Source organism: Natrinema salaciae (assembly GCF_900110865.1).
Classification (GTDB): Archaea; Halobacteriota; Halobacteria; order Halobacteriales; family Natrialbaceae; genus Natrinema; species Natrinema salaciae.
On sequence record NZ_FOFD01000002.1, the window covers coordinates 110596 to 164481 of the forward strand.

The 53886-nt window shown below is 64.4% G+C and carries 64 protein-coding genes and 1 pseudogene (1 of these 65 only partly in view); 25 read left to right on the plus strand and 40 right to left on the minus strand.

The features are described 5' to 3' along the window. Positions 1-291: 291 nt before the first annotated feature. The 12 genes from BMX07_RS05865 to BMX07_RS05915 all read right to left on the minus strand — a co-directional run bounded on the left by BMX07_RS05865 (position 292) and on the right by BMX07_RS05915 (position 9028). On the minus strand, positions 292-1014 hold the full coding sequence (locus BMX07_RS05865) for an aldo-keto reductase family protein (protein ID WP_090615240.1): 723 nt from the start codon (positions 1012-1014) through the stop codon (positions 292-294). A gap of 29 nt (positions 1015-1043) precedes the next feature. Continuing rightward, a complete protein-coding gene (locus BMX07_RS05870) occupies positions 1044-2789 on the minus strand; it encodes a cytochrome c oxidase subunit I (RefSeq protein WP_090615246.1) in 1746 nt (581 codons plus the stop codon). Positions 2790-2791: 2 nt separating this feature from the next. After that, on the minus strand, positions 2792-3334 hold the full coding sequence (locus BMX07_RS05875) for a cupredoxin domain-containing protein (RefSeq protein WP_090615251.1): 543 nt from the start codon (positions 3332-3334) through the stop codon (positions 2792-2794). Positions 3335-3338: 4 nt separating this feature from the next. Further along, positions 3339-3488: a hypothetical protein gene (locus BMX07_RS24255; RefSeq protein WP_175480055.1), complete on the minus strand. Its 150-nt coding sequence runs from the start codon at positions 3486-3488 to the stop codon at positions 3339-3341. Between the two features lie 143 nt (positions 3489-3631). Continuing rightward, positions 3632-4294 (minus strand): cytochrome c biogenesis CcdA family protein, encoded by a 663-nt coding sequence (locus BMX07_RS05880; protein WP_175480104.1) that lies wholly within the window; start codon positions 4292-4294, stop codon positions 3632-3634. A 1-nt stretch (position 4295) separates the two neighbouring features. Beyond that, positions 4296-4826: a TlpA family protein disulfide reductase gene (locus BMX07_RS05885; protein WP_090615258.1), complete on the minus strand. Its 531-nt coding sequence runs from the start codon at positions 4824-4826 to the stop codon at positions 4296-4298. 3 nt (positions 4827-4829) lie between these two features. Further along, positions 4830-5579, minus strand: coding sequence for an SCO family protein (locus BMX07_RS05890; RefSeq protein WP_090615261.1), 750 nt, complete (start codon positions 5577-5579; stop codon positions 4830-4832). Between the two features lie 145 nt (positions 5580-5724). Further along, on the minus strand, positions 5725-6312 hold the full coding sequence (locus BMX07_RS05895) for a cupredoxin domain-containing protein (protein ID WP_090615264.1): 588 nt from the start codon (positions 6310-6312) through the stop codon (positions 5725-5727). A 267-nt stretch (positions 6313-6579) separates the two neighbouring features. Continuing rightward, positions 6580-8037 carry a heme o synthase gene (gene cyoE, locus BMX07_RS05900; protein WP_090615267.1) on the minus strand — a complete coding sequence of 486 codons (1458 nt, stop codon included), beginning with the start codon at positions 8035-8037 and terminating at the stop codon, positions 6580-6582. Between the two features lie 90 nt (positions 8038-8127). Next, positions 8128-8391, minus strand: coding sequence for a DUF2249 domain-containing protein (locus BMX07_RS05905; protein ID WP_090615268.1), 264 nt, complete (start codon positions 8389-8391; stop codon positions 8128-8130). Between the two features lie 99 nt (positions 8392-8490). After that, on the minus strand, positions 8491-8724 hold the full coding sequence (locus BMX07_RS05910) for a DUF2249 domain-containing protein (protein ID WP_090615269.1): 234 nt from the start codon (positions 8722-8724) through the stop codon (positions 8491-8493). A gap of 76 nt (positions 8725-8800) precedes the next feature. Beyond that, positions 8801-9028, minus strand: a complete 228-nt coding sequence (locus BMX07_RS05915) for a DUF2249 domain-containing protein (protein WP_090615271.1) — start codon at positions 9026-9028, stop codon at positions 8801-8803. A 135-nt stretch (positions 9029-9163) separates the two neighbouring features. Here BMX07_RS05915 and BMX07_RS05920 point away from each other — a divergent pair, with 135 nt between their 5' ends. The 6 genes from BMX07_RS05920 (at position 9164) to BMX07_RS05945 (ending at position 15149) form a co-directional block, all read left to right on the plus strand. Next, on the plus strand, positions 9164-9838 hold the full coding sequence (locus BMX07_RS05920; protein WP_090615273.1) for a helix-turn-helix domain-containing protein: 675 nt from the start codon (positions 9164-9166) through the stop codon (positions 9836-9838). Between the two features lie 211 nt (positions 9839-10049). Next, positions 10050-11723: a 4Fe-4S ferredoxin N-terminal domain-containing protein gene (locus BMX07_RS05925; protein WP_090615276.1), complete on the plus strand. Its 1674-nt coding sequence runs from the start codon at positions 10050-10052 to the stop codon at positions 11721-11723. Further along, the gene (gene nrfD, locus BMX07_RS05930) at positions 11720-13072 is read left to right on the plus strand and encodes an NrfD/PsrC family molybdoenzyme membrane anchor subunit (RefSeq protein ID WP_090615279.1); all 1353 of its coding nucleotides are present in this window, start codon (positions 11720-11722) and stop codon (positions 13070-13072) included. The genes BMX07_RS05925 and nrfD overlap by 4 nt, the downstream gene beginning before the upstream one ends. Beyond that, positions 13069-13380: a hypothetical protein gene (locus BMX07_RS05935; RefSeq protein WP_090615282.1), complete on the plus strand. Its 312-nt coding sequence runs from the start codon at positions 13069-13071 to the stop codon at positions 13378-13380. Before nrfD ends, BMX07_RS05935 begins: the two co-directional genes overlap by 4 nt. A gap of 126 nt (positions 13381-13506) precedes the next feature. Further along, positions 13507-14598 carry an Mrp/NBP35 family ATP-binding protein gene (locus BMX07_RS05940; protein ID WP_090615286.1) on the plus strand — a complete coding sequence of 364 codons (1092 nt, stop codon included), beginning with the start codon at positions 13507-13509 and terminating at the stop codon, positions 14596-14598. Positions 14599-14822: 224 nt separating this feature from the next. Beyond that, positions 14823-15149 (plus strand): cupin domain-containing protein, encoded by a 327-nt coding sequence (locus tag BMX07_RS05945; RefSeq protein WP_090615290.1) that lies wholly within the window; start codon positions 14823-14825, stop codon positions 15147-15149. Between the two features lie 42 nt (positions 15150-15191). Here BMX07_RS05945 and BMX07_RS05950 read toward each other — a convergent pair whose 3' ends face one another. After that, positions 15192-16325 (minus strand): asparagine synthase C-terminal domain-containing protein, encoded by a 1134-nt coding sequence (locus tag BMX07_RS05950; protein ID WP_090615294.1) that lies wholly within the window; start codon positions 16323-16325, stop codon positions 15192-15194. 16 nt (positions 16326-16341) lie between these two features. After that, positions 16342-17025: a PHP domain-containing protein gene (locus BMX07_RS05955; protein WP_090615296.1), complete on the minus strand. Its 684-nt coding sequence runs from the start codon at positions 17023-17025 to the stop codon at positions 16342-16344. A 191-nt stretch (positions 17026-17216) separates the two neighbouring features. On the opposite strand from BMX07_RS05955, the gene purL reads away from it, so the two are divergent. After that, on the plus strand, positions 17217-19346 hold the full coding sequence (purL, locus tag BMX07_RS05960; RefSeq protein WP_090615300.1) for a phosphoribosylformylglycinamidine synthase subunit PurL: 2130 nt from the start codon (positions 17217-17219) through the stop codon (positions 19344-19346). Positions 19347-19519: 173 nt separating this feature from the next. Then, positions 19520-20107 carry a response regulator gene (locus tag BMX07_RS05965; protein ID WP_090615303.1) on the plus strand — a complete coding sequence of 196 codons (588 nt, stop codon included), beginning with the start codon at positions 19520-19522 and terminating at the stop codon, positions 20105-20107. 88 nt (positions 20108-20195) lie between these two features. Here the strand turns inward: BMX07_RS05965 and BMX07_RS05970 are convergent, their stop codons facing one another. Both BMX07_RS05970 and BMX07_RS05975 read right to left on the minus strand, forming a co-directional pair. Further along, a complete protein-coding gene (locus BMX07_RS05970; protein ID WP_090615306.1) occupies positions 20196-22055 on the minus strand; it encodes a PAS domain-containing protein in 1860 nt (619 codons plus the stop codon). 178 nt (positions 22056-22233) lie between these two features. Next, positions 22234-23223: an ornithine cyclodeaminase family protein gene (locus BMX07_RS05975; RefSeq protein ID WP_090615311.1), complete on the minus strand. Its 990-nt coding sequence runs from the start codon at positions 23221-23223 to the stop codon at positions 22234-22236. A 111-nt stretch (positions 23224-23334) separates the two neighbouring features. On the opposite strand from BMX07_RS05975, the gene BMX07_RS05980 reads away from it, so the two are divergent. Beyond that, the gene (locus BMX07_RS05980) at positions 23335-24435 is read left to right on the plus strand and encodes an NAD(P)/FAD-dependent oxidoreductase (RefSeq protein ID WP_090617171.1); all 1101 of its coding nucleotides are present in this window, start codon (positions 23335-23337) and stop codon (positions 24433-24435) included. A gap of 112 nt (positions 24436-24547) precedes the next feature. After that, positions 24548-25714, plus strand: a complete 1167-nt coding sequence (locus tag BMX07_RS05985; RefSeq protein WP_090615314.1) for an NAD(P)/FAD-dependent oxidoreductase — start codon at positions 24548-24550, stop codon at positions 25712-25714. 56 nt (positions 25715-25770) lie between these two features. On the opposite strand, the gene BMX07_RS05990 is transcribed toward BMX07_RS05985, so the two are convergent. Continuing rightward, the gene (locus tag BMX07_RS05990; RefSeq protein WP_090615318.1) at positions 25771-27000 is read right to left on the minus strand and encodes a GNAT family N-acetyltransferase; all 1230 of its coding nucleotides are present in this window, start codon (positions 26998-27000) and stop codon (positions 25771-25773) included. Between the two features lie 127 nt (positions 27001-27127). On the opposite strand from BMX07_RS05990, the gene BMX07_RS05995 reads away from it, so the two are divergent. After that, complete coding sequence (locus BMX07_RS05995) at positions 27128-27994, plus strand: DMT family transporter (protein WP_090615322.1); 867 nt, start codon at positions 27128-27130, stop codon at positions 27992-27994. 133 nt (positions 27995-28127) lie between these two features. Here the strand turns inward: BMX07_RS05995 and BMX07_RS06000 are convergent, their stop codons facing one another. Then, positions 28128-29285 (minus strand): pyridoxal phosphate-dependent aminotransferase, encoded by a 1158-nt coding sequence (locus tag BMX07_RS06000; protein WP_090615327.1) that lies wholly within the window; start codon positions 29283-29285, stop codon positions 28128-28130. A gap of 2 nt (positions 29286-29287) precedes the next feature. Beyond that, entirely contained in the window at positions 29288-29773 is a 486-nt protein-coding gene (locus BMX07_RS06005; protein WP_090615331.1) for an Lrp/AsnC family transcriptional regulator, read from the minus strand. A 144-nt stretch (positions 29774-29917) separates the two neighbouring features. Here BMX07_RS06005 and BMX07_RS06010 point away from each other — a divergent pair, with 144 nt between their 5' ends. After that, positions 29918-30163, plus strand: a complete 246-nt coding sequence (locus BMX07_RS06010; protein WP_090615334.1) for a hypothetical protein — start codon at positions 29918-29920, stop codon at positions 30161-30163. On the opposite strand, the gene BMX07_RS06015 is transcribed toward BMX07_RS06010, so the two are convergent. Beyond that, the gene (locus tag BMX07_RS06015) at positions 30154-30777 is read right to left on the minus strand and encodes a hypothetical protein (protein ID WP_090615337.1); all 624 of its coding nucleotides are present in this window, start codon (positions 30775-30777) and stop codon (positions 30154-30156) included. The two genes, BMX07_RS06010 and BMX07_RS06015, sit on opposite strands and share 10 nt — an antisense overlap. 116 nt (positions 30778-30893) lie before the next feature. On the opposite strand from BMX07_RS06015, the gene BMX07_RS06020 reads away from it, so the two are divergent. From BMX07_RS06020 to BMX07_RS06030, 3 genes are all read left to right on the plus strand, one after another. After that, positions 30894-31115, plus strand: coding sequence for a hypothetical protein (locus BMX07_RS06020; RefSeq protein ID WP_090615341.1), 222 nt, complete (start codon positions 30894-30896; stop codon positions 31113-31115). Positions 31116-31209: 94 nt separating this feature from the next. After that, positions 31210-31821, plus strand: coding sequence for a thioredoxin family protein (locus tag BMX07_RS06025; protein WP_090617173.1), 612 nt, complete (start codon positions 31210-31212; stop codon positions 31819-31821). A gap of 106 nt (positions 31822-31927) precedes the next feature. After that, on the plus strand, positions 31928-32716 hold the full coding sequence (locus BMX07_RS06030) for an HpcH/HpaI aldolase family protein (RefSeq protein WP_090615343.1): 789 nt from the start codon (positions 31928-31930) through the stop codon (positions 32714-32716). Between the two features lie 116 nt (positions 32717-32832). Here BMX07_RS06030 and BMX07_RS06035 read toward each other — a convergent pair whose 3' ends face one another. Next, on the minus strand, positions 32833-33951 hold the full coding sequence (locus tag BMX07_RS06035; RefSeq protein ID WP_090615346.1) for an NADH:flavin oxidoreductase/NADH oxidase: 1119 nt from the start codon (positions 33949-33951) through the stop codon (positions 32833-32835). A gap of 123 nt (positions 33952-34074) precedes the next feature. Between BMX07_RS06035 and BMX07_RS06040 the strand changes: the two genes are divergently transcribed. The 3 genes from BMX07_RS06040 to BMX07_RS25025 all read left to right on the plus strand — a co-directional run bounded on the left by BMX07_RS06040 (position 34075) and on the right by BMX07_RS25025 (position 39711). Next, complete coding sequence (locus BMX07_RS06040; protein ID WP_090615349.1) at positions 34075-34914, plus strand: BtpA family protein; 840 nt, start codon at positions 34075-34077, stop codon at positions 34912-34914. A gap of 460 nt (positions 34915-35374) precedes the next feature. Next, positions 35375-35635: a hypothetical protein gene (locus BMX07_RS23630; protein ID WP_139210825.1), complete on the plus strand. Its 261-nt coding sequence runs from the start codon at positions 35375-35377 to the stop codon at positions 35633-35635. Then, positions 35632-39711 carry a hypothetical protein gene (locus tag BMX07_RS25025; protein ID WP_245742061.1) on the plus strand — a complete coding sequence of 1360 codons (4080 nt, stop codon included), beginning with the start codon at positions 35632-35634 and terminating at the stop codon, positions 39709-39711. The genes BMX07_RS23630 and BMX07_RS25025 overlap by 4 nt, the downstream gene beginning before the upstream one ends. Positions 39712-40185: 474 nt before the next feature. On the opposite strand, the pseudogene BMX07_RS25030 reads toward BMX07_RS25025, so the two are convergent. Next, positions 40186-40566: pseudogene (locus tag BMX07_RS25030) on the minus strand (tripartite tricarboxylate transporter permease); the annotation flags it as partial. Positions 40567-40622: 56 nt separating this feature from the next. On the opposite strand from BMX07_RS25030, the gene BMX07_RS06060 reads away from it, so the two are divergent. Then, positions 40623-41924 carry a site-specific integrase gene (locus BMX07_RS06060; protein WP_090615355.1) on the plus strand — a complete coding sequence of 434 codons (1302 nt, stop codon included), beginning with the start codon at positions 40623-40625 and terminating at the stop codon, positions 41922-41924. A gap of 2 nt (positions 41925-41926) precedes the next feature. Here the strand turns inward: BMX07_RS06060 and BMX07_RS06065 are convergent, their stop codons facing one another. The 10 genes from BMX07_RS06065 to BMX07_RS06105 are packed head-to-tail and all read right to left on the minus strand — an operon-like array spanning position 41927 to position 46253. Continuing rightward, positions 41927-42133: a hypothetical protein gene (locus tag BMX07_RS06065; RefSeq protein WP_090615358.1), complete on the minus strand. Its 207-nt coding sequence runs from the start codon at positions 42131-42133 to the stop codon at positions 41927-41929. Beyond that, positions 42130-42444: a hypothetical protein gene (locus tag BMX07_RS06070; RefSeq protein WP_090615362.1), complete on the minus strand. Its 315-nt coding sequence runs from the start codon at positions 42442-42444 to the stop codon at positions 42130-42132. Before BMX07_RS06070 ends, BMX07_RS06065 begins: the two co-directional genes overlap by 4 nt. Continuing rightward, entirely contained in the window at positions 42441-43226 is a 786-nt protein-coding gene (locus tag BMX07_RS06075) for a hypothetical protein (protein ID WP_090615365.1), read from the minus strand. The genes BMX07_RS06070 and BMX07_RS06075 overlap by 4 nt, the downstream gene beginning before the upstream one ends. Next, positions 43219-43626 (minus strand): hypothetical protein, encoded by a 408-nt coding sequence (locus BMX07_RS06080; protein WP_090615369.1) that lies wholly within the window; start codon positions 43624-43626, stop codon positions 43219-43221. Before BMX07_RS06080 ends, BMX07_RS06075 begins: the two co-directional genes overlap by 8 nt. Beyond that, positions 43623-44036: a hypothetical protein gene (locus BMX07_RS06085; RefSeq protein ID WP_090615372.1), complete on the minus strand. Its 414-nt coding sequence runs from the start codon at positions 44034-44036 to the stop codon at positions 43623-43625. Before BMX07_RS06085 ends, BMX07_RS06080 begins: the two co-directional genes overlap by 4 nt. Next, positions 44033-44770, minus strand: coding sequence for a hypothetical protein (locus BMX07_RS06090; RefSeq protein WP_139210826.1), 738 nt, complete (start codon positions 44768-44770; stop codon positions 44033-44035). Before BMX07_RS06090 ends, BMX07_RS06085 begins: the two co-directional genes overlap by 4 nt. Beyond that, complete coding sequence (locus BMX07_RS24260) at positions 44770-44916, minus strand: hypothetical protein (RefSeq protein ID WP_175480063.1); 147 nt, start codon at positions 44914-44916, stop codon at positions 44770-44772. Before BMX07_RS24260 ends, BMX07_RS06090 begins: the two co-directional genes overlap by 1 nt. Further along, complete coding sequence (locus tag BMX07_RS06095) at positions 44906-45229, minus strand: hypothetical protein (protein ID WP_090615379.1); 324 nt, start codon at positions 45227-45229, stop codon at positions 44906-44908. Before BMX07_RS06095 ends, BMX07_RS24260 begins: the two co-directional genes overlap by 11 nt. Next, entirely contained in the window at positions 45226-45969 is a 744-nt protein-coding gene (locus tag BMX07_RS06100; protein WP_090615382.1) for a hypothetical protein, read from the minus strand. The genes BMX07_RS06095 and BMX07_RS06100 overlap by 4 nt, the downstream gene beginning before the upstream one ends. Next, positions 45966-46253, minus strand: coding sequence for a hypothetical protein (locus BMX07_RS06105; RefSeq protein ID WP_090615387.1), 288 nt, complete (start codon positions 46251-46253; stop codon positions 45966-45968). The genes BMX07_RS06100 and BMX07_RS06105 overlap by 4 nt, the downstream gene beginning before the upstream one ends. A 619-nt stretch (positions 46254-46872) precedes the next feature. Between BMX07_RS06105 and BMX07_RS06115 the strand changes: the two genes are divergently transcribed. From BMX07_RS06115 to BMX07_RS23640, 3 genes are all read left to right on the plus strand, one after another. Further along, positions 46873-47064 carry a plasmid mobilization protein gene (locus BMX07_RS06115; RefSeq protein ID WP_090617178.1) on the plus strand — a complete coding sequence of 64 codons (192 nt, stop codon included), beginning with the start codon at positions 46873-46875 and terminating at the stop codon, positions 47062-47064. Between the two features lie 167 nt (positions 47065-47231). Continuing rightward, on the plus strand, positions 47232-47732 hold the full coding sequence (locus tag BMX07_RS23635) for a hypothetical protein (protein WP_139210827.1): 501 nt from the start codon (positions 47232-47234) through the stop codon (positions 47730-47732). 8 nt (positions 47733-47740) lie between these two features. Continuing rightward, the gene (locus BMX07_RS23640) at positions 47741-48289 is read left to right on the plus strand and encodes a hypothetical protein (RefSeq protein ID WP_139210828.1); all 549 of its coding nucleotides are present in this window, start codon (positions 47741-47743) and stop codon (positions 48287-48289) included. 37 nt (positions 48290-48326) lie between these two features. Here BMX07_RS23640 and BMX07_RS06120 read toward each other — a convergent pair whose 3' ends face one another. After that, positions 48327-49403 carry a Cdc6/Cdc18 family protein gene (locus BMX07_RS06120; protein ID WP_090615393.1) on the minus strand — a complete coding sequence of 359 codons (1077 nt, stop codon included), beginning with the start codon at positions 49401-49403 and terminating at the stop codon, positions 48327-48329. A gap of 152 nt (positions 49404-49555) precedes the next feature. On the opposite strand from BMX07_RS06120, the gene BMX07_RS25425 reads away from it, so the two are divergent. Both BMX07_RS25425 and BMX07_RS06130 read left to right on the plus strand, forming a co-directional pair. Continuing rightward, positions 49556-49690, plus strand: coding sequence for a hypothetical protein (locus tag BMX07_RS25425; protein ID WP_281246938.1), 135 nt, complete (start codon positions 49556-49558; stop codon positions 49688-49690). Next, positions 49687-50079: a type II toxin-antitoxin system VapC family toxin gene (locus BMX07_RS06130; RefSeq protein ID WP_090615399.1), complete on the plus strand. Its 393-nt coding sequence runs from the start codon at positions 49687-49689 to the stop codon at positions 50077-50079. The genes BMX07_RS25425 and BMX07_RS06130 overlap by 4 nt, the downstream gene beginning before the upstream one ends. On the opposite strand, the gene BMX07_RS06135 is transcribed toward BMX07_RS06130, so the two are convergent. The 7 genes from BMX07_RS06135 to BMX07_RS06155 form a co-directional block, all read right to left on the minus strand. Beyond that, complete coding sequence (locus BMX07_RS06135) at positions 50080-50274, minus strand: hypothetical protein (RefSeq protein ID WP_090615403.1); 195 nt, start codon at positions 50272-50274, stop codon at positions 50080-50082. Further along, positions 50267-50443, minus strand: coding sequence for a hypothetical protein (locus tag BMX07_RS24265; RefSeq protein ID WP_175480056.1), 177 nt, complete (start codon positions 50441-50443; stop codon positions 50267-50269). Before BMX07_RS24265 ends, BMX07_RS06135 begins: the two co-directional genes overlap by 8 nt. Before the next feature lie 345 nt (positions 50444-50788). Beyond that, complete coding sequence (locus BMX07_RS06140; protein ID WP_090615406.1) at positions 50789-51544, minus strand: class I SAM-dependent methyltransferase; 756 nt, start codon at positions 51542-51544, stop codon at positions 50789-50791. Between the two features lie 417 nt (positions 51545-51961). After that, positions 51962-52237, minus strand: coding sequence for a hypothetical protein (locus BMX07_RS06145; RefSeq protein WP_090615408.1), 276 nt, complete (start codon positions 52235-52237; stop codon positions 51962-51964). Positions 52238-52435: 198 nt separating this feature from the next. Continuing rightward, the gene (locus BMX07_RS06150; RefSeq protein ID WP_090615411.1) at positions 52436-52834 is read right to left on the minus strand and encodes a DUF8112 family protein; all 399 of its coding nucleotides are present in this window, start codon (positions 52832-52834) and stop codon (positions 52436-52438) included. Next, positions 52831-52956, minus strand: coding sequence for a hypothetical protein (locus BMX07_RS25430; protein ID WP_281246939.1), 126 nt, complete (start codon positions 52954-52956; stop codon positions 52831-52833). The genes BMX07_RS06150 and BMX07_RS25430 overlap by 4 nt, the downstream gene beginning before the upstream one ends. Before the next feature lie 237 nt (positions 52957-53193). Beyond that, the gene (locus BMX07_RS06155; RefSeq protein WP_090615412.1) at positions 53194-53577 is read right to left on the minus strand and encodes a hypothetical protein; all 384 of its coding nucleotides are present in this window, start codon (positions 53575-53577) and stop codon (positions 53194-53196) included. A gap of 184 nt (positions 53578-53761) precedes the next feature. Here BMX07_RS06155 and BMX07_RS06160 point away from each other — a divergent pair, with 184 nt between their 5' ends. Continuing rightward, on the plus strand, positions 53762-53886 hold the 5' end (the start) of the coding sequence (locus BMX07_RS06160) for a hypothetical protein (RefSeq protein WP_090615415.1). 133 nt of this gene lie beyond the right edge of the window; 125 of the gene's 258 nt are visible here — the first part of the coding sequence; it begins with the start codon at positions 53762-53764; the stop codon falls past the right edge of the window.

Genomic DNA, 53886 nt, shown 5'->3' on the forward strand with positions numbered 1-53886 from the left:
CGGAGACGCATCAGAAAAATTCACGACAGTGTCCGGGTGATATCGTTCACGACGCGGATACGTACTCTGCGAACCGCTTTTCGTTCGTTCGGTGCTCACGAATCTCTCTTTCGACCGTGCGTATCACTGGCTCGTCTCGGTCTCGACCCCACGTGATCAGGATCGCGCTGTCGGACTGTCGTCTCGGAATCGTCACGAGATCGTCACTCCCTGGCTGCCGACTGGTGATTTCCCGCGACTGTCGGCCTGAGAGTCACGCAGTACCGTCGTTCGGGAACGACGGAATCGAGTCTACGCCTCCGGAACTGACGACACGGACCGACGGTACCGTCGCAGGGTTTCGTCGTCCTCGTCGCGGAGTTCGACGATGAACTCCGTCTGGCCGACCACCTCCTCGAGTTCGTCCTCGCGGACGGAGAACTCGAACGGCGGCTCCTCGACGCGCGTGAGCCGACGGTTCCCGCTGGTTACGACGACGCTGTCGATCCCCTCGGACTCGGAGAGTTCACAGGAGACGACGCCATCCGACCGGGTACAGGAGAGATCCGGATCGACGTCCGAGTCCGAATCGCTCTCGAGTGGCGACTGGAAATCGAGCAGCATGGGGGAGATGGGGGCCGTCCCGAGGATCAGGACGATGGCCAGAAAGACGGAGAGATTGATCTTCGAGCCGTTCCGGGCGATCGTCCGCACCACCGGGTGCTCGGCGGTCCGTCGAAGCCGGATCACGAGCGGGACGATCACGGCGTGGGTCAACGGCCCCCAGAGGATGAGGACGAACCCGTAGGCCCTCGTGTACTTCAGAATCGTCCAGTCGATACCGTAGGAGAGGACGAGACTCGAGGCCGACCAGCAGAAGAACCCGAAGAAGAGCAATCCGGCGCTCTTGAATAGCCGCCAGATCGGCGTGTTCGCGTAGTAGACGCTCAGCAAGTCCCGCCATGCCCGTCCGAGGAGGTACTTGATCGACTCGAGCGGCGATGCGGTCGCGTCGGCGTCGGAGTGTGATGGCATGGGTAGTGATCAGTGAAGCGGGTGGTCGATCAAGCGCCGATCGACCAGAGCTGGGTCAGCAGATACCAGTTCAGCAGATAGGTTATCGCGAACGCAGCGAGGAAGACCAGACAGAGGACGAACGTGCCCCGCATTTCGTAGGCGTGGACGGGATCGTCCGGATCTTGAGCCATCCCGAGCCCACCGTCGGCGACGAGATCTGCGTTGTCGTCCCCGTTCTCGATCCGGTCGCCGAAGACGAGCGAGCCGACCGCCACGAGGACGAAGAGTACCCCGCCCGCGATCGCGAGGAGGGCGAAGATCCCGAAAATCGCGAACAGCGGCGCCGCAGCCGAGAGGCTGAACTCGGTGCCGGGGATGTTCTCGACGACCTCGGCGGTTCGGCGCGGGACGCCGTAGAGAATGCCGACGTACATCATCATCAGGACGGCAATGCCCATCGCAGCCGAGTAGAAGAACGGCTGGATCGACGCGAGCCGTTCGGAGATGTACTGGCGCATGAACATCGTCCGGATCACGAAGAAGACCAGACCCATGAACGCGACCGTCGTCCCGAGGACGACCGTTGCGTGGAAGTGACCGACCGTCGCGAACGTGTTGTGCCAGGTCATGTTGAGTTGGAGCTGTCCCATCATGACGCCCGTGATCCCCCCGAGGAATCCGAAGAGGATGATCGAGAAGATCGTCGATGAGAACACCGGGTTCGACCAGGGCGCGGACGTCAACCAGCCGAACAGGCCGCCGCCTTTCCCGCGCTTGCGCCGCCCGGCCTCGATCCCCGCTGGGATGGCGAACGCGTGGATCAGACTCGCGAAGGTCGCCCCGTAGAACGCGTACGACGTGTTCCAGAGCCGCCAGCCTGTCGACACTGCGGGGTCGGAGAGCAGGTGGTGTGCCGCCCCGAGGTTGATGAAAAAGAGATAGAGGATGAAAGCCGTTCGCGAGACCTTCTCGCTGACGACCTCCGCGCCGGCGACGACGTGGGTCAGGAAGTACCAGACCGCGATCATCGCCACGAGGTTGATCTGCTGGGTCCCGTGGCCGATGATCCAGTACATCTGGCGGTACCAGGCCGCGTCCCACCACTCGATCATCTCGAGTCGCCAAAACAGGGTGGGGACGAAGGCGAACAGGCCGCCGACCAGCGCCTCGACGGCGATGATCGACGTGACGAACGCAGCGAAGCTGACGAGCGGGAGCGTCTTCCCCGGATTCTCGCGCTTCTCGTACCACATCGTGACGAAAAAGGGCAGCGCCGCGACGACGGTGCCCAGGATGAAGACGATCGCACCCGCGTAGAACAGCGGTGAGACGGGCATCGGGACGTAGGCGGTCAACAGCGGTGCCTCGTTGGGTGGTTCGGTGGTCCAGATGGCGTAGTTGACCAGTACGGCTCCCCCAACCATGACGGTCCATCCCGCCTTCGCGACCGTCGTGATCGGTAGCCGTCTGCCGAGCACCATCGGGCCGCCGACGTAGAGGATGGCGATCTCCATGAACACCATCCAGAAGATCAGCAGGTTCCACGCGTGCATGCTGAGGTGCGTGTAGAAGTCGGCGGGCTCGAGCAACCCGACCACTTCCCAGCGGGTCATCGCGACGGTAACGGCGAAGACGCCGCCGAACAGCAGGGCGACGACCGCCGTGAGTCCGAACAGTTTGACGAAGTTGTCGACGGAGCGGTGGACCTCGAGGCCCGTCACGGAACAGGTCCGGAACCCGTCGTCGCGATACTCGTTGTCGAACAGGCCGAGAACGTCGAGCGTGTGTGCCATCGTTATCCCTCCTCCACGACGATCGTGCCGTGCATACTCCTGTGGCCCTGCCCGCAGAACTCGTTACAGATGATGTGGTAGGTCCCGGGTTCGTCGAAGGTCATCGGGACGACCCACTCGTAGCCCGGCAGCACCTGCAGATTGATCTGTTTGCTGAGCGCATCCTCCGGCCGGAGGGAGAAGCCATGCTGGACGTCGAAAGAGTTCAGGTGAATGTCGTACTCCGTTCCTGTCTCGAGCACGACCGGCGCGCCATCCCACTGGAAGCGCATTGCCTGCAGGTACACGTCTCGATCCGGGGGGACGAGCCCGTCGTCGGTCTCGGTCGCCCGTTCCTTGTAGTCGTTTAGCTTGTCGCGGTACTCCTCACCCCCGATCCGGAACGTTTCGCCGATGGGATTCTGGTCGCCGATGCGCGTCCAGGCGCTCATCCAGCCGAAGAGGACGAGCGACCAGCCGACACCGAGCCCGAGCCAGATGGATTCGCGTCTGTTGACCGGTTGATTCCACCAGTTTCCGTCGGGGGGTTTGATCGGTGACGTCATGGAATCAGCCCAGTGGAACGGAGAACACGTCTATCCAACCCCACGCGACGTACGACAGGGCGAAGAACACCAGCGCTGCCGCCGCGAGCAACCAGATGCGGTCGTACAGTCGTTGCATCACCGGCGCCGATTCGCTCGAGGATGATTCAGCCATCGTTTCGTTCAGTCGGGACTCATTTTGATATCTGCATATCCGTTGTCCCGCACATATTCCCGTGAAACGTAGATCGCGCTGGGTCGAGTGGAGTCCCGTGGCTCGTCGGCCCGATCGAGCAAAACGAGGGGCAGTGGTCGGCGTCAGACCGCAGCGACGTACAGTTGGCCGACGCCGGCAACCACCAGTACGACGCCCGCGATGCGGACGACCCGTTCGACGTAGCCCGCGATACGACCGGCCCCGAGGGCGAACCCGAACGCCGTGGCGACCGTCATCGCGACCGTCAGGGTGCCGAACCCGAACGCGTACGTCCCCAGCACCAGCGCCGTCTCGAGCGGCGGCATACTGAGCGAGCGGAGCGCGAGCCCCAGAAACAGCGGCAGGACGCAGGCCGTCGCCGCGAGGGCGTACATCGCGCCGAAGAGGCCGAACCCCAGGACGGTCGAGCGCCGCTCGGGCAGGAGGACGTGGACGGCACCGCTCCCACCGAAGACCACCCACAGACCGAGTCCGATCAGTGCGATGCCGACGCCGTACTCGAGCAGGGGCAGCGCTCGCCCGACCGTCTCGCCGGCCGCGATCGCGGCGAGCGACAGGACGCCGAGCACGGCCATTGCGCCGGTGGCTGCCGCGAGTCCGCGGACGAGCGTTCCCGACAGCGGAGGTTTCGTCTCTTCACCGGTCGCGGCGACGTAGTACCCGACGTACCCCGGGAGCAGCGCGTACGCACACGGAGAAAAAAACGTGGCGACGCCGATGCCGAGGGCGAACAACATAGTGCCGAGCAGTCCGCCGCTCGCCACGTCACTCACCCCGCGAAGCGTCGATCGCCGTTCGGATCTCGTCGGCGGATTTCGCCCCTCGACCGGACCAGGTCACGGCGTTCGTCTCGTCGAGGACGAACGCGTAGGGAACGCCGGAGGCGTCGAGCGCCTCCGTCAACTCGAGGTCGGTGTCGAGGGCGACGGGCCAGTTCCCGTCGTGGTCGCGCCACCAGGTCGCGACGTCTTCACGGGTGACGGTATTCCCGACCGGCTCGCTCGTCGCCGAGACGAACTGTACGTCCCCGCCGACCTCGGCGTGGACGTCCGCGAGGGGCTCCATCATCCCCTCGCAAACGGTACACCAGGTGGCGAACAGTTCGACGAATGTCACCCGCCCGCGTTCGGGAACCATCGCAGTGCCGGCGTCGCTTCCCGGCGCGTCGATCGTCTCGAGTTCGATCGGTTCGATAGCCGTGTCGCTCTCGAGGGGGGTCCACTCGCCGATCGCGACCGCGCCGCCGCCGAGGACGGCGAGGCCGGCGGCACCCGCGAGTACCTCGCGACGGCGCATGGGTTACCACCCCTCGACGACGGCACGTGCGTCCTCGACGATCTCGTTCCCGCCGGGGGAGCCACCGGTGTAGGCCCGCTCGACGCGCCCGTCCTTGTTGACGAGGAGGATCAACGACGTGTGGACGAAGTGGCGGGCGTGGTCGCCATCCTCGTCGTGGTCGTCCCCCATGCGACCATCGTCCGACTCGTTACCCTGCTCGAACGCCACGCCGTACGTGTCTTCGACGATCGTCCTGGCGTCGTCCGGCGTCTCCGGCCGCAGGAAGTACCAGTTGCCAGGGTCGAAGTCCACCCCGAGCGTCTCGCCGTAGGACTCGAGGACCTCGGCGGTGTCGTACTCGGGGTCGAAAGTAAACGGGAGAAACGCGACCTCGTCCTCGTAGCCCCGCTCGGTCGCGTCGGCCTGGACGCGCCGTAGGGCCGCGGTTAGACCGGGGCAGACCGTCGTACAGCTGGTGTAGATGAACGTCAGCATCGAGTGACGCTCGCCGGCGAACTCCGTGGTCGTGACCGCCCGGTCGTGCAGCGGGGCCGGGACGGTCACCTCCGGTATCGATTCCCCGTAGATCGGGTGTGGGAGGTCCGCGTTCTCGATCCGATCGTGGTTCTCCGGCGGCGAGAGGACGAGTCCGTCGTCCGAGTCGTCGGTCCGATTCAGTTGCGAACACCCTGCGAGGGAGGCAGCGACGGTCGTCGCACCCGCCACACGCAAGAACGTCCGCCTGTCGAGGGGTACGTCTGTAGGGGTCATCGTCTCGTCGAGAGATCGGCGCTGTACGAGCTAAAGCGATCTTTGGATTCCCATCCGCTTAGAAATCATCGAATATGTTCGGTACGATCTCCGGTGTTCGACGCCGGTGAGCCGATTCGAGCCGCGTCGTCGCGACCGCCACTTTTCACGGCCCGGCCTCGAGGACGGGGCGGCTTTCCTCGTTGAAGAGGGTTATCGCCTTGGCGACCTGCGACGGCAGCTCTGACTGCGGTTCCGTCATCGCGGGTTCCGAATCGGGATCGGGCCAGCCGACGACGACGCGGCCGACGTTCCCGGCGACTTCGTGGGACGTACAGACCTGCTGGGTGTCGACGTAATCGTAGACACCCTCGCTGTCGAAGGTGTGTTCGTAGGCCGAGCCCACGCCGGTGAGCCGGTCGCTTCCCCAGGGCTCGGTACCCTCGGGGGATCGGTGAGGGCCGTGACCGTCGGCGTGGTACGCGGTGACGTCGTGGCGCCCCGTCTCGACGAGCCACTCGACGGTACCGCCCGGGACGATGTGTACGATTTGGGGCTCGAACTCCGGATACGGCCGCGAGTTCGCCGTAACGGTGATTCCCTCGGCAGGGGTGCCCAGCTCCCCGGCGTCCTCGGGCGGCGTTTCCTCCCCGTCGCTCGAGCGACCGGGGATATCGTCGAGACAGCCCGCGAGTGCGAGGCCGATCGCACAGGCGGACGACCGAAGCGCAGCACGGCGGGAGATGGGTGTCATGATTTTAGTCGTGACGGGGTCGGGAGACGATTCACTCGCCATCGAGTTCGACGAGGTTGGCAGTGCCGGCTGGATCGGGTCGTGATCCTCACGAATGTCTCTGTGGGGACACTGGTTCAATGGAAACGATGATTCTCGGTCGGTGGATGTGCGACTGTACGTGTTCGGACGGGCGTATAAAAGGGACGTCGCTGCACTCTCGGGCGGCGTTACGCACGACCGGGACGTCAGTGCGGCGAAAGACGGCACCGTGCGCTCGCGGCCCGGTCAGGCGGCGACGACGAGCGTCTCGAGGACGATCGCGAGGAGGATCGCCCCGAGGTAGTAGTTCGAGACGTAGAACGAGCGGAGCGCGACCTCGTCCGTCGGTGTGCGGTACTGACTGATCACCGACCGCAGGAAGACGCTACCCAGAGCGATGGACGTGACCGCGTAGACCCAGCCCAGCCCGGCAACCCAACCGAGAACGCTCGCGGCCAGCAACGTCGCACCCAGATAGAACGCGACGTGTCGACGTGCCGCCGGGACGCCTTCGACGACGGGGTACATCGGAAAGCCGCCGCGCGCGTAATCGTCGCGAAATGCGATCGCGAGGCTGTAGAAATGCGCGGGCGTCCACAGGAAGATCACCGCTGCGAGTGCGAGCCCGGGCGCGCCGACGGTTCCGGTGACGGCAGCCCACCCGATAACTGCGGGGAGTGCTCCAGCACCGCCGCCGAGAACTGTGTTCCAGGCAGTGTTGGGTTTCAGCAGGACCGTGTAGAGGACGGCGTAGTAGACGATCGCCGCGAAGGTAAGCGCCGCCGCCAGCGCGTTCACCCACGTCACGAGTACCAGCATCGACGTCGCCACGAGTGCGACCCCGAACACGATGGCGTTCCGGGCCGGGACGATGTCGTGAACCAGCGGCCGGCCGTTCGTTCGGTTCATCCGCCGATCGCGGTCGCGCTCGTGGACGTGATTGAACGTTCCGCTCGCGCCGATGGCGAGGACGCCACCGGCGAGGGTGGCGATCGCAGTCGTCGGTTCGAGCGACGCGCCGGTAAGCGTCGCCAGTCCCATCCCGGCGAGTGCGACGAGGCAGAGCAGCCACATCAACCGCGGTTTGGTGAGCGTCAGGTACGCGCCGGCCGTCCGCCGGAGACGGGCGAACGACCCGTTCGGCCGCTCGCTCGAGATCGTCGTCTCCCCGGGATCGTCGTCGCCGGTCGCCGAAACGGGTTCCGACCGGTCCCCCGCGATCGAGAGCGCTGCGTTCCCACCCGGTGCCGCTTCCTCGCGTGGGTGGTCCTCGAGCGTTCGGACGAGCGCGACGAGGAGGCAGGCGAAGATGAGCATCGCGAGTGCGAGATGAACCGTACTCGCGATGGCGGGGCTCCCGACGAGAATAGCGGCTCCGATCACGATCTGGACGGGGAAGAGAACGACGACGCAGCCGACGAGCCGGGCCACGCGGCGATCGACTGCGGTTCGCCTGACGGCGAGTCCGGACGCGGCGACGAGGGCGCCGGTGACGAGGGCCGCGACACGGTGGCCCCAGAAGAGCAGCACCTCGCCAGTCAGCGAGCCGAGGCCCGAATCGGACGAACACGTCAGTAAAGTCGAACAGTTCGCTGCACTATCGGTCGTCGAGACCGCAGTCCCGAGTGCGACGAGAACGTACGCTGCGACGGTCGTCGTTGCGAGCAGGTCTGCAAATCGTCGTCGGTTTGTAACAGCTCTCATCTGTCGAAGATCACTACACTCACGGTCACCCTGCGAACTGGCGGTTCGGGGCGACGGGTCGCCGATCGGATCGGCAGACGGGAATCGGCGCTAGTCACGCCAGATGACGGTCACGACGTCGTCGTCGCGCTCGATCGTCTCGTAGCGGTACCCGCGATCGTCCAGTTTCGGGAACAAAAACTGGGGAACGCGATCGTTGCGCTGGACTAGGACCGTGTCGTCGGGCAGTTCGACGAGCAACTCGAGGGTCTGCTGGAGGGGGTTCGGCGGCCCGAGCGATCGCACGTCGAGGGTCTCCTGCGATCGATCGCTCGGTGCATCGGTGCGGTCGACGACAGTGACGGGTGACGACATGCGTGCTGATTCGGCTCCTCGGTAGCTATCTTTCGTCCCGTACGTGTTCGGTTGTAGTCCGGCTGTGCGAGGAGCGACGAGGCGTACTCGTCCTCGACGCTACGCGTCCACTTTCGGGAACGTTGCGACGAACTCGTCGGGAGCGACCTGTTCGACCTCGTAGCCGTCGGCGTCGAAGCTGTCGACCTCGGCTTCGAACTCGTAGAACAGCGGTTTGGGTTCGTGGTCGTTGACGATGGTCAGCGTCTCACCCGGCTCGAGGGCCTCGAACTCGTCGTGGATGGTCGGGTGGCGATTCACCGGCGGGATGTCCCTGACGTCGAGTCGTGTCATGCAGTTCGAGTTCGGGATGGGCGCTGCATGCACGTTTGGGCGAACGTATTCGGGTGGTGACCGATCGACTCCTCGATTACGTCTGTTCGATGCGCACGTGCCAGACGCCGCCGTCGCGCTCCTCGCTCTCGTGGACGAACCCGCGGTCGTCGAGAACGTCGTAGAGCGGCTCCGGTTCGAACGGGGCGATCAGCCGCAGTCGTTGCTCGGCTCTCAGGTCCTCGAGCGCGGCCACGATGAGGTCGAACGGCGGACCGTCGATCTCCCTGACGTCGAGGGTTCGTTCCGTCGTTTCGGTTGCCATCGGTTTCGTCTTCGATCCGCCGCCGGTTGGGCGTTCGTCCGAACCTGTTCGCGACTGTCGGACTTCCCGGCCGACGGGAATTCGGCGAACATATTCGTAGCCATCGGTACGTAGTGTCGACCGGAACACGTTCGTATGGCCCAAGCGACTCTTACCCTCACGATGCCCGAGGAGGTCTGGATTCAGCAGATATCGACGGACTATCCCGAGTCTACCTTCCGGGTGCTCGCGGCCGTCCCCGGTTCCGAGACCGGCTTCGCCCTCGTCCGAATCGCCGGCTCGGCGGTCCCCGAGGTGGTCGAAGCCATGGACGATCACCCCCAGCTCACCGAACTCTCGCTGGCACAGTGGAGCGACAACGAGGCGACGGTCCACTTCGAGACGACCGCACCCCTCCTGATGTTCTCCTCTCGGGAGTCGGGGATGCCGATCGAACTCCCGGTCGAAATCCGGGACGGCGAGGCGACGATCGAGGTCACCGGCTCCCGGGAACGGCTCGCCGAACTCGCCGAACAGCTCGAGCACTTCGGACTGCAGTACCGGATCGAACACGTCCGCGAGCGCCTCCACGAGAGCCAGCTACTCTCGGAGCGCCAGCTCGAGGTGATCGCCGCGGCGGTCGAAGAGGGGTATTACGACACCCCGCGACGATCCTCGCTAACCGAACTGGCCGACCACCTCGGCATCGCGAAATCGACCTGTAGCGAGACCCTCCATCGGGCCGAGGAGGCGATCGTCAAGCGATTCGTCGAGGACCTGCCGAACATCGACAACGACGAACCGCTCGAAGAGCAGCTCGCGAGCACCTGAGCAGTTCCTGCTGTGCGGCGTCTGCGCCACCCGATACTTGTAGTACCGAATATGTTCGCATTGATTCTCATGTGCTGGAAATCGACTCCATACTTCATCCGAGTTCGGTTGTGAGACGCGGAGTGAGGACTACAAATGAACGACTTCAAGTGCATGCTTTCGAGTACAACCAGCATGGCACCAACGTCATATTCAGAGGTGTTCTGATCTAATGAGTACGGACGACGAATCATTCCACCCGCTCGGCGAGGAGTGGGAAGACGAACTCGAGACGATGCTCGACGATACCGAGTACGACAGCGATCTCGGTATGGAAATGGCTCAGGACGCGATGCGGGTCACCAAGGGCGAGCTCTCCGAGGCCGAATTCCACGAGCGCTATCACGAGGACGTGATGGAGGAGTTCGGCGAGGACGAGCGCCCGACCAAAGAGGCCTACGAGGCAGCCCAGGAGGAGGCCAAGGGAACCGCCTCCAGGATGCTCGACGCCTTCGACGGCGACGGCGAGGAGACCCGCCGCGAGACGATGAAGAAGATGGGCGTCGGCGCGGCGGCCGTCGGGATGGGTGCGTTTGGCACCGTTTCGGACGGTCCCGAGCAGAGCCTCACCGCGGCCGAAGGTGGTCACGGGCCCCGCCAGGAGACGACCGAGGAACGCGACCTCCAGTGGGGGATGACGATCGACCTCGAGCGCTGTGACGGCTGTCTCTCGTGTATGAAGGCCTGTTCCGATGAGAACGACCTCGACGCGGGGGTCAACTGGATGTACGTCATGGCCTGGGAGGACGAGCTCAACCACTCCCCCGAGGGCGGCGCCGGTGTGCCTGAGTCCGGTGGGTATACCGACTTCAACATGGGGAGCGACTTCAACATGCTCGTGCGGCCGTGCCAGCACTGCACGGACGCACCCTGTGAGAAGGTCTGTCCGACCACAGCACGTCACACCCGCGACAAGGACGGGCTGGTGCTGACCGACTACGACGTCTGTATCGGGTGTCGGTACTGCCAGGTCGCCTGTCCCTACGGCGTCAACTACTTCCAGTGGGACGAACCCGACGTGGCGTACGAGGACATCGACGGTCTCGAAGACCCCGAGAACCCGGATCAGATCACGCACGCCGAGTACGAATACGGGAAACGGTGGGTCGACAGCCGCGCCCCCCGCGGCACGATGAGCAAGTGTACCATGTGTCCGTCCATGCAGGACGGTAAACAGGGCGAGGAGAAAGTCGGGACGACGGCGTGTGAAAGCGCCTGTCCGCCGGACGCGATTCAGTTCGGCAACGTCAAAGACGAGAAAAGCGATCCGTCGCAGCACCGCGAGCACCCGAGCAAGAGTCGCGCGATCGTCCACCTGACGAACGGGACGGAAAGCAGCAAATCCGCACCGTCGGCGGACGCCATCGACAGCGCTCTCAGCGACGGCGACGACCTCGAGACCGCGATCGGGAACGTCGAAGGCCTCGATGAGGACATCCTCGCGGTCATGAAGGCGATCGAAATCGTCAGCGAGGGGACCGAGCCCGGCGACGAAGAGAACAACACGATTCTCAGTAGCGAACAGGACATCATCGCCGCCGTCGAAGCCTTCGAACAGTACGTCGACCTCGAGAGCGAGGAGGCCCTCGACGAACTGCAACTCGGCGACGGAAGCGAACAGCAGGCGCAGTTCCGACTCCACCAGTACACGGGCAAGCCGTCCTCGTTCCAGCTGCTCGAGGACATCGGGACGAACCCGAACGTCACGTACCTCGGGCAGGAGCCCGGACCGGAGGCCCAACAGGTCCCCGGTCCGACCAAGTACGAGGACATGGAACTGCTCGATAAGCGGCAGGAGTACCTCGACGAGGAGACCGTCGGTCGCGTCGACGGGGTGTCGCTATGAGCACCAAGACGCCGACGGAGGAGGACATCCTCCGCCCGATCAACACGCTCACGAAGAAGTACTTCATCCTGTACGGCGCGGCTGCACTGGGCCTCGTCGCGTTCCTCGTCGCCTGGGCCTACCAGCTCCAGAAAGGCCTGATCGTCACCGGCCTCGGCGACTGGGGCAGCGGTGGCGGTTCGACGTGGGGGCTGTACATCGGCGCGTTCATCTGGTGGGTCGGCGTCGCTCACGGCGGCATCATCCTCTCGGCCGCCGTCCGCCTGCTCAATATGGACCGGTACATGCCGGTCGCCCGGCTCGCGGAGATGACGACGATCGGCGGCCTCTCAGCCGCCGGCTTCTACATTCTGGTCCACATGGGCCGTCCGGACCGGATGGTCACGAGCGTCATCGGCCACTACCACATCACGGTCAACAACTCGCCGCTGGTGTGGGACGTGACCGTCATCACGGCGTACTTCGTGCTGTCGGCGACCTATCTCGGCCTGACGCTACGCTACGACGTCAACCGCCTGCGAGACGATCTGCCGGACATGTTCGAGCCGGTCTACAAGGTGATGACGATCGGCTACACGGAGAAAGAAGATCAGGTCATCGATCGGATGGTCTGGTGGCTCGCCGCCGCAGTCATCATCATGGCCCCGCTCTTGCTCCACGGCGGCGTGATCCCGTGGCTGTTCGCGCTCCTGCCGGCGATGCCCGGCTGGACCGGTGCGATTCAGGGACCGATGTTCCTCAGTATCGCCCTGATGTCGGCGATCAGTGGCATAATGATCATCTCCTACGCGTTCCGTCGTGCCTACGATTGGGACCACATCATCACCGACGACATCTTCCGCGGGCTGCTCCTGTGGCTCGGGTTCTTCACCCTGTTGTTCCTGTGGTTCCAGCTTCAGACGATCATCAACGGCGTCTTCCTCGGACCGACCAACAAGGCGGTCGCGATCGAGGCGAAGATCGCCCACCCCGTCTACCAAGTTGCGATGGCGATGATCTTCGGCACGCTCGTGTACATCTTCCTGCAGGGGATCCGTCCGGCCCTGTTCAGCAAGAAGCGAGCGCTCGTCGCCAGCAGCATCATCCTCATGGGGACCCTGACCGAAAAGATCCTGTTCGTCGTCGAAGGATTCCTGCACCCGACGTTCGACATCTACGCCAATACGCCCGGGACCTACTTCCCGAGCGCGATCGAGTGGCTCTCGCTCGTTGGGACGGTCGGATTGGTGGCACTTTTATTCCTCAACCTCTCGAAGCTCGTCCCGGTGGTCGAACTCCACGCGATCGAACACCTGCGCGGCGACCACGAGCACAGTGAGGAAGCGACCGAACCGGAGGTGGAAGCATGAGTTCAGCACTGACAACCATTCCGTTGGAACTACTCTACCACGGCTACGACGGTACCACCGGCTTCACCGGCTTCGCCAACGAGGGGACCTGGATCATCTTCGCCGTCATTCTGGTCCCGGTCTACATCATGCTCGCGGCCTGGTTCCTCGGTGAACCCCGCGACACGAAGTCCGGACTGCTCGGTGTGAGCTACCTCGTCGGCCTGACGACGTCGATGTGGGTCGGGATGTTCGTTCTGACAGTCCTGATCGGCATCGTCTTCTACGGTGGCCCGCCGGAGCCGATCAGCAGCGTCGGCCCGCCGTAACCGTCGTCGTATCGCGTTCGAACACCCGGTTTCGTTTTTTCCGCTCGCTGCTGTAACGACGCTCGAGTTCCGAACCATCACACGTATGCCGTTCCGGGCCCTCCATTCGGCTAGCACACAGTCACTATGAGTCTCACAGAACACGAACTCGAAATCAAACTCGAGGAGGTCGAGGACCCGGACATCGGCGAGGACATCGTCTCGCTGGGACTGGTCAACGACGTCACGATCGACGACAAGACGGCCCGGATCTCGCTCGCGTTCAACGCGCCGTACGCCCCCTCGGAGCTCGAGCTCGGCAACCGGATCCGCGACGTCATCGAGGACGCCGGTCTCGAGGCCGACCTCCGGGCACACGTCGGCGAGGAGCACGGCTTCGACGACGAGGTTCTCCCGCGAGTTCGCAACGTAATCGCCGTTTCCTCGGGGAAAGGCGGCGTCGGCAAGACGACGGTCGCGGCGAACCTCGCGGCCGGCCTCGAGAAACGCGGTGCGATGGTCGGCCTGCTCGACGCCGACATCCACGGCCCCAACGTCCCGCAGATCCTCCCCCCCGAGAGCGATCCCGGCGTCACGCCGAACGAAGAGATCGTCCCGCCCCGCTCGGACGGCGTTCGCATCATCAGCATGGGCATGATGATGGAAGAAGACGACGATCCCGCCATCCTCCGCGGTCCGATGGTCAACAAGTTCATGATGAAGTTCCTCGAGGGCGTCGAGTGGGGTCGTCTGGACTACCTCATCGTCGACCTGCCGCCGGGGACCGGTGACGCGACGTTGAACCTGCTGCAGTCGATGCCGGTGACGGGGTCGGTCGTCGTCACGACGCCCCAGGAGATGGCCCTGGACGACACCCGGAAGGGGATTCAGATGTTCAACAAACACGACACGCCGGTACTCGGCGTCGTCGAGAACATGAGTTCCTTCATCTGTCCGTCCTGTGGCGACCAGCACGGGCTGTTCGGGACCAGCGGTGCGGACTCCATCGTCGACAAGTACGACGTGCCGCTGCTGGGTCGGATTCCGATCCACCCCGACTTCGGGGCCGACGGCAGCCAGGGCGCGCTCGTCAAGGACGACGACAGCGAGGTCCAGAGCCACCTCGAGGACGTCGTCGGCGAGGTCGCCGACCGGATCGGCGAGCAAAACCGACGGACGGTCTCGGAGAACGTCACGCACGAACCGGCGAACAAGCTGCCGACCGAGACGGAAGACTGACCGAGTCAGGGGGTCGGACCCGAACCCGTCGCAGCCGCTCTCGTTTCTCTTTTACAGTCACCGAACCCCGTATGCGGCCGGTTTCGACACGCGACCCCCTCGAGATCCCCGGAACCTGCGACCCGCGGCGCAAACTGATCGCGTCTCGTCGGCGTCGCCGCGGTGTCCCCCGTCAGTCGCCGTCTCCCCCGACGTTATAGTGCGACCCGTCGAACCAACTCGATATGCTCGATACGTACGCCGATTCGATCGCCGGCCTCGAGCCGGCCGACGGTGAGGTCGAGACCGCGGAACTGGTCGTCAGCGACGACGTCCTCGTGAAAGCCTTCGCCCTCGGACCGGGTGCGGAACTCGAGCCCCACGAGCACGGGGAGAGCACGAACGTCTTCCACGTGCTCGAGGGGAGCGTGACCGTGATACGGGGCGGGGAGAGCGAAGCGATCGACGCGCCGGGCGTCGTCCACCACGAGCGCGGCGTCAGCCACGGCGCGAGAAACGAGACCGAAGAGCCCGCGATCTTCACGGCGAGCCTCTGTCCGCTGCCGTCCTGAGCCGAACGGCGAGACGGTCGATCAGCGATAATCGGTCACCGGTCAGTCCGCCCGGCCGTTCGCGTCCGCGAGCAGCGACGAGACGTACTTGATGACGTGATCGTCGATTCGGCGCTTGTAGCCCGCTTGCCGCGCGAGCCGGTCGAGCTCGCGGGCGACGAGGCTGCCGTACTGGACCGCCTTCTTGTCCCTGCCGGCGACCTCGTCCGGCAGGTGCCGGGCAGCCACGCGTCGGAAGCCGCGCTTCCGTTCGTCCGCGTCGGCCAGCAGGTCGTCCGGGAGTCGGAGCGCCGCGTCGACCACGTCGTCGTGGAGGAACGGGGCGACCGGCTCGAGCCCCGTCGCCTCGATCGTCAGGACGTCCCGCGGGAGCTGGTCCGGGAGGCTCCGAACTTGCTCCCGGACGGCTCCGCGAACCGTCTCGGCGTCGACCCGGTGGTCGAGCCGGACGACTTTCTCGTAGCCGCCGAACAGTTCGTCGGCCCCCTGCCCGACGGCCAGGGCGTCGAACCCGTCCGCAGCCACGCGTTCGCCGACCAGGTACAGCGGGAGCGCGATCTGGACGTCCATCGCGTTCGTGCGGCCGGTCGCTCGCGCCACCTCGGGGACCGCGCGCTCGAGATCGGCCGGCTCGAGTTCGACGATCGTCAGCTCCCGATCCATCGCGTCGGCGGCCGACCGCGCGGCCGCGACGTCGTGGCTGTCGGGGAAGCCGACGACGTACAGCGGCGCGTCCAGCAGTTCGGCCACGAGCGCCGAGTCGACGCCGCCGGAGAAGGCGACGGCGATCTCGCGGTCGTCCCGCCGAACGCGCCCGGCTGCGGTCCGGATCGCGCGCTCGAGGGTCTCGAGGGCGGCCTCGCGGGGATCGGGCTCGGGGTCCGGCAGGGGCCAGTGGGACTCCGGCTCCGGGACCGGACCGTCCGGGGGCGCGACCGCGCCGGCCGGAAAGAGCACGGGGTCTTCGAGCGCGGTCGGCTCGAACGCCCAGGTCGGCGCGGTGCGGTCGCTCTCGGCGCCGCCGTCGACGAACAGGGGGACTCGTCCGAGCACGTCTCGAACGAGTCGTCCGTCGATCTCTCCCGCGAACCCGCTCGTTCCCGGGAGCGGGTCGCCGCGCTCGACGGCGTCGCGGACGGTCGTCGCGTCGGCACCGCGGAGCGGAGCGTCGGTCATGGTGGTCGAGTGCCGATCATTTGAACAGGCTGAAGACGTGGTTCAATCGTCGCGTGACGCCGCCGGCGAACTGCCGAACGCTGATCCGCCAGGGCGTTCGTTTCCCTTCGACGGTGGTTCGACCGGCCGCGATCGCCGCGAGGATCGCGTCCGCCGAGCGCTCGTCGGCGTCGACGCGGGTGACCGCTTGCCCGACCATCTCGCTGATGTGGGCGTCGCTGCCGGCGGTCATCGGCAGGTTGCGCGACCGGGCGTAGCGCTCGGCCTGTCGGTTGGCCCGGCCCGTAAACAGCCGGGAGTTGTAGACTTCGATCGCGTCGCCGAGGGCGAGTTGGTCGCGAGAGATGCGGGCCATCACGCCGTGGCGGGACTCCTGAAACGGATGCGGAACGACGGCCAGCCCGCCCTGGTCGTGGATCGCCTCGAGCGTCGATTCGAACGAGAGCCCCGGCGGGACGGCCTCCTCGAGCCCCAGGCCGAGCACGTGGCCCGCCTTGCTCGAGATCTCCATTCCGGGAATGCCGACCAGCCCGTAGTCGGGGGCGCGCTCGGCGGCCTCGAGACTCGCGTCGATCTCGTCGTGGTCCGTCACCGCGATCGCGTCGAGACCGACGGCCTCGGCCTGCTCGAGAATGAGCTCGACCGGGTCGCGGCCGTCGTAGGACAGCGACGAGTGCGTGTGGAGTTCGACCGACAGCACGAACGATCGTTTTGCGCGATTGATCAAAAGCGCCCCGATAAGCGGACGCCGAGCGAGTCGCCCGGTCGCTCCGCAGCGCCGATCTCGCCTGTCGACTCGGCCCGGGTCACGAACGCCGCCGACCCTCTCGGTTAATACACGAACGTGCATATGGAAACCCATTTACCGGCCGGCTTTCACCACCTAGGTGAATGAGTCTTGCCGATTCGGACCGCGAACTCGTCGTCGCCGAACTCGAGCGGGAGCCGACTCGAGCGGAGGCGGCGCTGTTCGAGAACCTCTGGAGCGAGCACTGCGCGTACCGCTCCTCGCGACCGCTGCTGTCGGCGTTCGACAGCGAGGGCGAGCAGGTCGTCGTCGGGCCGGGCGACGACGCGGCGGTCGTCGCACTGGACGAGGAGACCTACATCACGCTGGGGATCGAGAGCCACAACCACCCCTCCTACGTGGACCCGTTCGACGGCGCGGCGACCGGCGTCGGCGGCATCGTCCGGGACACGCTCTCGATGGGCGCCTACCCCATCGCGCTCGCGGACTCGCTGTACTTCGGCGAGTTCGACGACGACCACTCGAAGTACCTCTTCGAGGGCGTCGTCGAGGGCATCAGCCACTACGGCAACTGTATCGGCGTTCCGACGGTTGCGGGCAGCGTCGACTTCCACGCCGATTACGAGGGGAACCCGCTGGTCAACGTCGCCTGCGTCGGCCTGACGACCGAGGAGCGCCTCGTCACCGCCGAAGCACAAGAGCCAGGGAACAAACTCGTCCTCGTCGGGAACGGGACCGGCCGGGACGGGCTCGGCGGCGCGAGCTTCGCCAGCGAGGACCTCGCGGAGGACGCCGAGACCGAGGACCGACCCGCGGTCCAGGTCGGCGATCCGTACGCCGAAAAGCTGCTCGTCGAGGCCAACGAGGCCCTCGTCGACGAGGGCCTGGTCGAATCGGCACGAGACCTCGGCGCCGCCGGCCTCGGCGGGGCCTCGAGCGAGATGGTCGCCAAGGCCGACCTCGGCGCGCACATCGAACTCGAGCGAGTCCACCAGCGCGAGTCGAATATGAACGCCGTCGAGATCCTCCTCGCGGAATCCCAGGAGCGGATGTGTTACGAGGTCGAACCGGAGAACGTCGACCGCGTTCGCGAGATCGTCGAGCGGTTCGATCTGGGCTGTTCCGTTATCGGCGAGGTCACCGACGGCAACTACACCTGTACGTTCGAGGGCGAGACGGTCGTCGACGTCGACGCCTACTTCCTCGGCGAGGGCGCGCCGATGAACGACCTCGCGTCCGAACCGCCCGAGCAACCCGAGACGGACCGCCCCGACGTCGATCTCGAGGACGCGTTCGAAACCGTCGTCTCGAGTCCGAACACCGCCTCGAAGCGGTGGGTCTACCGGCAGTACGACCACGAGGTCGGCGTTCGCACGAGCGTCGGGCCGGGCGACGACGCGGCGATCATCGCGGTTCGCGAGGCCGAACAGGGTCTCGCGCTTTCCGCCGGTGCCGCGCCGAACTGGACCGCCGTCGCACCGTACGAGGGTGCTCGCGCGGTCGCCCTCGAGAACGCGACCAACATCGCGGCCAAGGGCGCGACTCCGCTCGCCGCGGTCGACTGTCTCAACGGCGGCAATCCGGAGAAACCGGACGTTTACGGCGGATTCGAGGGGACCGTCGACGGGCTCGCCGAGATGTGCGAAACCCTCTCTACGCCGGTCGTCGGTGGGAACGTCTCGCTGTACAACGACTCCGTCGCGGGACCGATCCCGCCGACGCCGACGCTGGCGATGGTCGGTTCGACGGACGGCTACGACGCGCCGCCGCTGTCGGTCGAGTCCCAGGGCGACCTGCTCCTCGTCGGCGATCTCGGACTCGTGACCGGCGAACCGCGCCTCGGCGGCTCCGAACTCCTCGCACAGTTCGGCGGCAGCGACGCCTTCCCCGAACTCCCGACGGATCCAGCGGCCGTCGTCGAGACCCTCGCTGCGGTCGCGAACGACGACGCGACGCTCGCGGTTCACGACGTCAGCCACGGCGGGCTCGCCGTCGCGCTCGCCGAGATGGTTACCGAGGACGCCGGTCTCGAGGTGTCGATTCCGAGCGACGATCCGGCGGGCGCGTTGTTCCACGAACAGCCGGGACGCGCGCTCGTCCAGACGGAGTCGCCCAAGGCGGTCCGCGAGGCGTTCGACGGCATCGCACCGGTCGTCGAACTCGGCTCGGCGACCGACGACGGTCGACTCACGATCGACGCCGGTCGGACGCTGACGGCCGACGCGGCCGAGATCCGCGACCGCCGAGCGACGATCGAACGGGAACTCGAGTGACCGATCGCTTGGCGAGACCGCTCCCGTCGAGTCCGAATCTGGTGCGATACGTCAGCTAACGTGCGAATATGGTAATGGCCACCAGTAACAGGGTTTCGTCCGGCAATTGTCCGGTATATTGATATACCACCGGGACGATTCGTCCAACGAACCGAGCGCCTCGGAGGAATTCGATGACTACCGATACCCCGTCCGTCCTGATCGTCGAAGACGAGCCCGATCTCGCGAACCTCTATGCCGCCTGGCTCGAGTCCGAGTGCGACGTCGAGACGGCCTACGACGGCAGCGAAGCGCTCGATGCGATCGAGGAGACCATCGACGTCGTCCTCCTGGACCGACGGATGCCGGGTCTCTCGGGCGATACCGTCCTCGACACGATCCGAGAACGGGAACTCGACTGCCGCGTCGCGATGGTGACGGCGGTCGAACCGGACTTCGATATCATCGAGATGGGGTTCGACGACTATCTCGTCAAGCCGGTCTCGAGCGACGAACTGGTCGCGATCATCGATCAGCTCCTCCTTCGGTCGACCTACGACGAGCAACTTCAGGAGTTCTTCGCGCTCGCCTCGAAGAAGGCGTTGCTGGACGACCAGAAGACCGAGGCCGAACGCCAGTCGAGTCAGGAGTACGCCGAACTCAAAGACCGGCTGGCCGTCCTCCGCGTCCAGGTCAACGATACGATGCAGGAGCTCTTGGAGCAGGACGGCTACCGGCAGCTCTGTCGGGATATCGCGGACGAATCCGTGTTGGAGAAGTGACAGCGCGGCGGGTCGCGACGGGTCGGGCACCGTCCGCCAGTTCGAATTCGAGAGCCGGAGCGGATCTGTTCGTCGACCGGTCGTTCGCCTACTCGAGACGCCGCTCGAGCGTCGTTACGTCCCGTATTTCGATCCGCGTGCCACCGTTGTAGCCGTTCGTAACGGTACACGTCCAGTCGTGAGCGTCGGCGATCGCTCGGACGAGCGCGAGGCCGAGCCCGTCGATCGCAGTGTGGTCGTCGGCGATCGGATCGAGGACGCGGTCGTGGGCGTTCGGGGGGATTTCGGTACCGTCGTCGAGCAGGAAGAAGCCACGGCTCCCGTCGTCGTCGAATCCGACCAGTCCGACCTGAACCGTCACGCTCCCGTCGGCCCGTGCGACGGCGCTGTCGAACGCCGTCTCGAGGAGGTGGACGAACCGGTCGGGGTCGGCACGGAGCGCGGCCGAGGCGTCGACGACGATCTCGTCCTCGTCGAGCCGCGAGTCGCTGAGGGCGTCCGCGACGGCCGACTCGAGCCGAAGTCTGGTGCGAGTGCCGACGGCCGAGGCGTTGCGAGCGAACTCGCGGACGTCGTCGACGAGTCGTTCGGCCCGGTCGAGCGTCGTTTCGACGGTGTCCTCGGCGAGCGGGAACTCCCACTCGTCGGCACCGGAATCGTCGTCGAGCGCGTCGGCGACGGCATCGAGCTGGCGTTTCAGGTCGGTCGAGAGGAGCTCGGCGACGGCCTCGAGCCGGTCGGTCTGGTGCTCGAGTTCGGCCGTCCGGTCTCGGAGGATTCGCTCTCGGTCGGCCCGATCGAGGGCGGCCCGCGTGTTCTCGACGAGCGTCGAGATGAGATCGACGTCGGTCTCGTCGAACCGGTGTGGATCGAGCGCTCCCGTCATGAGGATACCGTGGGTCCCGATGGGTGCGATGATCTCCGACCGAAGCGGTGTGTCCGGGTTGTAGAGATCGTCGACGGTCTCGAGGTCGTCGAACCGTTCGACCTCGCCGGCCTCGAAGACGTCCCAGACGAGCCCCTCACTGGGATGGAATCGCGGGAGACCGCCGAACTCGTCGTGTGCACCGGCGGTGCCGGCGACGGGTTCGAGATAGCCCTGTTCCTCCTCGAGCAGCCAGACGCCGCTGATCGGGAGGTCGAGCAGGTCGCTCCCGGCGTGGACCGAGATCGCGCAGATCTCCTCGGGATCGTCGGACTCGAGGAGCCATCGGGTGATCTCGTGGAGCGACGTGACGACGCGTTCGTACTCGTGTTGATCGGTCACGTCTCGCACGACGACGGCGACGGTCGCGACATCGTCCTCGATCGGAACGAACCGGAACTCGCCCATTCGATCCCCGCCGTCCGGACCGATATACGGGAGTTCGAGCTGTCGGCGATCGGCGTTACCGACGTCGACGTCGGTGATCGCCTGGCCGATGTCGACCGCGCGTTCGCCGTCGATACCCGCCAGTTCGGTCAGCGTTTCGACGTGCTCGCCGAGGAGCGCCGACCGATCGGTGTCGAAAACCGATTCCGTCGCGCCGTTGACGGAGACGATCTCGCGGTTGCGATCGAGCGTAATGACGGCGTCACGGACCGCCTCGACGACGGCGGCGTGTTGTGCCAGCGTCGTCTCCTGGGCCCGCCGCTCGGTGACGTCGCGCATGTACACCGACAGCCCGGTCTCGGAGGGATAGGCGCGCGCTTCGAACCACGTCTCGAGGTGGGTGTGGTAGATCTCGAAGGAGACCGGTACCTGTTCGTCCATCGCACGGTGGAACCCGTCGGGGAACTGCGTCTCGACCGTCTGGGGGAACTCGTCCCACATGACCCGGCCGATCAGTTCCTCGCGGGAGCGCTTGAGCAGCGTTTCGGCCCGCTCGTTGAGATAGGTGAACCGAAAGCCCGTATCGAGGGCGAAGAACGCGTCGGTCACGCGGTCGACGATCGGAACGGATCGCATCGTCACGACTCGCCACCCCTTTCCGGTGCCGGATTCGTCCCCCCCTCGCGTTCGAGGCGCTCGCCTCTCACAGCCGTTACCATCATCGACAGACAGTCAGCACATAGTTTGTGTAACCCCTATTTCAGTCTCGTGGCCGAGCGGCCGGATGCCACGCTGTTTCACGGCATCGATTCACTCACAGCGGGACCGTCGTCCCCAGTTCGGCCTCTCGAGCCCTGTCGAAGACGAACTCGGCTGTCGCAGCGTCCAGTACCGCCGTCCCGACGCTCTCACAGACGATGATTTCGTCCGCCGACTCCCGTCCCCGACGACCGGGTATCACGTCCCCGAACGGCCGAACCGCAGGTGTCGGATGTCCGCGGAGGTCACCGGTCTCGACCGCTTCGTCCGGTACGTCCGCGAAGATGCGCTCCGCGCGATCGATCGTCCGGTCGTCCAGTTCGCGCATCTCGGCGGTGTACGCGCCGACGGCGATCACGAGCGCGCCGTCGGCCAGCGCGTTCCCCGGGAAGACCGGCTCCGTGCTCGTGGTCGCCGTGACGACGACGGTCGCCCCGCTGACGGCGGCGCGAGGGCTCGAGACTGCGGTCGCGGGGACGCCGAGTTCCGTTTCGAGGTCGTCGGCGCAGGCGATCCGCGAGTCGCTGGGCGAGTAGACGCGGATCGACTCGAGGCGGTCGACGCCCACCGCGGCAGCGATGGCCCGCGTTTGCCAGCGAGCCTGCGTGCCGGCACCGATCACGGCCAGTTCGATCGGCCCGTCGGTCGCGAGTTCGCGGGCCGCGAGGCCGCCGATACAGCCGGTCCGCGCGCTGGTGATCCGAGTTCCCGCGAGGTAGCCGACCGGCTGGCCGGTTTCGGCGTCGGCGAGTGCGAGCTGTGCGGTGACGGTCGGGAGTCCGCGATCGGGATTGTCCTCGACGACCGTCACGAGCTTCGTCGCCGCGTACGCCGCGCCGTGGACGTACGCCGGCATGCAAAGGCCCGTTCCGGTCGGCTCACCGGGTGCGTCCGGATCGATCCCCGTCCCGATCGGGTAGTGGGGGCGCTCCGGTCGTTCGACCGCGCCCGCTCGTTGCTTTTCGAACGCGTCGGCGACGACCGGGAGGAGCGCCTCGAGGTCGAGTACGGACGCGACGTCCTCGTCGGAGAGCACGCGAACCATACGGGCACATCAGTCGGCGGCTACTTCAGTCGTACCGTCGGCCCCTCGACACCCGGTTCGCCGATCGGACGGGGAGAAGGTTGTTTGATGATTGGTGTGGTACCAGGACTCATGAAAATCGTCATCGTCGGCGGCGGAATCATCGGGACGGCGGTCGCGGCTCGACTCGGCGAAACCGATCACGACGTGACGCTCCTCGAGCGCTCGCGGATCGGAAGCGAAACGACGGCGGCCTCCGCGGGAATCCTGATGGAGACCGCGGTCGCACCGACGCCGTTCGACCTGCGGTTCCGGACGCGTGCCCGATCCGTCTACCGGCGGCTGTTCGACCGCGGGCCGCTCGAGTCGGATCGGGTCGGGACGCTCTACGTCGCCGAAACGACGGCGTTCGCGGATCGGCTCGAGGAGTCCGTCGCGGTTCTTCGCGAACACGACGTCGAGGCGTCGTTCCTGTCGGCGACGGAAATCGCTCGGCTCGGCGTCGATCCAGACGGGTTCGTCGGGGGGCTCCACACGCCGAACGACAGCGTCTGCGATCCGACCGACGTCGCGAACTGGTTCGCGGCGCGTGCTCGACGGAGCGGTGTCGACGTTCGAACCGGCGTGCGTGTGACTGCCGTGATCACGCGGGACGGGTCCGTCTCGGGCGTCGAAACCGACGAGGGTCGACTGCAGACGGACTGCGTGCTCAACGCGACCGGCCCGTGGGCACCGGAACTGAACGAAATGGTCGGCATCTCGCTTCCGCTCGGTCACACGCTGGGACCGATGGTCGCGCTCGAGGGACCCGAACCGATCGAGAGCCCGGTAACGATCCTCGAGTCGAAGCGGTACGTTCGCCCCACCGGCGGGGCGGACGGGACCGGAGCCTGGGTCGGCGAGTACCGAACTGGATACACCGAGGGGCAACGCTACGATCCGGACCAGTGCACCGTTTCGGACGAATTCCGCGACACGGCGACCGACGCTGCGAGCATCGTCCCCGCACTCGAGGGCGCAACGGCCGTCGACGAGTGGATCGGCCTCCGAACCGTTACCCCTGACGGCCGGCCCGTCGTCGGCGAGACGAGCGTCGACGGGTTCGTCGTCGCCTGTGGGATGTCGGGGCAGGGAGTGACGCTCGCGCCGGCCGTCGCGGACGTCGTTCACGACGTGCTCGAGGGGCGCGTCGGCGACGACCATCGGAGGCACCTCTCGCCCGACCGCTTCTGACGGCGAACCGCCGCTGCTGTCGGCGTCGTCGAACGGGCGATATCGGCCACGCGACGTTCCGGGGTCGGCTCTCGAACGAATCCTTATGCCAGGGCATGTCGGTAGGTACTGTATGACAGTAGTCGTTATCGGCGGCGGTATCGTCGGCCTCTCGAGTGCGTCCGAACTCGCCACCCGCGGCGTCGACGTCGTCGTCTGCGAGCAGGGATCGATCGGCAACGGCAGCACCGAGCGGGCCGCCGGCGGTATCCGCGCGCAGTTCTCGACGCCGGTCAACGTCGACCTGTCGCTCGAGAGCATGCGCGTCTGGGACTCCTTCGAGGAGCGGTTCGGGATCGATATCGACTACCGGCGGACCGGCTATCTCTTTCTCGCCAGGAACGAGGACACTGCCGCACAGTTTGCGGAGACCGTCGCCATGCAGAACGACCGCGGCGTTCCGAGCGAGGTCCTCGACCCCGATGCGGCAGCCGAACACGCTCGCGGAATCGACCCGAAGAAATTCGAAGCGGCGACGTACTCACCGACGGACGGCTTCGCCGATCCCCACCTCGCGTTGCAAGGGTACGCGCGAGCGGCGGCGAATTCGGGCGTCGACGTGCGGACGAACACACCGGTCGTGAACGTGCTCCGGGAGGACGCCGCCGCTCGTGGCGACGGCCGGGTGACGGGTGTCGAGACCGCCGACGGCAGCCTCGAGGCCGAGTTCGTCGTCAACGCCGCGGGACCGTGGGCGGGCGAGGTCGCGGCGATGGCCGATCGTTCGCTGCCGATCGCCCCGAAGCGTCGCCAGATCGCCGTCGTCGAACCCGACGATCCGGTTCCCGAGACCCATCCCCTGACGATCGACCTCGAGAGCGGCTCGTACTTCCGGCCGGACCGCGGCGGCGACGCGCTGATCGGCGGGCATTTCGGCGCGTCCGATTCGGTCGCCGAACCCGACGCCTACGACCGGTCGGTCGACTTCTCCTGGGCCGCCGACGCGCTCGAGACCGCCTCCGAGTGGACGACCTGCTTCGGTCCCGAATCGGCGCTCAAGCGCGGCTGGGCGGGGCTCTACGCGGTGACGCCGGACGATACCGCGATCGTCGAAGAGACGGTTCCCGGCTTCGTCACCGCAGCCGGCTTCTCCGGCCACGGGTTCCAGCACGCACCCGCGACCGGGACGCTCGTCGCCGACCTCGTCACCGAGGGAACGACCTCACTCGTCGACATCGAACCGCTCTCGAGCGACCGGTTCGAGGCCGGGGCCACGCACGCAGAGACGAACGTCGTGTAATCGGCGACGTCGTGCGGTCACCCGTATCGACCGTCGCGAACGGACGCGACTCGAGGTCAGAAGGACTCGCCGAGATAGACGTCGGTTTCGGGAAAGAGATCCGCGAGCGTCGCCACCGCGTCCGAATCCGCCGCTTCGAGGCGCCCGGTCCGCTCAAGGGCGGTCGCCGAGCGAGCGCCCACCGCGAGTTGCGAGAGCGCGGCGATATCGAGACGAACGTCCGCGGTACTCGAGCCGGTCGCGTCGTGCAGGTGCTCGCACGCACCGTTCCCACCCGACACCTCGAGTGCGAACGTTCCCTCGTTCCAGTCGACCAGCGGGTCCTCGACGGCGATCTCGACGTCGCCGTCGCGGTCCGGATACGAGAGTGAGGACAGCGTCTCCGCTACGTCGACGAGCCGAACCATCGGGCCGTCGTCGACCGCGGTGTCGATCTCGTCGGGGTCTCGAGCGAGGTCCCGAAGCGGATCGTCCACGGGGGCTCGGAGACGCACCCGCTCGACCTGCGACTCGTGATCGTGACAGAACGACAGCAGCGCCAGGCGGGCCTCGCGATCGACGGCGACGAGTTCGGTGACGGCCAGCGTCCGGTCGCCCATCTCGCCGTCGATCGTGTAGACGAGATATCCCCGCACCCGTCCGTCGCGCTCGTACGCGTATACGAAGGGATCTCGCTCGTGACCGGCGAACACGCGATGGCGCCACCAGTCCTCGTCGCGCTCGAGCGCGAGCGAGTAGCGATCGACGTGGGTCTCGTAGGCCGGTGCGAGCGACTCGTACTCGTCGGCCTCGAGTCGACGGAACGAACCCGCGTTTCGGTCGACGGCATCGGTTGCGAACGAAAGTACCGACGGCTCGCACTCGTGGGTAGCGATGCGGTTGCACGTGTCCCAGCCGTACTGCCGGTAGAACCGGTACCGGAACGGCCACAGCACCGAGAACCGGACGTCGTGATCGCGATACTCCGCGAGCGAGCGGGCGAGCAACTGCCGGACGTACCCGCGCCGGCGGTACTCGGGCGGCGTCGCGACCGATGCCAGCCCGGCGGTCCGATGGACGTCGTCGCGTACGCGGGACCCGAGCCAGTAGTGTCGACAGACGGATCGCGGGTCGGCGTCGTCGGCCGCATCGGCTTCGTACACGCCGCGACGAGAACCGAGCGTCGATCGCGGCGTCTCGTGTTCGTCGGGATCGTACGCCGGCACTCCCTCCTCCGGGATGAACGCGTAGCTGCGGTACTCGTGGAAGACGTCCCGTTCGTCCGGGATGGGACGGTAGTCGACCATGCAAACGAGAGCGCAGGCGACCGGGAAAACTGTTCGTGATCGCGACGCGCCGGGTCGGTGACTGCGGTCCGCGAGACGGACGCACTCGAGACGACCGTTTTTTGCCCCATCCCGTCAGCGTCTGTCTATGGACGACGAAACGATCGGGATCGGCCTCGTCCTCACCTCCGCGATCGGCTTCGGCACGCTGGGGATCTTCGGCGTCATCGCCGCCGAGGAGGGGCTCTCGATCCCGACGGTGCTCGCGCTTCGGTTCGCCATCGCGGCGGTCGTCGTCTGGGCCGTGCTCTGGCTCCGCGGCCGGTTTCGGCTCCCCAGCCGTCGGGTAATGGCGATCGCGTTCGCGCTCGGGGCGGGGGGCTACGCGGCCCAGAGCGGGCTCTACTTCGTCGGTCTCGAGTTCATGTCCGCCGGCATGGTCGCGATCGTTCTCTACACGTATCCGGCGTTCGTCGTCTGTCTCGTCGCGATCGGACATCCCGACCGGGTGACCGCGATCCTCCTGGGCGCGCTCGGGCTGTCGATCGGCGGCGTCGCACTCATCACCGGGGTCGACCCGGCGGGGGTCGACCCGCGGGGCGTCGTCGTGGTCCTCGGTGCGGCGTTCGCGTACTCGCTGTACATCGTGGTGAGCCAGCGGGCGCTCACGTCGGTCGACGCCGAGACGCTGACCGCGTTCGTCCTGCCCGCGGCGGCCGCGAGCTTCGTCGTCTTCGGCCTCGGCACGGAGACGCTCTCGATGCCGAGCAGCGCCGCCGGCTGGGGCGTCACTCTCGCGATCGCGACCGTCGCGACGGTGATTCCCGTGCTCGCGTTCTTCGCCGGAATCGCCAGGATCGGTGCGAGCCGGGCGAGCATCATCAGTACCGCCGAACCGGGTGTTACCGTCGCTCTCGGCGCGCTCGTGCTGGGAGAGACCGTTACGGCGGTGACGATCGTCGGTGGGGTCCTCGTCGTCGCAGGCGTGATCCTCATCCAGCGCGAAGAGACGTGACCGACTCGTCCCCGCTATTCGGGGCGATCCTGCAAACGTCGCCCGTCGCCGAGCGAACGCGTCGCGTTCGATCGGTACCGCTGGTGTGCAGTTCCGGTCAAAACCGATCGCCCGTTCGAAAGCGCGACGCGACTCAGGCGTGGTCCGCGACGAACGCCTCGATCCGGTTGAGTGCTCTGCGGAGGTCCTCGAGCCCGGTCGCGTAGGAGACCCGCAGGTGGCCCTCGCCGACGTCGCCGAAGACGTCGCCGGGAACGACCGCGACGCCCTGTTCGCGCAGAACTGCCTCGGCGAACTCCTCCGCCGTGAAGCCCTCGGGAACTTCGGGGAAGCAGTAGAACGCGCCCTTCGCCTCGAAGACGTCCATCCCGATCTCGCGGAATCGCGAGAGGACGAACCGCCGCCGGCGGTCGTACTGGTCGACCATCTCCCGGACGTCGTTCGCACAGGAATCCAGGGCCTCGATCGCAGCGTACTGCGCCGTCGTCGGGGCCGAGAGCATCGTGTACTGGTGGATCTTGTTCATCGCACCGATGGCGTCGGCCGGCCCGAGCGCGTACCCCAGCCGGAGGCCGGTCATCGCGTGGGCCTTCGAGAACCCGTTGAAGACGACGGTGCGCTCGCGCATCCCCTCGAGGCTGGCGATCGACGTGTGCTCGCCGTCGTAGGTCAACTCGGCGTAGATCTCGTCCGAGAAGACCGTCAGGTCGTGCTCGCGGGCGAACTCCGCGACCGGCTCGAGATCGGCCGCGGGCATGATCGCTCCCGTCGGGTTGTTGGGGTAACAGAGGACGAGCACGTCCGCCTCGGCCGCGCCGGCCTCCTCGAGGCCCTCGACGGTCAGCCGGAAGTCGTCCTCCTTCGTGGTCGGAACCGGGAGCACCTCGCCGCCGGCGAAGATCACGCCGGGCTCGTAGGAGATGTACGACGGCTGGGCGATCGCGACCGTGTCGCCGGGGTCGACGAACGCCCGGAACGCCAGATCGACAGCCTCGCTCGCGCCCGCCGTGACGATGATCTCCTCGTCCGGACCGTAGCCCAGATCGAACCGGTCGGCGACGTAGTCGGCGATCGCCTCGCGGAGTTCGCGCTTGCCACGGTTCGCGGTGTAGGAGGTCTTCCCCTGCTCGAGCGAGGCGATCGCGGCGTCGCGGGCGGCCCACGGCGTCGCGAAGTCGGGTTCGCCCACGCCCAGCGAGATGACCTCGTCGCGCTCCTCGGCGATCTCGAAGAAGCGCCGAATCCCCGACGGCGGGACCGCCTGCACGCGGTCTGACAGTTCGAACGTCATGGTCAGGGTGAGAACGAGAGGCGGTCGTCGCCCTCGCCGTCGCCGAGTTCGATCCCGTTTTCCTTGTAGGAGGTCATCACGTAGTGGGTGACCGTCTGGGTAATCTCGGGAACGGGAGCGACCTTCTCGCTGATGAACTGCGAGACCTCGCGGATGGAGTCGCCCTCGACTTCCATATCGAAGTCGTAGTCGCCGCTGATAAGCCGCAGGGCTTTCACCTGCGGGAACCGGGCGAGGCGCTCCGCGATGTCGTCGTACCCCGTCTCGCGGTCGAGCGTGACGTTCAACTCGACCTCGGCTCGGACGCGCTCGTCCGCCAGCTTGTCCCAGTCGACGACCGCCTGGTAGCCCCGGAGGACGCCTGCCGCCTCGAGCTCCTCGATGGTCGCCTCGACCTCGTCTTCCTCGAGGTCGGTCATTCGCGCGATATCGGCCGTGGAGTACCGCGCGTTCTCACGAAGCAACTCGAGCACCTCGCGTTCGCTCATACCGCTTGGAAGCGCGAGCGCGAGTAAAGTTCTAACGTTGTTCGGCTGGCGACCGCGAGGGGACAGACGCCGCCGTCGCCGAACGGACGGATACCGGACGCGGGCCGGCGAGTTGCTCGGAGCGGACGGTCCGTCGGCTACGCCGTGGGGTGTACAAGCCGGCGAGGAAGACGAGACGACACACGATGCATCGACGCGGAGAGCGATCCGCCGGCCGCGTGGGCCGACCGCGACGCGTCCGTCGCCCTCTGGGAGCCGTTCGAGACGGTCGGGGCGGTGTTCCGTGAAACCGCGCGGGACGACGCGCTCGCGGCGATTCACGCGACCCTGCTGGTCGGCTGCGGGGGAGAGCTCGGCGAGAGGCGCTGCCCCGGCTGGTGTCAGCGATAGTTCTTGAACAACAGCGCCCGCACGTCGTCTTTCGTCTGGACCTGTTCCGTCGAGCCGTCCGGGAGTTCGACGGTGTATCGGTAGTCTGCCGAGTCCGATTCACCCCACTTGTCGTCGTGGGTCTCGAGCAGACTCATCATCTCGTCGAGCATATCGTCGTCGTCGGCCGAGCCGTCGCCCTCGTCGGTCGTGTCGTCGGCCCCGTCCTCACCCTCGTCGCCGTCGTCGGCCGCGTCCGCCTCGGTCGCCGCGTCGTCCCCGCTCGAGCCACCGGACTCCCCCTCGTCCGGGACGGAATCGGCGTCGTCGGTCGTCTCGTCCAGAACGTCGTCGGTCCCCGTGGGCTCGCCCTCGACGTAGGAGACTTCCTCGAGTTCGTGCGGGTCGGCGTCGCCGTCGATCGCGGCACCCACCGAGGCGGAGACGTCGTCGGTCGCCGAGGAGTCGAACTCGTCGGCGTCGATCTCGATCTCCTCGTCCAGATTGTCGATCAGGAACTGAACGGCGTCCCGCTCGCGGACGAAGCCGTACTTGCCAACGACGGATTCGGAGATCTCCTCGCGAAGGTGCTGGATGAACGCGTACTGTTCGTCGGTGACCTCGAGCGTCTTCATACCCTGTCGATGCGGCCGGGGGTACAAATATGTAAGTCGTCACGATCGGTCGACAGTCAGTCTCGGGACGGGGAGCGCTGGAATTAAGGGGGTCGAACGACGGGTTCCGAACGATCATGGACGAGTTGCTCGAACTCGCTGACGTCGTCGGCGATTCGGAGCTCGAGGGGGTCTTCGTGTGGCTCATCCGACTGATCGGCGTGCTCGCCGTCCTCCTGGGTCTCGGAAGCTGGTTGCTGGTCGACGTGGGAGTGGTCCTCCCGCTGGCGCTGATCGTCGGCGGGCTCGTACTGATTATCGCCCCCTGGATTCTCCTCTTCGTCGCGGAGCTGGCCTGAGAGGCCGGCGATCGCTCGCCGCCGGCCCTCCGATTCGAACGGACCGACCGCCTCGAGCGTGACGATTAAGGCCGAACGAGCCGAATCCTCGAACATGGTTCTCAAAGAGTCCGAGTCGGAACTCGAGGCCGGCGACGTCGCACCGGATTTCGAACTCGAGGGCGTCGACGGCGAGACGTACACGCTCGCGTCTTTCGGCGACGACGAGGCGCTGTTGGTCGTGTTCACGTGCAATCACTGCCCGTACGCACAGGCGAAGTTCGAGCTACTGAACGAGCTGGCCGACGAGTACGACGACGTCTCGGTCGTCGGCATCAACGCCAACGACGCCGCGGAGTACCCCGACGATTCGTTCGAGAAGATGCGGGAGTTCGTCGCGGACGGACGCGTCGACTACGACGCCTACCTCCGAGACGAGAGCCAGGACGTCGCTCGTGCCTACGGCGCGGTCTGCACGCCGGACCCGTTCCTCTTCGAGAACAGCGCAGCGCCACGCGCCGCGGAGAGTCCAGCGGCTACGCCGCGAGACGACGACGGTGAGTTCCGTCTGGTCTACCACGGTCGGCTCGACGACGCTCCCAACCCCGACGACGAACCGAGTCGGGTCCACATCCGCGACGCGATCGACGCCGTACTGGCCGGCGAAGCCGTCGATCTCGAGTGGGAGCCGTCCCGCGGCTGTTCGATCAAGTGGCGAGCGGAGTAGTCGACCACCCACAGTCGTCCCCCGCCGCGGGGGCGGCGGTTCTCGAACCGGACCGGCATCGTTCGACCCCAGGCTTTAGTCACGAGCCGGTGTTGTCGAAACCGCTATGAGCCAGCAGCCGCGCGGAAACGCGCTCCGCGAGACGCTCGAGGCCGGCGAGGTCGCGCTCGGCGTCCTCGAGAACACGTACAGTCCGACGGTCGTCGAACTCTACGCGACGCTCGGCGTCGACTTCGTCTGGATCGATCTCGAACACGGCGGGCCGAGCCCGCGGGACGCGAGGCGACTCGAAGAACTCCTGCGAGCGGTCGATGGCACCGACACGGAGCTGCTGGTGCGCCTCCCGGACACCGATCCGTCGCTGGTCCGGAAGGCCCTCGACGCCGGCGTTCGGAACGTGTTCCTCCCGCGTGTCGACAGCGCCGAGGAGCTCGAGGCGGCGGTCCGGGCCGGACGGTTCGAGTACGCGGGCGAGCCCGGCCAACGCGGCATGGCGTCCCCGCGAGCGGGCCGCTGGGGACTGACCGACGACTACGTGGGCACCGAAGACGAGTCCGTCGTCGTCGGCGTCACCGTCGAGACCCGGTCGGCGCTCGACGAACTCGACGACATCCTCGAGATACCCGAACTCGGGTTCGTCTTCATCGGTCCGCTGGATCTCTCGGTCTCGCTGGGCCATCCGGGCGAATTCGGCCACCCGGAGGTCGAGGAGGCCGTCGAGACGATCCGGTCGGCCGCCGTCGACGCGGACGTTCCGGTCGGCGGGCTGGGATTCGGAATGGACGACGTCAACGAGAAGGCGCGGAACGGCTATCAGCTGCTCAACATCGGCACGACGACCGGCGCGTTGCAGTCTTCGGTCACCGGCTGGCTGGACGACTCCGACGAGATCTAGCCGGCCGCGTTCTCTCGTAGCGACCCGGGCAGGGCAGCAGTGGCGGATTTGTCGCTCGGACCCGCGTTCGCCGCTCGCGTCGAGTCCGCCGTCGAGACGGACGGCGGGGACGGCGCTTACCGCTGGGCTGCGCGCCGGTACTGGACGGGCCACTGCCGCGCGACCGCGTCGGGATCGCGCTCGAGGTCGCCGGACGCCCGGAGCCCGAAGTACGGATCGCGGAGGAACTCGCGACCGACGAGGACGAGGTCGGCGCGGCCGTTCCGAACCAGCGCGTCGGCCTGTTCCGGTTCGGTGACGCCGCCGACCGCACCGACGGCCACGTCGGCCGCCTCGCGAACGCGCTCGGCGAGGGGCACCTGGAAGTTCGGCCCCCCGGGGACCGCCTGCTCGGGGTGGAGCCCGCCCGAACTGACGTCGATCAGGTCGACGCCCAGATCGGCGAGGTGGTCGGCCAGCCGCACCGACTGCTCGATGTCCCACGACTCGCGGTCGTCGAGCCAGTCCGTGCCGGAGATGCGGACGAACACCGGCTGGTCGTCGGGCCAGACCTCGCGGACCGCGTGGACCACCTCGCGGACCAGCCGCGTGCGATCCTCGAAGCTGCCGCCGTAGTCGTCCTCGCGGCGGTTCGTGACCGGCGAGAGGAACTCGTGGAGCAGGTAGCCGTGGGCCGCGTGGACCTCGGCGATCTCGAAGCCGGCCTCGAGCGACCGCTCGGCTGCGGCGCGGTAGGCGTCGACGACGCCTCGGATGTCGTCCACGTCGGCCTTCCGCATCGCGGGGCGGTCGCCGGCGAACGGCGGATAGGCGTCGGGCGATGGAGAGAGCACCTCCCAGCCGGACGCACCGCTGGGACCGGTCCCGTCCGGCTGAATCGGGACGTGGCCCTCCCACGGCCGTTCCTTGCTGGCCTTGTGACCCGCGTGGGCGAGCTGGATCGCGGGGACGCCGCCCTGGTCGCGGACGAACTCGGCGATCGGCTCGAGTGCGGCCGCGTGTTCGTCGCTCCAGATTCCGAGGTCGTGGGGTGTGATCCGCCCCTCGGGGGAGACGGCGGTCGCCTCGGTCATGACGATGCCGGCACCGCCGACGGCCCGGCTCCCGAGGTGGACGCGGTGCCACTCGGTGGCGAGCCCGTCCGGCTCGCAGGAGTACTGGCACATCGGCGAGACGGCGATCCGGTTCTCGGTCTCGAGATCGCGCAACGACAACGGAGAGAGTACGTCGGCCATCGCACCGATGTAGCGACGGCGGAGACAAAACAGCCGTGGAGGGGGAGGGCATTGCCGCCTCGTCCGATCGCGCTCCCGGACCGTTCCACGACAACTTATTTCGGTTCCGAACCCAACGCCGGTATGACCGCGAGGACAGCCACGCTCGAGCGGTTCGACGTCGACCGGCCGGTCGTCGGCATGGTTCACCTGCCGGCGCTCCCCGGCGCACCGAATTTCGAGGGCGGCCGCGACGCCGTCCGATCCCGCGCGCTCGATGACGCCCGCCGACTCGAGGCGGGCGGGATCGACGGGATCATCGTGGAGAACTTCGGCGACGCGCCGTTCTACCCGGAGGACGTCCCGACACACGTCGTCGCGGAGCTGACGGCGATCGCGACGGCGCTGACCGACGCCGTCGACGTCCCGGTCGGGATCAACGTCCTCCGGAACGACGCCGCCGCGGCGCTGTCGATCGCGGCGGCCGCCGACGCCGAATTCGTCCGCGTCAACGTCCACGTCGGCACCGCCGCGACCGATCAGGGAGTGCTCGAGGGGCGCGCCCACGAGACGCTCCGGCTCCGAGACCGACTCGAGACCGACGTTGCAATCCTCGCGGACGTGCACGTCAAACACGCGACGCCGATCGGCGACTCGGATATCGAACGGGCGGCACTCGAGGCGATCGAGCGCGGGAACGCTGACGGCGTCATCGTTTCTGGGCCCGGGACGGGCGTCGAAACCGCGATCACCGACGTCGAGCGAGTGAACGGAGCGCTTTCCGACCGAACCGGACCTGCCGTGCCGGTGTTCGTCGGCAGCGGGGTGACCGGCGACACGGTCGGCGACTGTTTCGACGCGGGTGCGGACGGCGTCATCGTCGGGACGGCACTCAAGACGGACGATGTCACGACGAACCCCGTTTCCCAAGCGCGTGTCGCGGACCTCGTAACGGCGGCTCGAGACGCGGATTCGAACGATTAAACGAGGAGACCGCCCGAGACACAGGGTCGGCTATCGAAATCCGGTATTCCGTACCGCCGCTTTCTAGCTCGGCTTCTGTAGTCAGTCGGACGTGCCTTCGATACGCGACCCCGTATTATGGACTGGTACCCGGTGGCGCTCTCCTCGAGTGTATTATCGCAACGGTAATTGATCACCGGTCGAACGTCGGGAACCGTCTTCCACCGTCCTGCGCTCCTCGGTTCCGTCGAGACAGGGCTTGTCTCTCGTCCTGCTCTTTTCCCATGTATCAGAATTCATCAAACACCATCTATTAGTAAACATTTAAGTAATATATACTAATATGTGCATATCGTGGGGAGAAATAATAATGTTCAAAAATAGGTGCAGTTTCATTAGATCAACATTTTCAGTTCCGGGACTCGGTTTGACTTCGTTCGGTTCTGCGCAGCAAAATAGCGGCCAGTTATTTGAGATATCAATGTCGGGTGACATCAGTCACGCGGAGAGGAATTTCGACGACGAAGATTTGTTTCCCGAAAATGAGATCGTTCCGTCGCTCAATCGGTACGCCTTGGATCTTGATCGCGAGGAATTCACTGCTCCCAGCAATGAACCGACGGGTGCATATTCACACGCAGTGAATTATTTCGACGGCGTCGTTGGACGAATACACGAGAGCTACGTTAGCGCGATCGGGACGGGAACGACGAACGTCGACGCGGGTGAGAAGGCTCCATGAAGCGACGCGACATCCTCGCCGGGTTGGGCGCGATCCCAGCGCTCCATCCTGCGACGACCGGCGTGGCCGCGAAACCGAAGGACAAGCGTGGCAAGCGTGGCAAGGAGGCTCCAGTCGAGAACGTCGACACTGGCGACACCTACGACTCGATACAGGTCGCGGTCGACGAGGCCGGCGAGGGACACACGATCCGGGTGGCAGTAGGGACGGTATTCGACGAAGACGTCGCGATCGACACGGACGGGATCTCGCTGGAAGCCAGGTTCGACACCCGCCTGCAACTCGACGAGGACGCGGAGACCGTCGTCCGCAGGGAGACGGGGCGGTCGACGGCAACGGTCGACGACGACGCAGCCAACCTGTTGCTCACGACACGGGGCAAGGCTCGCCCGACGGTCACGGGCTCCTTCGAGACCGTCGTCGTGGACGCGCGCGGGACCTCGCAGCCGGAGATCGAGGCGGACGTCGACGCACTCTACGTCACTTGGAACGGCAACGCTGCGCCCGCAATCGAGGGGAACGTCGCGAACCTCGTCGTGGGGAACCGCGGGAAGCGGGACCTGTACGGGAGCGGTACCGTCGGATCGCGATCGACGGTTCCGGACTTCAACCTGCAGCCGACGATCCGTGGAACGGTCGAGATCGACGGGGAGGACGTGACCGTCGACGGCTTCGACGTAGAGACCGAGACCGTCGGGATCGACGTCGGAACGGGGTCCGCGAGGACTGTTCGGCTGTCCAACAACACCGTGTCCGGCGTCCAGGAACTCGAGCGAGACGACGGCGTCGTCCAGGCGGGCGCGGGGATCCGAATTCGAGTGGGATCCGACGCCGAAGCGGTCGCCATCGGCGGCGTGGACGACGAGAACGTCCTCAAGGACAACTACGTGGGCGTCCTCGTCGACGAGGCTGACGGCTCGACCGCGGTGGTCGACGCGAGCGAGGTCCGGGCCAACAACCGGTTCCGGAACAACAAACTCGCCGTCGCGCCGCCGTCACCTGACGCCGACGAGGCTCGCGTGGAGATCTCAGACGGACTTCCCAGAGAGGTGTCCTCTGCCGAACTGGATCCGGACGACCCGGTCGTCGCCGACCTCGAGGGCGCACGGATCGACGGGGACGCAACGCTGCGAATGGAGTCCCTCTCGGTCAAGCGAGCGACGGCGGGCACGGTCGATTTCACGTTCGATCCGGACGTGACGCTCGACGATCCGCAGTTCCCCGACGCGTACGCCCCCGTCGCCGACGGCCTCTTCGAGATCCAGACCGACCTCGGCTCGGACGAGGTCGACCTCGCCCGGTTCGTGTTCGCCGTGGATCGAGACGCCGTCGAGGACCCCGAGAGCGTCACGCTCCAGCGTCGCGTCGACGGCACGTTCGAGGAACTCAGGACCGTTCTGGTGAGCGAGACGGACGCGACGTGCCACTACGCGGCGTTTTCCCCCGGGTTCTCGTTCTTCCAGGTCACCGAGTTCGACGAGAGCGGCGTCGGCGGTGCGGGCCGCGAGATAGCGGGGCGCGTCCTGCTCCCCGAGACGGCGCAGACGGTCGGTGCCGACGGCGTGGGCGAGACGTTCCTCCGGATCGAGACCTCCAGGGACGTCGACGCGCTCGAGTTCGAGTCCGCCCACCCGGCCGTGTCGATCGACGACGAGATCACCGTCGATCTTCGCTCCGACGAGCCGGTAGACCTCCCGATGGTGTCCGGTGACCTCTTCACGATCACGAACGCGGGGTCCGAGTCGGTCACGGTCCGAACGACGGTCGGCTTGTCGAACGTCGACGCGTACACCCTCTCCGAGGGATTCGATTTCGACAACGGCCTCTCCAATCCGATCGGGATGACGACGTCGCAGCGCGGGGTCCGCTTGGACCAGCGCGTGCTCAACGCCGAACAGCAGGTCTTCGCCGGCGTACAAATCGACTCGACCGATCCGGAGACCCAGTTCTGGTTCCAGATGCTGCTCCCGACCTTGATCAAGAGCAGCGGCGAACTGTACGACGCGACCCGCTACAACGACAACACCGAGGGGGGTACACTGCCGGCCGAGTGTGCGAACGAGGAGTCCCCGGTCCTCTATCCGCTGGCGTACGGCTACAACGATCCCAGTTTCTGGGAGTTTCTCCCCTGGGTCGGCGACGGCGTCCCCGACTGGATCCCGTCGGACGTGGACAGCGACACCAGGGTGTTCCGGATTCCGGCCACGCTCGCGGCCCACTGGCACGACGAGGCGTCGTCCGGGCTCGAGGGGTATGCCACCGTTGTCATCGACGGCAACGCGGGTCCGGAGGGGGAACTCGTCGGCATCTACGACAAGCGGGGCGAAGAGCCCGAACTGTGGGAGCCGCCAGTCGCCAGCGTCTACCACGATAGCGACCTGGAGGACGGGACGGTCCAAGAGGAGATGGATCTGATCGTCACGTCGGCCAGCGACTGCGACCCGGAGACAATGTTCAACTTGGTCTCGATGGACCAGATCTACAGCGACATCGGCGAGATCGTCCTCGACGTCGAACTCACCGGTGACCTGCGAGAGATCGCTGGCCAGAGCCAGTTCACGCACTCCCGATCGTTCCAGACGCTGGGGGACACCACGGAGGAGGTCGTCGAGAAGCTCCTCGAAGAGACCTTCCAGAAGTTTGCCAGCGGCGTCATCGGAGCCGCGCTGCCCGGACCGGTCATGACGTATCGAGCCGCGCGCGCCCTGGCGGCCGGGTCGGCGGCCGGCGGAAGCGTCGGCGTCGAACTCGCAGGAATCTGGGCAGGTGCCAACGTGCTCACCCCGAATCAAGCGTTGACGCCCCAGTCGCTGTTCGCCAACGCGCTCGCGGAGGGCATGGTCGGGTACAGCACGTCGACAGAGATCGACCTCTCCAGGCCGCTCGAAAAGGGCCCCAGCCGCGACGTCGGCGCAGCCGGGCCGAGCTTCTACCTCTCGACCGACCCGGAGCCGGCCTGTCTCCAGGCGGACCGGCGGACGCTCACGGTCGAGGGGCAACTGACCGGCGGCCCGGTCATCCTCATGGGCCTCGACTCCGAGGAAGTGCCCGGCGACAGTAGCCACGGACCGCCGTCGGAGCACGCGAAGATGGTGGCGTCGATCCGTGACAGCGTCACCAACGGCGGCGAGGGAATCCTCGTCCTCGGCGGCGATCCCGACAGCAATCGTGACATCCGCTCGTACTGGGAGACGGACATCGGGAGCGATCCGCGGGTCGACGAGGACGTGACGTTCGTCAACGGTCCGGCGGACATCCGGTCGGTCGACCTCGAGGGGTACGCGATGATCGGGATCGTCAGCAGCGACGGTGAGATCCGGAACGGCCTGACGGACAGCGAGAACCAGGCGCTCATCGCTCGGCAACACGACATCGCGGAGTTCGTCAACGGCGGCGGCGGACTCCTCGGCAAGACCCAGGAGGACCTCCGGAACCCCTGGGACTACATCAGTGAGATCGCCGACCTCGAGGCCATCGAGACCGGGTTCTCCTCCGTGGACGTCACGCAGGCGGGCCAGGACCTCGGACTCACGCAGAGCGGCATGAACGGGTGGTGCTGTTATCACGAGGCGTTCGTCGAGGACTCCGTTCCGGACTTCCTCACCGTCCTGATTCGGAACGCCCAGCGGTCGGACAGACCGCCGGCCGCGATCGGCGGCGACAGCGTCGTCATCCAGACGGCGGTCGACCTCGAAGTCACGACACCCGGCGTCGTCGCGGCCGGCGAGTTCGACGACCTCGAAGTCCGGCTCGCGAACAGGCTGAACGAGCAGGGCGAAGACGTTCGACTCCAGCTCCAGGTCACAAATGAAGCTGGGCTCAGCGAGGGCGATGCGGAGCTCGGTGGCGACCGAACCCTCGAGCCGTCCGGCGACGCCCTGACTGCCGACCTCACGGACGAGCCGATCGCGTTCACGCCGGATCTGGACACCACGATCGACCTCGGCCTCGCGTTCCACGAGGCCGGCACCTACGACGTCCAGGTCCACGTGGTCACCGCCGAGACCGGCGAAACGGTTGTTTCGCTCCCCTTCGGCGTCAAAAGCGTCGACTCGGAGATCGAGGTCTGCGATTGACGGTCTCGGCGCTCCGTGCTGCGCTCGGGAGCGGCGCTCGTCACGCTGATTGTACTTCGTGTGCACCCGACCGTCCTCGTAGAAGTACTCCGTCGTCGTCTGCTCGTACTCGCACGTGACGTAAGCGGCGTCGGTTCCGAGGACCGTCGCCTCGTGGCCGACAAACAGCGTTCCGTTGACCCTGCCCACATCCGAGGAGGTGAACTGTTCGGAATGGCCGTGCTCGAATGGCGGCTCCGTTGACGGCGCGTCCAGTGGAAAGAGAAACAGCGCCCGCTCCCCTATCTCCGGGCGAGCGCGGCCTGCGCTAGTCGGTGATCGAGGACGCCGCACCCTCCACTTACCGCGACCTCGAGATTCGCGGTCGGTGGACGTGGCACGCCCCCGACGACGATGACGAACACAACTCCGATCAATCCAGCGAGGACGACCCCTGCAGGCAAGATCGGCAACTCGAGGGGCATCTCCGCACGATTAGAGACCGACCAGTAGCGGTCCGATCAGGACGCCCATCAGGTGGACACGACGACACCCCAGTCGAATCGGAACCATGCCCACGACGGTCGCCGCGACGAAGATTGCGATGCCCGTGACGCCGGTAAACAGGTACGCGAGCGCGAGGAGCACGGCGAGAACACTACTCGAAAGTTTCCAGTACGAGAGCCGACCGACCGCCTCGAGATAGATATCCCCGAGGGTAATCACGAGGACGAACGCGATCAGCCCCGCGAGGACGACACCAGACAGCAGGATCGGCACCTCGAGCGGTGCGGCGGTGCGGTCGAACGCGACCAACACACCGGTTCTGGGTTGTCCGATCGCGACCAGCGCGAAGAGCGCGAAGACCGTGTTTGCATGGTTGCGTAGAGGCCAAACACTATGTCTGATTGGTTGAATGTCATGGTAAGACGATGGCCCGAACCCCTCGCGATCGGCTGAACCACGAGAAGGACACAGTCGAGGAGCTGGCCGACGTCGGCGAGCTCTCGATCGAGACACGTGACGCGCTCCTCGAGTGGGCCGACGCCCTCGACAGTCGAACGACGCGCCGGAAGTACCTCGACGACCGCGGCCGAGAGAAGACCCTCGAACCACGGTCGATCGAGAACTACCTCCAGGCGCTGCGACTCTGTGAGGAGCGCGGCCTCGATCTGCTCGAGTGTTCGGCTGAGGAGTTCAACGACTTCATCGACCGACAACACGACGATCGAGGGCTGTCGAAGGTCACACTCATGCGGTACCAGTCCGCTGCCCAGACCTTCTACCGCTACTACGACGACCTCGGTATCGATCCCGACGACATCCACGTCTACGCTGAGCGCTCCGAGCCCCGGCACGACGATCGCGACATGTTCACCGACGAGGACGTCGACGCCCTTCGCGAAGCCTGTGACCGACCCCGCGATCGTGCCTTCCTCGAGATGCTCATCTACACCGGCCAGCGCCTCACCGCGATCCGGACGCTCCGGATCAAGGATATCGATCTCGACCAAGGTGTTTTCTACCTCAACGACGAGGCTGATGGGCTGAAGGGGGCGGCCGACCGTGGCCGAAAGCGGCCGCTGTTCGGTGCTCGAAAGTACGTCCGCGACTGGCTGCAGTACCACCCACGGAAGGACGAACCCGACGCCCCGCTGTTCGTCGGCGATCCGAATCACTGGAAGACGAATCTCGACGAACCGTGGAGCGAGCCCGGCGTCCGAAAGCACCTCAAGCGCATCGGCGAACGCGCTGGCGTCGACAAGCCGGTCAACCCCCACAACTTCCGGCACTACTTCGTGACCGTCATGAAGCGGGAGTACTCGATGGATACCGACACGCTCCGGGCGCTGCTCGGTGTCACCGAGGACAGCAACATCCTCCATACGACCTACTCCCACGTCACGAACGACGACTACGTCCGGAAGGCTGAGGAACAACTCGGGTACCGCGAGGAAGAGGCCTCGAGCCCGATGACACCCGATGCCTGCCCGACCTGCGGCGAACTCCTCCAGGACCACTGGCGACAGTGTCCGTCCTGTGGTGAGGTGTTCGGCCCCGAACTCGAGCAGCTGGCTGACGAAACCGACACGGCGACCGACGATGCGCTCGACCAGGTCCTCGGTGGCAGTGAACCCCTCTCGAACGAGGAGCGTGAGGCCTTCCGGACCGTTCTCGACGCTATCGGCGACCCGGTTGCGCTGGCCGACGAGATCGAGGGAAGCGGGGATTGATGTCATCGGTTCCCTCCAGTTAGCTTCGGTAGCGTCTCGAGTCCTGCTTCCTCGCAGTCTTCCGGATCGGGATCCTCGCCGTCGGCGACCGCGAGTGTGATGCGCGCGAGTGCACCGACGCGATCATCACGCTTGGCCAGCTCCTCTGCTCCTTCACGAATTTCGTTATCGTCTCGGATCGAGTCGAACGGCGTCTTGGTCGTGCTCATAGTTCGCTCGCCTGGAATCGGATGTACTGCTGTTCGTCTCGCGGACGATCCTCCAGCGGGATGCAGGTCACGAGCCGGCCGTTGGGCTCGGCCAGCAGGAGCATCCCCGTTACCTCGTGATAGCGAGTGCACTCCGCAGGCGGCTTCGCGCTGGGATAGTCGATCGTGATCGCCTCGAGCCACGCGATCTTCGGGTTCAGCTGCGGGCGGTCTGATCGCTCGGCCCATCGCGATGGGAAGTGCTCGTCGACGACGATCTCCTCGTAGCGCGGCGTCGCCGTTACGTCGACGTTGGTCTCGACGACGCTCATGGGTATGTCACCCCGACTGCGATCAGACCGATCGTGACGAGCCCGATCACGACGACAAGCAGCCCTCCGATGCGAGGATCGATGCTGGCCCGCTCGCGGTCTCGCCACACTTCGCGAACGCGCTTGTAGAACCCGAGATCGAAGACGATCGTCCGGGCCCGGTTGCGGTGGACGCCGAGTTCCTCGGCGAGGCTGCCGATCTCGATCCCGCCGCTGGTCAGCTCGTCGACAAGGTCTTCGGTCACCCCATCAGGGAGCTCGACGCTGTCGTTATCGTCATCTTCGTCGACGGTGATCTCCTCCTGGACGTCGTCGCCGTCCAGCACCTCGTTGACCGTCTCGAGGTACTCGGTACTGGGACCAGGCGCATCGTCCGCGGCCGCCTCCTCGAGGACATCTGCTGGCTCTGCCTCTGACACAGAGTCGCTGGTGGAGTTGTCCTCGGCGGAGGTGCCGCTCTCGTCTTCGACACGATCGTCGTCGACGGGCTCAAACCGCTCGAGATCGCCCCGCTTCTGGCCGCCGGGGTGCTTCCGGAGCTCGAGATCAGCGTCGCCTTCGATCGCGGTGACCGAGAACGTCGAGCTGTAGCCGCCCTCGACGATGACCACTCGGGTCGCCCAGGTCTCGCCGGTCGCACCGTCCCACTCGACGTGATCAACGTCGACGACTTCGTAGGGGTTCGCCCACTCGTAGTCGTCGACCGCGAGGTGGACCTCGTCGTCTTCGTCGACGGCGAAGATGCCCTCGAGGACATCGAAACTGGTGGCCGCCTCAGACATCTTTCTCACCACACTCGCGTGTGAAACCGTCTGTCTCTGGCCCAAGAACGGACGTTTTCCCGGATCCTGTATCGGTGACCATCCGAATGTCGCTGTTCTCCGCGACCCGGTGGAGCACGCTGGCTCGCCACGCGTTGCCGATCGCTGCTCGCAGCGCTGCCTTAGCCTGCGGGTTGTCGACGTCGTCTTGGAGCGACTCGAGCTCGGAACAGACATCGTCGATCTTTTCGACGATCTCGCGCTCACCGACCAGCAGGCCGCCGTCCGGGGCCTCGGTGATCGTCACGCGGCGCTCGATCGTGCTCGAGTCGCCGTCGACGGGCACACCGCAGAAGGGACAGAAGTCCCCCGACGCGGTGAACTCCTTGTGGCAGTCGTCGCAGATCTGCTCGTAGCTCACGCCACCTCACCTCGGTTGTGGTCGATCTCGTCACGAGCGTGGACCTCGTCGCAGACGCCGCACGAGATCCCGTCGACACCGCGTTCGTTGTTGATCGCCGAGTGCCCGCACGGGAGCAGCCCGTCGCGATCCTTACCCTCGAGGACATCGTGGATCTGTTCGTAGGCGTCGAGGTCGGTCTTCCAGAGGTTCCGCGGTTTCTTCCACTTCGACTGCGTCACCTCGTCGACGAACGTGACGATCTGCTTGTTCTCGAGACCAGTCAGCTGGTTCGCGAGCTCGTCCGGAATGATCTCGGCGGTCCAGTGCTCGCCGGGCTCGGGGAGCTCCGCGAGTAGGGTGGCGTTCCGGCGGATGAACGGGAGCTGGTCCTTCGGCGTGTTGCCGCGGGGGACGCCGCCGGCGCTCATGCAGTCTCACCGCCGTTGATCGCGGCCTCGGGTTCGGCGCTCTCGCCGGCCCGCTCCCGTTTTTTCGTCGCGATGAGCTTGTTGCACTTCCCGACGAGGATCTGCCGGGTGATTTCGTGCTCTTCGTGCTCAATTCGGACGATCTCTCGAAGCCGGTCGATTTCGGCTCGTGACAGAAGCCCATGCCACGAGATGAGGTCCTCGTTGTCGACCGCACGGGTGATCGCCTTCTGGACGTCGTCCTTGCTGGCGCCGTCGAGCTTCCGCCCTTGGTGGACAAGGTTGTCCCGGCTGCCCCAGCGGGAGTCCGCCCCCGCGGAGTACTCGTGGACGTTCTCGAGTACCCACTCGTAGATGTCGACCTCGCCACCATCGGCTCGAAGCTCGCTCGCTGGCGCGAACCCACCGCCGTCTGGAACGGTCTCGTCATCCTCGTCTTCGGCCTCGAGGCGAGCGATGCAGTCGTCGCAGGTGTGCGCCCTGTCGAGCCGCCGCGGGTCGTGGCGGATGTTGGCGACCGGCGTCTCGAAGATTTCGCCGCAGGCGCTGACGTGCTGGCTCCCCTCGAAGTACATCGAGGCGTGCCAGTCGCCGTGGAGGTCCTCCACCCAGCAGACGATGCCCGCGTCGGCGTCGAAGTGTTCCGATGGGAGTCCGAGGCGGTCCTCGAGGTCGTCCATCTTGCACTGCTGGCAGAGGTAGTTGTGGTTGCCGCAAGTCGGGCACAACGACATCAGGCCTCACCTCGCATCGCACGGACCTCGTCGACGCGTTCCTGTGCGTCCTGGAGGGACTCGCTCACGTCGTCTAGATCGGCGTCGCCGGCGATCGCTGAGGCAAGGGCGGTGTCGAGCGTTGCGCGAAACTCCTCAGCGGACATCACGACCACCTCGATCCATCTGCTCGACGCGAAGACCGACGTACGGTGCGACGGCTTCGATGAACTCACGGAGACTCTCGTCGTCCCAGTCGATCACCGCACGGCCATCGTAGCCGTGCTGCTCGAAGTCAACCGATGCTTCGACCATCCCCGGGAACGCACGGGCGTCGAACTCGACACTGGGGTTGTGGTCGTACTCGACATTTCGCTCGAGCGTAACGTCCCCACCACTTCCTGCAATCTTCAGGAACGCACGCTCGATCTCGAGCGGATCGTCGAACAGGTCCGCGCCGTCGTGTGGGGCTCGCTTCATGCTTCCGCCCCGCTATCTTCGAGCGTCGATTGTTCGGCTGCCTGGTCCTCTTCGACCTCGGCGTCGTCAGCAAACGTCGCGATCGGCACGATCTCCTCATGGATGAAGCGCCCGAGCAGCTCGGGTTTCATCTCGTCGGGCTCCCAGATCGCGAGGTAGCCGCTCGCGTAGATGACCAGCCGGATGTGGACGTCGTTCCAGAACGTGGTCAGTGCGACGCCGACGTCGGCGTCGGTGGCCTTTGACTTGAGTGCTCCGTGTCCCCACTCGATCGTGGTGTCGTTGAGGTTGGACTCGTACGTGGTCATCTCGACAGACCACTCCCGGTCCGCGTCGCGCTGGTTGCGGACGAACTGCCACGGCTTCAGCCGGACCGGTGCGATCTCGGGCCCGGCGAACCGCGAGAAGTCGTTGAACGGCCAGTCAGGCTCGTGCTCGAGGTCGCTCGTGTGCGTACACTCAGCGAGAATCCAGCCCTCGCCGTCGACGTCAGCGACCCACTCGCTCGCGACGCGGCGCTTGACGTTGCGGGTCTCGGTCTCGATCTCGTGATCGTCCAGGAGGACACGCTCCTCTTCTTGAGGCACCTCTCCGGCGACCATCCCCGACTGGATCGTCAGGTCGTCGTCTAGGTAGGTCTGGGTCTCTTCGACCTCGAGGGCGCGCCCGGTCTGGTCGTGGTGGTTCTCGAGCGGGTCGGTGGCGGCCTCGGCGAGCAGGGCGAACTGTCCGGCGATCATCGCGCATCCTCCTCGCTGACCGCCCAGCGGCTGGTGATCCACGCATCGTCCTCGTCCTCGCGTTCGATGCAGTAGCGGCCGGTCGGCGTCAGCGTCCCGACGGGACGGGATCGCCGGTCGGTCCGGACGTTTTTTTCGGCCTTGTCGAAGCGCCAAGCGATATCCTCGCGGGCAGCGCGCCGGGCCGTGTGCTTGAGAGCCGCCGAATCGCGTGGGACACGACTGTCGATGTTGGTACTGTTCGATTCGTCAGCGTTATCGGTATCGTTGGTGTCTGTGGACATGGTTGCAGGTAGCCGGGGCGGATTCCTGCCCCGGCGTTGGTGTCTGTGACCCGCGGACAGCCGGGGCGCGAAAGTTGGTACCTTGGCGCGCTCCGGCGGTGGCCGCGAGTGTCTGGTTCTGCTGTTGGTCCTGATACGCACTAAAAGTGACCCGCGTCATTTCGAAATAACGCGAACGCGGTAATCGGCTGCTATCGGGGTTGGTTACCGCTGTTACCACCGATTTACAATATCCGCGTAGTGTGTCGTGGATCATGCGTACCTTGACCTTTCGTCGAGTCGGGCGCTGGGAACGCCCGGCTCACTGCGGTTTGGTTGGCAAACTATGCTTAGAGACCATTCACTTCGACAGTGTAGGACTCAGGCGCTTCCCACTCACCGTCATCTTCTGCGTGAAAGCGAGCGACAAGAGCCTCGCGCACGTACCGACTGCGGTTGGAGTCAGCTTCCTCTACCCGTTCCTCAAGATCTTCTAACATTTCGTCGGGCATGCTGAATGTCGGGTGCGCCATGGTACTACCATAGTAGTTTCCCACCATAATAGTATCGAACCCGACTGCCTTAGAATGGTACTATAGAATGGTACATTCTTATGGTGGTAGAGTGGAATGGTGGTACCATGACGAGCAAGCGCGACAAGCAGATCTCCACCTATGTTACTGAGGAGGAGAAACAGGACATTCGTGTGCTCGCGGCAAAACAGGGATATTCTGGAGTTTCTGACTGGCTTCGGGAACTTGCGCTTGAAGAACTTGAGGAGGCACAGGAAGAGGGAAACTTGACTAAAGCAGTTGCTTCGACAGCTAACTGACCTATATTTCCAACTCTGTTGTTTATTCTTGCGAATAGTGATTTATATTCTCCAAATAGCCTTATTCTCCATCGCAGGAATTAGTTCCATACAGCAAATCACATACTTCTAACCAATGGTAATATCTATTACTGGTGGCGGAGAAGATTACTGTGAGGGGGAGATAAATGGTTCTGAAAGCGGTCATCACAGCCATTATTCACTATCTGGATATTCTTGCGTATTTGGTAGTGCTATTACTTTACTCCCACTACTACCATCAAATTAAGACTGTTACAGTGAATGTTGAGACATTTCTTGGAACCGTTGAAGGGGGAATGACCGCAACAAGTATCCTCATCCCAACAACAGTTATCGGCGTCGGACTCGGCGATTCGTCAGCAAACCTTACGCCAGCAGTCCCGGACCTAACAATCGCGACAGCATGGTTTGTTCTTTCACTTATCATTGCTACTGTTTCCCTCGGATATGTCGCACCAAATATCGAAACGCGGGGACTCGTATATTGCACTACTGAGGAAGACAAAGAATACCCTTCGCCAGATGGTATTTCTACTGTCGAAATCGACGAATGGGTATTAAAATTAGTGTACCATCTTGGTTTTATGCAATTTGCTGCTATCCTTTTCGGCGGAATTCGGATCATGTCTGCACTTACCAAATTATAAGAAAAACAATGAATCCAATACACATCACCGAACAACCACACGAACAGGTAAATGGCCAAGTATACGATTACCTTGTGGAATCCAATCAAGAAACAATCGAAAATCGGCTAATTGATGGAGAATCATTTGATGATATTGTTGCTGCAGTGACCGTATTGAGTGTGTCACGAACACAAGCACGAGGTGAAGAATTTGTGTATGAAGAGGATGTTGAGTGGGCTCTGCAGACCCTCCGATTCAAGTTCCCGTTTCCGATTCCTTTCCTACCGCCAGACAGGAGCAAATACCTTACTCAGAGAGCGCGTGAGAGTCTATTTGACGGACTCAGCGAACAAGACTCAGATATACCGGCAGCCATACCCGCGACTTTGTTTGAGGATGATTCACCATCTTTATTAAACTTATTAGTCCCTTACAGCCCGCCAGAATATGATGATGAAACAACTGAACCCCTACTAGTTACTATTGATCGGCTCATTGAAAGTCTCGGTGAAGAGGAGGCACTGCAGTATCTTGACGATCTCAATCCGTCTACACCACTTATGCAAGTCTGTTAATTCCACCTCGTTTTTATTTTGAAATCCGGAAATAGATTTATTCGGAAGAGATCTCTGCAGTCTCTCGTAGATCGAATTCAACAGGGGCTTCTAATTCCGGATCTACAGCCTCGTAGACCTTCGCGTTCGTATCCCCCGGCATCTTGATCAAATCGTAGTCGTCCATCTTACTCAGATAGTCCCACGCGCGCCGCCACGTCACGGAATCGTGCCCGCGGCCTTCGAAGATCGCATCTTTGTGCTCGCGGTAGGTCGTCTTCATCTCTCCACCGGAAACCGGCCCGATCGCCCGCACAATCTCATAGAGGCGCTGATGAGGTAGCGGCAGTGATCGGAGGTTCGCCTTCCGGATCTTCTGCATGGCATGCTCGAACGAATCGGCGACGTCATCATTGTAGAAGTAATCGTGGTTGCGCTCACGCGCCAGCTCCGCAGCGGAGAGTACGGACTTGATCGCCCACCGCGCAACGCCGCCGGTCTCGTCAGCGATCCGCTCAAGCTGTCCCGGCTGGGTCGGGTCGCCTGTCAATCCATGCTCGACGCGGGGCTCAAGGATATCGACCAGCTCCTGGACGCCGTACTTGTCGAACTCGATCTGGCTGTCGCCATGAAAGTGAACCCGGAGATCGCGGTCGACGCGGTTGAGCCATTCCGTATTCGAGTGTGTGATTGCGATCACCGAGATGAGGTCGACTGAGAACAGATCCTTGAGAACCTCGAGATCAGGGATGACATCAGCCTCGTCGAGCACGATGATCAACGGCTCGGTGACGATCTTCTCGAGCGTCGCGACGAGTTCCACCCGCGGCTGGTTTCGGTGGACGACCGTCCCCTTGGGATACTTTTCGATCGCCTCGTGGAGGATTTCGTTGCCCGTCTTGCCCGAACATTCGATCAACGCCGAACTGACCTCGGCTCGCTGGCGGAGATCGCGCAGCATTCGACGGGCAGTCGCGGTCTTCCCCACGCCCGAGGGACCGTGTATCAGGACATCATCTGCCCGATGGCCGACCGTTGCGGGTTTGAGCAACCGCGAGAGGGCGTTGAGCTCTTCGTGGCGATGGAGGATATCGGTCGGATATGCGTCGTCGAAGACCCACCGAGATTCAATCATACCTGACTATTTCTATTGGTGTCATAAAAGTCGTAACGGGCGGCGTTTCGAAATGAGCCAGTCGCGATATCGATGTCCCCGGTACATTTACCACCATGTGCCGGTACCTTTCTACCAACAGAATCATGCCTGTAGCCATCGACCCATCCGATATGGACGAGGAAACCTCGCCTGCGAACGGTGACGACGATGTTCCACTAGGGACGTTTCTGTCGCAGGCCTTCGATGACGTTGACATCGAAATCGATTCCGTTGAGGATGTCCGAGAGATCCGCGAAGACGTATGAGGCTGTTCGTCGATACGAATATTTTCGTCGCTGCGACACTCAATGAATCGGAACGCGGCGATATCGCAACCGAGTTTCTGGACGTAGATCGCGAGCTGTCGACGACGATGTTCAACCTGATGGAGTTTCGAACCGTACTGGCGAAGAAAAAGCAACTTGACCAAGATCGGGTTGAACAGCTCCTCGAAAATCTCTGGGACCGAGTGACAGTCTACCGGCCAGACTCCAATGACCTACTCACATCCTACTCGGTTCAAGAGCGAACGCTGCTGTATCCAATGGACTGTGTCATTCTCACAACAGCAGAAGAAACGAACGGTGTCCTAGTGACCTTCGATTCGGAGCTGATTGAGAACGGGGCCGTCTCGCCAGAAGAGTTTTTGGATTGATTACTCGCCAGTCGCGACGCTGTTGGCACACTCAAGGTTGACATCCTCAACAGGCTCGCGACCGACCGGCACCCACTCGCCGGCCATCTGCCGGTAGTCGATCCTGATGTGGCCACCATCGGTCGCAGGTTCGAAGACGTACTCCCGAAGGACGCCGTCGACGCCGCGGAATGTGAATGCGAAGCCGTCAGGCATCGTCACCCGCGAGGTGCTCAGCGATCGCCCGGCAGCGCTCGGCAACCTTCTCCTCTGTGAGTGGCCGCTCGAAGGTGAGCGTCATCTTGGTCTCGTCACCGCTGGCCGCCATCACGCGGTCACCTCCTCCCAGATGCCAGCTCGTGCAGCGGCCTCGGAATGGACTCAAACCTGAAGCTATGGTATTTTGCTACCGGAAAAGGGCATCTCCCGAGTGAAACTCGGTTGATGGCCTCCAAGGGTTCTAACTTGGTATTGGACGTGGACGCATTAGAACCTAACCCAATATATAATATGTTTGATCATTCCATAGGATAATAGTGTATAGAATCGAGTGGAGGCAGCGTTTGGGCGACCTCGTCTCTCCACTATTTGCATTAGCCATTGGAGGAGTGATCCTTCTTGTTGGATCAAGTGCAATCCTTCTGTGGGAGACACCAGTGAGCGAATGATTACTCTCTCCTTGTGTCGGGAACGCGTCTGGTGTGGCGCTGCGGATTACCATACACGCGATTCATTCGGTAACGCCTGTCGAGTGGGGTTCTGCTACGTAATACGGAAATCGGTCAAAATAGACATGATACGGCCATGGGTCAACGTGATCCCGTCCATTTTCGTTGCCGATAACACCGAGCAGTTCGAAGCCAGCGTTTCGAAGTTGCCGTTTTTGAGAAATCGGATCGATAAAATACGTATATGTCTCTCCGTATTTTCGGTCCTCCCGCTTGTAGCGTGAGCCAACGGTCCCGTCCTGGATCGCACGCTGCCACCACTGTTTCATTTCCCGCCAACTCGCTCTCTTCCGTGGCTCAAGGGCAAAAAAGTTGGAATACCAGGAGTTGTGGGAATTGAATGCTACTCGCCCATGTGGCCGAAGCACACGCCGTATTTCCCTCAATGCATTCAGTCGTCGTTCTTCCGGGTGCAGATAATCGATCCCATTGAACGAAAACAGCACGTACTCAAACGAGTTGTCGGCAAATGGGAGTGTTGCTCCATCACCGAGAGCTAACGGAACGTCAGAAAGATGCGCTCGAGCCCGATCGATCATCGGCTTGCTAATATCCATCCCGATGACATCGTGGCCCCGTTCTGCGAGCTCGTGCGTCGTCCGACCAGCCCCACACCCAATGTCCAGGAGCCGCCCCTCTTGCTGGAAATACTTATCAACCAAGTGATATTCATCGGCAAACAAACCCTGCTCAACTAACTCTTCATACGTATCTACGGCGTCTTCCGAGGAGTATGTTCGAATATTCTCGTGTGGCATCTGGTATTATGGCTCAGTTAGCTGCCAATCTTAAAACAGTATGCGTTAGTATATTAGTTGAATAAATAGCCGAAGTGTTTGGTATAAAATCAAACGAATATGAATTCACCGGATAGATTATGGAATAACATCTATTATTTTCGGAAGGGAAGGGGCATTACAGTAGATTCCGACCACAACTGCTTGATCGCGAGCCTTCCAAAGGACACCATTTCGGAGCGTCTGGTCCCGGCTTCGTAGAGGATGCCGTTACCCGTCCGTCTAGTGAACTCAGTTTCAGTCGACTCGAGGACGAACCGCTGGCGGAGATTGCGGAGGATCTATCGGGCGGAGGTGCTTTCACCGATGCCGCTGGGACCGTGTATCAGGACGTCATTCGCTTATTGATGGCGCTGCCGATCGTAGCGCCGAAATAGCCTATTCAATTTCCAGAACAGAGTTGGATGGATGTTCATGGATCGTGGACAGGTTCATAACTGATTTCTTCAGGGCTGCCTGTGCGACCGCTTCGAGGCGAGTGTTCTCCTCCTCGAGGGTCTCGATCTGCTCTTGCTGGTCTTCGATCTGTTCGCTCTGCTCGGATACTGTCTTTCGAAGGGATTCGTTCTCGGTCTCGAGATCGTCGATACGGGCCTCGAGCTGTTGGAGGTGTTCTCGGATCGATGCGTCACTGTCGGAAGTGTTGGGTGTCATCGGGGAAATGGGGGAAGTCGAAGGCCGCTCGCCAGAACGGGGCTCGGCAGCAGGCCAGTGATCACGGCACTGCCGCTATCGCGACGGGGGCTGTGCCCGTCTCGAGCGCAAGGCGACTGCTGGCGACGTGGCCACTGGTGACTGGCCGGTCGTGAAGGGAGCACCGTTCAGGGAGGCTATGCAGGGAAGCAGTGTTCGTCAGGCAGCGGCCACGATCGTGGGCTCGACGAGAATCGTCCAGTGTGTCTGTCTGGCCATCGCGAGCCCGAGATCAGCCGCGAGGAGGACGTCACTGCGACCTTGCACGGTCTCCGTCAGATCGGCGGGAGCGCAGCCGGCACAGTAGACGGCCGTAATCGTGTAGGTTGGCTCGTCGGAGTACCGGCAGGCTCGAGCGCTTACTGGACGGCCTTCGTGGAGGTGGTCCCCGCAGTCGTAGCAGGGGACAGTCTCACCGGATGTGACCCGTGCACCCTCGAACTGCTGCTCGAGGAGATACTGATGACGGGCCTCGGTTGTGGTTGGCTGTGGTTGCGTGTTCGATGACTTGAGGTCGCTCTCACAGACCGACGCCAGCCAAGGGGAAGAGTCCGTCATCGGCTGCCCTCCGTGGAGTAGGAGTCGTCTGCTTCGATGCACTTGTACACCTCGATCGTCTCCTCGATGTTGCGAATCGCTGGCTCGTGGGACAGCGGCTCGATTATCTCGCCGTCGAGCATCCACACGTCGGCGAGGACCTCCTCGAGACGGAGCGGACCGGATGCTCGGGTCCGGAGGTCATGCTTCGACCTCCGAGTTCGAGTCAGTGGTGGGGGTGTCGGTCGTCGTGGGAGGTGCTTCGCTGGGTTCTACCCCGGCGATCGCCTTCGCTTCTGCGAGGAGTTTCAGTTGGTGTGCAGCTTCGCGCTCGAGCTGGTCGCCACGCAGGCACTGGTGTCGGTTGGTCGCGGACATCGTTAGAGCACCTCCTCGAGGATGTTCTGGGCCTGGTCGGCTGCTGAGACGGGTCGGTCGGACCAGCCACCGCACTCCTGGTCGATGAATTGAATCCAACGGCGGAGATCGTCGCCGCCAGCGCCCATCGGTCCGAGTTCGATACTCTCTGCGTGCAGGATCGGGCCCCACAGCGAGAACACTGGCACCGCACCAGAGTCGTCACGATCCGCGCGGGACTTCGTGACGACGATACGCTCGCGCTTGCGGTCGACGTGGTGGTGGCGGCCTTCGACATCTTCACCGATGTACGCGTAGTTCCACGAGCGGCGCTTGAGGACGACGTCGTCTATCTGTGCCTGTTCGTAAGTCGAAACGGTTTCATCCGTTGGGTGTTGTACGCTCATACGCTGGTTTCCTTCCAGCACGGTCGAGGGCGTTACAGCGCCCGTCGGCCATTTCCTCAGCCGAACTCCCGTACTCATCCTACAGTACAGCACTTGCGCATGTAAAGATTGCGATTGTCAATAGCGCTTGTAGATAGACGATCGAAATACTTTCCCACAGTGCCGTCAAACGTTGCACTTGTAAATGGCGGTGAGAAACCAGAGTGGTGTGACCCTCACACCCGACGACCTGAACGATCTCGACAAGCAGATTGTCGAGTACCTTGACACAGAGGGCCGCGCGTCACCGACGCTGTTCATGCGCGCGGA

Bases quoted from the DNA above. Each gene is read 5' to 3' on its own strand.
- BMX07_RS06040 (WP_090615349.1), top strand. From the start codon at position 34,075: ATGACCGCGAGGACAGCCACGCTCGAGCGGTTCGACGTCGACCGGCCG.
- BMX07_RS05980 (WP_090617171.1), top strand. From the start codon at position 23,335: ATGAAAATCGTCATCGTCGGCGGCGGAATCATCGGGACGGCGGTCGCG.
- BMX07_RS06155 (WP_090615412.1), bottom strand. From the start codon at position 53,577: ATGAGCGTACAACACCCAACGGATGAAACCGTTTCGACTTACGAACAG.
- BMX07_RS06060 (WP_090615355.1), top strand. From the start codon at position 40,623: ATGGCCCGAACCCCTCGCGATCGGCTGAACCACGAGAAGGACACAGTC.
- BMX07_RS05870 (WP_090615246.1), bottom strand. From the start codon at position 2,789: ATGGCACACACGCTCGACGTTCTCGGCCTGTTCGACAACGAGTATCGC.
- BMX07_RS05940 (WP_090615286.1), top strand. From the start codon at position 13,507: ATGAGTCTCACAGAACACGAACTCGAAATCAAACTCGAGGAGGTCGAG.
- BMX07_RS06035 (WP_090615346.1), bottom strand. From the start codon at position 33,951: ATGGCCGACGTACTCTCTCCGTTGTCGTTGCGCGATCTCGAGACCGAG.
- BMX07_RS23630 (WP_139210825.1), top strand. From the start codon at position 35,375: ATGTCGGGTGACATCAGTCACGCGGAGAGGAATTTCGACGACGAAGAT.
- BMX07_RS05865 (WP_090615240.1), bottom strand. From the start codon at position 1,014: ATGCCATCACACTCCGACGCCGACGCGACCGCATCGCCGCTCGAGTCG.
- BMX07_RS06020 (WP_090615341.1), top strand. From the start codon at position 30,894: ATGGACGAGTTGCTCGAACTCGCTGACGTCGTCGGCGATTCGGAGCTC.
- BMX07_RS05965 (WP_090615303.1), top strand. From the start codon at position 19,520: ATGACTACCGATACCCCGTCCGTCCTGATCGTCGAAGACGAGCCCGAT.
- BMX07_RS06015 (WP_090615337.1), bottom strand. From the start codon at position 30,777: ATGAAGACGCTCGAGGTCACCGACGAACAGTACGCGTTCATCCAGCAC.
- BMX07_RS06120 (WP_090615393.1), bottom strand. From the start codon at position 49,403: ATGATTGAATCTCGGTGGGTCTTCGACGACGCATATCCGACCGATATC.
- BMX07_RS24260 (WP_175480063.1), bottom strand. From the start codon at position 44,916: ATGTCCGCTGAGGAGTTTCGCGCAACGCTCGACACCGCCCTTGCCTCA.
- BMX07_RS05885 (WP_090615258.1), bottom strand. From the start codon at position 4,826: ATGCGCCGTCGCGAGGTACTCGCGGGTGCCGCCGGCCTCGCCGTCCTC.
- BMX07_RS06030 (WP_090615343.1), top strand. From the start codon at position 31,928: ATGAGCCAGCAGCCGCGCGGAAACGCGCTCCGCGAGACGCTCGAGGCC.
- BMX07_RS06150 (WP_090615411.1), bottom strand. From the start codon at position 52,834: ATGACGGACTCTTCCCCTTGGCTGGCGTCGGTCTGTGAGAGCGACCTC.
- BMX07_RS06005 (WP_090615331.1), bottom strand. From the start codon at position 29,773: ATGAGCGAACGCGAGGTGCTCGAGTTGCTTCGTGAGAACGCGCGGTAC.
- BMX07_RS06075 (WP_090615365.1), bottom strand. From the start codon at position 43,226: ATGTCTGAGGCGGCCACCAGTTTCGATGTCCTCGAGGGCATCTTCGCC.
- BMX07_RS23640 (WP_139210828.1), top strand. From the start codon at position 47,741: ATGAATCCAATACACATCACCGAACAACCACACGAACAGGTAAATGGC.
- BMX07_RS05890 (WP_090615261.1), bottom strand. From the start codon at position 5,579: ATGACCCCTACAGACGTACCCCTCGACAGGCGGACGTTCTTGCGTGTG.
- BMX07_RS24255 (WP_175480055.1), bottom strand. From the start codon at position 3,488: ATGGCTGAATCATCCTCGAGCGAATCGGCGCCGGTGATGCAACGACTG.
- BMX07_RS06135 (WP_090615403.1), bottom strand. From the start codon at position 50,274: ATGCCTGACGGCTTCGCATTCACATTCCGCGGCGTCGACGGCGTCCTT.
- BMX07_RS05895 (WP_090615264.1), bottom strand. From the start codon at position 6,312: ATGACACCCATCTCCCGCCGTGCTGCGCTTCGGTCGTCCGCCTGTGCG.
- BMX07_RS05875 (WP_090615251.1), bottom strand. From the start codon at position 3,334: ATGACGTCACCGATCAAACCCCCCGACGGAAACTGGTGGAATCAACCG.
- purL (WP_090615300.1), top strand. From the start codon at position 17,217: ATGAGTCTTGCCGATTCGGACCGCGAACTCGTCGTCGCCGAACTCGAG.
- BMX07_RS06085 (WP_090615372.1), bottom strand. From the start codon at position 44,036: ATGAGCGCCGGCGGCGTCCCCCGCGGCAACACGCCGAAGGACCAGCTC.
- BMX07_RS05910 (WP_090615269.1), bottom strand. From the start codon at position 8,724: ATGACACGACTCGACGTCAGGGACATCCCGCCGGTGAATCGCCACCCG.
- BMX07_RS05935 (WP_090615282.1), top strand. From the start codon at position 13,069: ATGAGTTCAGCACTGACAACCATTCCGTTGGAACTACTCTACCACGGC.
- BMX07_RS06070 (WP_090615362.1), bottom strand. From the start codon at position 42,444: ATGAGCGTCGTCGAGACCAACGTCGACGTAACGGCGACGCCGCGCTAC.
- BMX07_RS06115 (WP_090617178.1), top strand. From the start codon at position 46,873: ATGACGAGCAAGCGCGACAAGCAGATCTCCACCTATGTTACTGAGGAG.
- BMX07_RS25430 (WP_281246939.1), bottom strand. From the start codon at position 52,956: ATGCTCGACGGCGAGATAATCGAGCCGCTGTCCCACGAGCCAGCGATT.
- BMX07_RS05995 (WP_090615322.1), top strand. From the start codon at position 27,128: ATGGACGACGAAACGATCGGGATCGGCCTCGTCCTCACCTCCGCGATC.
- BMX07_RS05950 (WP_090615294.1), bottom strand. From the start codon at position 16,325: ATGACCGACGCTCCGCTCCGCGGTGCCGACGCGACGACCGTCCGCGAC.
- BMX07_RS25025 (WP_245742061.1), top strand. From the start codon at position 35,632: ATGAAGCGACGCGACATCCTCGCCGGGTTGGGCGCGATCCCAGCGCTC.
- BMX07_RS25425 (WP_281246938.1), top strand. From the start codon at position 49,556: ATGGACGAGGAAACCTCGCCTGCGAACGGTGACGACGATGTTCCACTA.
- BMX07_RS05915 (WP_090615271.1), bottom strand. From the start codon at position 9,028: ATGGCAACCGAAACGACGGAACGAACCCTCGACGTCAGGGAGATCGAC.
- BMX07_RS06145 (WP_090615408.1), bottom strand. From the start codon at position 52,237: ATGACACCCAACACTTCCGACAGTGACGCATCGATCCGAGAACACCTC.
- BMX07_RS06025 (WP_090617173.1), top strand. From the start codon at position 31,210: ATGGTTCTCAAAGAGTCCGAGTCGGAACTCGAGGCCGGCGACGTCGCA.
- BMX07_RS06105 (WP_090615387.1), bottom strand. From the start codon at position 46,253: ATGTCCACAGACACCAACGATACCGATAACGCTGACGAATCGAACAGT.
- nrfD (WP_090615279.1), top strand. From the start codon at position 11,720: ATGAGCACCAAGACGCCGACGGAGGAGGACATCCTCCGCCCGATCAAC.
- BMX07_RS05920 (WP_090615273.1), top strand. From the start codon at position 9,164: ATGGCCCAAGCGACTCTTACCCTCACGATGCCCGAGGAGGTCTGGATT.
- BMX07_RS05945 (WP_090615290.1), top strand. From the start codon at position 14,823: ATGCTCGATACGTACGCCGATTCGATCGCCGGCCTCGAGCCGGCCGAC.
- BMX07_RS06000 (WP_090615327.1), bottom strand. From the start codon at position 29,285: ATGACGTTCGAACTGTCAGACCGCGTGCAGGCGGTCCCGCCGTCGGGG.
- BMX07_RS05990 (WP_090615318.1), bottom strand. From the start codon at position 27,000: ATGGTCGACTACCGTCCCATCCCGGACGAACGGGACGTCTTCCACGAG.
- BMX07_RS05985 (WP_090615314.1), top strand. From the start codon at position 24,548: ATGACAGTAGTCGTTATCGGCGGCGGTATCGTCGGCCTCTCGAGTGCG.
- cyoE (WP_090615267.1), bottom strand. From the start codon at position 8,037: ATGAGAGCTGTTACAAACCGACGACGATTTGCAGACCTGCTCGCAACG.
- BMX07_RS06095 (WP_090615379.1), bottom strand. From the start codon at position 45,229: ATGAAGCGAGCCCCACACGACGGCGCGGACCTGTTCGACGATCCGCTC.
- BMX07_RS06090 (WP_139210826.1), bottom strand. From the start codon at position 44,770: ATGTCGTTGTGCCCGACTTGCGGCAACCACAACTACCTCTGCCAGCAG.
- BMX07_RS05925 (WP_090615276.1), top strand. From the start codon at position 10,050: ATGAGTACGGACGACGAATCATTCCACCCGCTCGGCGAGGAGTGGGAA.
- BMX07_RS05975 (WP_090615311.1), bottom strand. From the start codon at position 23,223: ATGGTTCGCGTGCTCTCCGACGAGGACGTCGCGTCCGTACTCGACCTC.
- BMX07_RS06140 (WP_090615406.1), bottom strand. From the start codon at position 51,544: ATGCCACACGAGAATATTCGAACATACTCCTCGGAAGACGCCGTAGAT.
- BMX07_RS06100 (WP_090615382.1), bottom strand. From the start codon at position 45,969: ATGATCGCCGGACAGTTCGCCCTGCTCGCCGAGGCCGCCACCGACCCG.
- BMX07_RS05970 (WP_090615306.1), bottom strand. From the start codon at position 22,055: ATGCGATCCGTTCCGATCGTCGACCGCGTGACCGACGCGTTCTTCGCC.
- BMX07_RS06130 (WP_090615399.1), top strand. From the start codon at position 49,687: ATGAGGCTGTTCGTCGATACGAATATTTTCGTCGCTGCGACACTCAAT.
- BMX07_RS05905 (WP_090615268.1), bottom strand. From the start codon at position 8,391: ATGTCGTCACCCGTCACTGTCGTCGACCGCACCGATGCACCGAGCGAT.
- BMX07_RS06065 (WP_090615358.1), bottom strand. From the start codon at position 42,133: ATGAGCACGACCAAGACGCCGTTCGACTCGATCCGAGACGATAACGAA.
- BMX07_RS23635 (WP_139210827.1), top strand. From the start codon at position 47,232: ATGGTTCTGAAAGCGGTCATCACAGCCATTATTCACTATCTGGATATT.